The organism is Duncaniella freteri, from assembly GCF_004766125.1.
Taxonomy (GTDB): domain Bacteria; phylum Bacteroidota; class Bacteroidia; order Bacteroidales; family Muribaculaceae; genus Duncaniella; species Duncaniella freteri.
Genome location: NZ_SJSA01000001.1, coordinates 1,495,219 through 1,552,889, shown reverse-complemented (window position 1 = coordinate 1,552,889; position 57,671 = coordinate 1,495,219). Strand labels below are relative to the sequence as shown.

Here is a 57,671-nt window from a genome sequence, read left to right as displayed (position 1 = left end):
ATTATGCACAGGGAGAATACGACAAGTGCCTGTCCATCTCACGCAACCTGCTCGCCTCGGGCAATGTGCCGCAGTTCATCCCGGAATGCAACCGGCTCGCAGGCGAGTCGCTCTACAATCTCGGACGCACATCCGAATCGATCCCTTACCTGTGGAAATACTGCGCCGAAGCCAAGGATCCCGCCCCATCGGCATTCTACATACTTGGCGTGAGCGAATATGAGAAGGGTGATTACGATGCTGCCGTCAAACTTTTCCAGCAGGCTATAGGCTCACACTCAGCCATGGAGCAGAGCGCATGGCTCTATCTCGGACAGTCCTACCTCAAACGCGGCGACAAGAATCAGGCACTTATGGCTTTCGAGAACGCCTACAAGTTCGACTATGACCGCGAAGTACGCGAGACGGCATTCTACAACTATGCCGTAGCACGCATGGACGGCGGGCGAGTGCCTTTCGGCAATTCGGTGGGACTTTTACAAGACTTCCTCATCGCATATCCCGACTCCCCTTACAGTGCCGATGTGCAACGCTACATCGTAACAGGCTACATGAGCGGCAACGACTACGCAAGCGCGCTTAATGTCATAAATATGGTGACGAATCCCTCGGAACAACTGCTCAAAACCAAGCAGAGGGTGCTGTTCGTGCTCGGCACTCGTGAATATTCATCAGGCAAGGTAGCGGATGCGATAAACCACCTCACGGAAGCCCGCAGACTTGCCAACCTCGACCCATCCATAGCTCGTCAGTGTAACATATGGCTCGGGGACTGCTACTACACACGCGGCAACTACGATGAAGCCGTGCACTCGTATCTGAGATACATAAATGCCTCACCGTCATCAGCGGTCAGTGACCTTGCTCTCGCCCACTACGACCTGGGGTACACACGTTTCGCACAGGAGAAATACAGCGAAGCCATCACCGATTTCCAGAACGCGGTGAAGCTCCTGAGCACCGGACGCACATCCCATCCGGCATCACTTGAAGCTGACTCATACAGCCGTATCGCCGACTGCCGATACTATCTCGGCGAATACAGTGCGGCAGCAGACGATTATAAAAAGGCTTACGATCTCACCCCTTCATCAGGCGACTACGCCCTATACCAGTATGCCATAATGCAGGGACTGCTGAAGGATCATTCAGGCAAGATCTCTACCATCGACAACCTCACATCCCGCTTCCCCTCATCAGGTCTCATACCCCAGGCTCTACTTGAAAAAGCCGAGAGCCAATCGGCAACAGGAAACACATCGGCAGCAATCAGGACCTACAATGATCTTGTCAGCCGCTATCCGAGCACAGCACCCGGACGAAACGGCTATCTACAACTTGCCATCACATACATCAACAGCGGAGAACGCTCAAAAGGCATAGACACCTACAAGAAAGTGATCCGCACATTCCCATCAAGCGAGGAGGCCCGCATCGCGGCCGACGACCTTAAGCAGATCTATGCAGCTGACGGTCGCCTCAACGAACTTGTGAACTTCCTGAAATCAGTTCCAAACGCACCATCCTACGAGGAATCCGAACTTGAGCAGACAGCTTATCAGGCCGCCGAGAACACATATATCAATACCGGTGCCACTGACGGACTGCTCGGATACATAAAGGAATACCCCGACGGAGCATCACGTGCATCAGCACTATATTACCTCGCCGATGCAGCCTGGAACGAAGGCAGTGTGTCACAAGCTCAGGAGTATGCATCACAAGTATTGCTCAACCATCCCGACTCGGAGGTTGCCGAAGACGCCCTTCTCATAAAAGCTCAGGCAGAAAGCGAACTCGGCAAGACTGAGGTAGCATACAACACATTCCTTGAACTCGAAAAACACGCATCCGGATCAAATATGCTGCGTGATGCCCATCTCGGCATGATGCGTACAGCTATGGATCTCGGCAAATATGCCGAAGCTATGAACACTGCCGAAAAACTCCTGTCATCGACCGCGACCAACTCGCCAACCGATGTCGCAGAAGTGAAATTCGTACGCGGCATGGCCAACGAACATATGGGCAACCACGATGCCGCCTACGAGGACTGGGAAGCACTTGCTGCGAACCCTGCCGATATCTTCGGGGCCAAGAGTGCATACTATCATGCCCAGTCACTGTTTGACCGCGGACTCATCTCCGAAGCCAAGTCGGCAGCCGACTCACTCATAACGGCTGACACCCCTCACCGGTACTGGCTCGCACGCACATTCGTGCTCTACAGCGACATCCTGCGAAAGCAAGGCAATGACTTTGAGGCTAACGAATACCTTAAATCACTCAGAAACAACTATCCCGGCCCCGAGGTCGACATATACCAGATGATTGACACCCGCTTAAAATAATAATCAATGAAAAAAATTGCACTTATCGCATCAGTTTTCGCACTCTTTTCACCCGGGTGTCCCTGGGCGCAGGACCTGCATAAGGATATAAATGTGGAGCAAGCCATCACCCCTACCAAACGTGATGCATCACGCATATCCATCCTCCCGACAGTGACGCTGCCGCCGATACAGGCAGCGTCACTCAACTACAGCAATAAGGTGGTGACCACACGCGTGCCCAACAGCTTCACTACACTCGACCCTGTGGCTTGGGGCGACAAGCTTTACACATCACCCTACCGCGGCTACTTCAATCTCGGAGTGGGAATGCCTGTACTTATCGGCGACATCTCTGCCGGATACCGCATCCTCGACAGCGACAAGACACGCCTGAGCATATGGGGGCAGTACAACGGCGACCTCTACAAGCGTGAGCACACCACCTGGCATGACCACACCGCATCACTCGGAATCGACCTGCATCAGGCTGTGGGCCGCAAGGCTTTCCTTGACGGAGGACTCGACTACACTTACGGGTTCCACGACATGCCTGGCGATGACGGACGTTTCTCACAGTCTACGTCACGTGTCAACCTTACCGCCAACCTAAGCGCAGAGCATTCCGGATTGAGCTATCTCGCAGGAATCCGCCTTCAACACTTCGGTTTCTATAATCCGCATTTCCCTGGTGAGGAGCCATCAATCGACGACCCTTATAACGGATACGAACCGGTGAGACAGAATCTTGTAGGTGTAACTTTCGGAGGGAAGCTTGAAACCGGCTCATCATCACATATAGGAATGAATATCGATGCCGACTTCCTTGCCACAGGCAAACACTATGTGGCAGGAGTGCCTTTTCTTGAAGAGAATGCCGTGCATATGCCTTCCCAGACCTCAGGACTCATAACCCTGAACCCCTACTATGAGCTGCACAACTCATCAGCGACATTGCGCATCGGTGCCGACGTGGACTTCTCAATCAAATCAGGAAAAACCATCCATTTCTCACCTAATGTGACCCTCGCATGGCATGGGTCACAGGTGTTCGGAGCCGAACTGAAGTTTCACGGAGGCTCACACCTCAACACACTGTCATCGCTCTACGACATCACCCCCTATATGAACGGATCCATCGCATACCGTCAGAGCCATATCCCATATGCCATCGACGGCAAGATCGCTTTCGGTCCGTTCTTCGGAGGCTCTGTGGAAATTTTCGGCGGATATGCCAAAGCCAACAACTGGCTAATGCCCATCGTAAGCGGGATATACCCGGCAGGCGCAGTGTGGGAGGGTGTTGATGTCGAGGGATACCACTATGGCATCAGACTCGGCTACGACAGCGGCAAGGCGATCGCTGCAAGCGCATCCTACGAGGGCGCGCCAGGCAAATGGGACCGTGCCTACTATGAATGGCGCGACCGTGCCCGCCATGTGATTAATGCCGAGCTAAAGATACGCCCCATCGAAAAGCTCCTTTTGACAATCGGCTATGAGTTCCGTGCAGGACGCTCATGCTACATATACCTTGACGAGCCTGAGCAGATCGGCGGACTGGAGACATATCCATGCGAGAAAGTATCGCTCGGTGTGGTAGGAGACCTCCGGGTAGGAGCCGGTTATGCGCTCACCGACCGTTTCACAGTGTTCGCACGAGGCGAAAATCTCCTTGCCCGCAAGAGCATTTATATAGGCGGACGCCCCATGCAGAGCACCAATGCCATGATAGGGGCATCACTGAAATTCTGATTAATCATACATCCGTAAGATAGATTTACAAGAAGCCGGCAGACCACTGAAACTGCCGGCTTCTTGCATTGACTGACATAAACATTTACACAGCCGTAAGTGTTATATCGTAACAATACTGAAAAAATACATTAACATAACTCTGTTACGATATGAGCAAAAAATCAATAAAAGGCACAAAGACGGAACAGAATCTCGTCAATGCCTATGTGAGCGAATCGACAGCCTACTCACGCTACATGTTTTATGCAAGCCAGGCTGAAAAAGAGAAATACTTCCCAATTTCCGAAGTCTTCAAGGAGACAGCCGACAATGAGCTGCGCCACGCCAAAGTGTTCTTCAAGCATCTTGAAGGCGGACAGGTGGACTGCAATGTCACAGTTGACGCAGGCGTGATAGGCGACACCGCCTCCAACCTCGCCACAGCAATCCACGAGGAGATGGTCGAAGGCGTGGAGCAGTACAAGAAATCAGCAGCCGTGGCACGCAAGGAGGGATTCGACGAAATAGCCGAACATTTCGAATCTATCGCCGCTATCGAAGAGCATCACCGCCAACGTTTCGAGACATATCTCAAACAGGTAAAGGAAGGCACCGTATGGAAACGCGATCATCCCATCAAGTGGGAATGCCTCGTGTGCGGATACATATTCGAAGGCAAAGAGCCTCCAAAGGAATGCCCGGCATGCGACCATCCTCAATGCCACTATAAAGGACTCGACATAGATTAGTCAGTCACCATACACCATCAGTCATAGTCCAAAGGGGGAGAGACCATTCAGTCCGCCTCACCTTTGGGCTATGACATTTTTAGATGTGCACCCACTTGCCTGAATGTTAAAAAAAGTCTATCTTTGCACCATATGGATAGCACTGGAAATGAAATTCATCACACCGTTCTGCGTTCAGGACTCAGGGCGGTGATGCATCATCGGCCGGGAAGCGTGGTAGAGCACTGCGGTGTGGCTGTACGAGCCGGAAGCCGCGACGAGCATCCCGATCACTATGGGCTGGCTCACTTCGTTGAGCACACCATATTCAAGGGCACACTTCGCCGACGAGCGTGGCACATCCTCAACCGCATGGAGCGTATCGGCGGAGAACTTAACGCCTACACCACCAAGGAAGAGACCGTCATATACACCACATATCCGGCAGGGCATACCCCACGTTCACTCGACCTGATAGCCGACCTGGTAGAGAATTCGCAATTCCCCACCGTGGAAATAGACCGTGAAAGACTGGTCGTGGCAGAAGAGATAGACACATATCTCGACATCCCGTCCGAAGGTATTTACGATGACTTCGACGAACTGATTTTTGCCGGCACCCCTCTCGCACATCCTATACTCGGAAGCAGAGACAGCATCGAACGCCTCACCACGGATGTATGCCGATCCTATCTCACGAACTTCTACACCCCTGATAACATGGTGCTCTTCTACTCAGGTCCGGAAAAGCCCGAAAAGGTGGCAAGAATGGCTGAAAGATATTTCTCAGGACACGCAGAAGGAAAGCCAAGAAATATCGTCGGTGCAGACTTGAAGGAACCGATACCTGCGTCAGCACCTTTTGACGAGATACGCGAAATCGGCACACATCAGGCACACACCATCCTCGGGACCAGAATCTCTGACATGTATTCACCGAAACGCTACGCAATGTCGCTGCTCACCAATATACTTGGCGGTCCGGGCATGAATTCACAGCTCAATGTAGCACTGCGCGAACGCCGAGGCCTGGTCTACACCGTGGATGCTTCGACAGCCCTGCTGTCCGACACCGGACTTTTCACCATCTACTATGGATGTGACGCCGAGGATGTAGAGCGTTGCCGGCGTATAGCCACTGATATAATCGAACGACAGGCAGAACACATCTTATCCGCACGCCAGCTCGAAGATGCAAAACGTCAGTATATCGGACAGCTCACTGTAGCATCCACCAATACTGAGCAACGCGCGCTCAACATGGCACGCTCAACACTCTTCCGCGGACACACCATCTCTCCTCAGGAGCATCTCGATGCCATCCGGGCACTGTCGCCATCCGACATCATAACTGCCGCCTCCACACTCATTCCATTGTCACGCCTGACACTCATATAGCATCATTTAACATCTATCGTTTTTTCACCCGAACATTTCCATTGACAATATGGTGATATTCGGGCTATTTTTTGTACTTTTGCAATCTAATGCACTCTACTCTATAAGCATATAACCCTATAATCCCAGCCTAAGGCTGAACAACGATATGCGAAATATCATACTTTTTGACCCTGCTAAAGCCCGACAGGAACTCCTTCCTCTAACCTTTACACGTCCTGTGGCTATGATACGATTCGGCATAACCACGATAATGGAAAAGTGGCAAAGAGCTATAGAGGGCACATGCTCATTTGACACTCAGGACTATCTGAGCATAAAATATCCTCTTGTCCTCTCTCCTGACGGTGACGACCTGCACATCGCCGCCAACATTTGTCCCGACGAAAAACTCATTGATGCTATCCTCTCCCTCGATCCCGAAGCATCACTCCTGCTCAACAACGAGACCATAGCCTACAGAGGCAACGGAGAGGGCGACTCCGTGACATACACCGGCTCGCCGCTTGCCCTCAACCATATATGGGACCTCTTCATGCTCAACGATGAGGCATTGCGCCGCGACTTCTCCTCTCTCACCGCAGGACGAGAGTCCCAGCCACTCAGCGACAGCTGCCGTCTCATAGGTGATCCCGCCAATCTTTTCATTGAGAAAGGCGCAAGCGTAGAGGGAGCCATAATAAACGTGGCAAAAGGACCTGTGTACATCGGACAGGACGCAGAAATAATGGAAGGGGCATGCCTGCGAGGACCGATAGCCCTCTGCGAACATGCCGTGATAAATATGGGAGCCAAAATATACGGAGCCACCACTCTCGGCCCACACTGCAAAGTGGGCGGAGAGATCAACAACGTCGTGATGACAGGCTACTCCAACAAGGCTCACGACGGATTCCTTGGCAATGCCGTGATAGGCGAATGGTGCAACCTCGGCGCAGGATGCACCGCATCCAATCTCAAGAACACTTACGGCTCCATCAAGCTCTGGAGCATAAGTGAAGAACGATTCGTAAGGACCGGTCTGCAATTCTGCGGGCTCATCATGGGAGACCACTCCAAAGCAGGCATCAACACGATGTTCAACACCGCCACCGTAGTAGGCGTCGGCGTGAACTTCTACGGTCCGGGATTCCCAAGGACATACCTCACATCATTCACACAAGGATCCACAGCCGGAATGCACGACATGGATATGGACGCATTCTTCGATACTGCATCCAAAGTGATGGCACGCCGCAACATACCCCTCACCGAGATCGACAGGGAAATCCTCATCACCCTGCGCCAGCAGCTCCTTGATATCAGCTGAGCAGACTTGCCCATCCCTTTCCCCTACACCAACATAACACCTATAACCACAGCCTCAGGCTGAATAAATATTATGCCACAAGTATCTGAACGCGGGATACTGATGCCCGCATCCCCCATACGTCGCTTAGCCCCCCTTGCCAACGCCGCCAAGGCACGCGGCACCAAAGTATATCACCTCAACATCGGACAGCCCGATGTGCCAACCCCGCCCGAAGGACTTGCAGCACTGAAGAACATCGACCGCAAGGTGCTGGAGTACAGCCCGTCGGACGGACTTCCGTCCCTGCGCAAGAAACTGAAAGAGTACTACAAGAGATTCAATATCGAAGTCGAGACCGACGACATCATCGTGACCACCGGAGGCTCCGAAGCTGTGCTCTTCGCATTCATGGCATGCCTTGATCCTGGCGACGAGATAATAGTGCCCGAACCCGCCTATGCCAACTACATGGCATTCGCCATCTCGGCAGGAGCAAAGATTGTCACCGTGCCATCCACAATCGATGAAGGCTTCGCCCTTCCGAATGTCGACAAATTCGAGGCTCTCATCACTCCGCGCACCAAAGGAATCCTCATATGCAACCCCAACAACCCCACAGGTTATCTCTACACAATGAAAGAGATGTTGCAGATACGTGACCTGGTGAAGAAATACGACCTATTCCTATTCTCCGATGAAGTGTACCGCGAATTCTGCTACACAGGCGCGCCTTACATCTCGGCGTTCCATCTCCCTGGCATCGAGGAGCAGGTAGTGCTTGTGGATTCTGTGTCGAAACGCTATAACGAATGCGGAATCCGCATCGGAGCTCTCATCACAAAACATCCCGAGCTTAAGAAGAATGTGATGAAATTCTGCCAGGCAAGGCTCAGCCCCCCGCTGCTGGGACAGATCGTAGCAGAGGCATCGATCGATACATCCCCCGAATATATGCTCGCCACCTACAACGAATACGTGGAGCGCAGAAAATTCCTCATCGACCAGATCAACAAGATACCTGGCTGCTACACCCCTATACCTATGGGCGCGTTCTACACAGTGGTAAAACTCCCTGTCGACGACGCCGACAAGTTCTGCCAGTGGTGTCTTAGCGACTTCAGCCTCGACGGAGAGACCATATTCATGGCTCCCGCAGCAGGATTCTACACCACTCCCGGAATGGGAAAAGACGAGGTGAGAATGGCATATGTACTTGAGAAAGATGAGCTTGCAAAAGCCATGAAAGTACTCGCCGCCGCTCTTGAAGCATACCCCGGAAAGACTATCTGACAACCTTACATCACCACTCCATACCCCCATGACTGAAAAGGCATAACACAATGAACCGAAAAGATTTTGAGATAATGGCACCGGTCGGGTGCTACGAATCACTCCATGCCGCCATCAATGCCGGAGCCGACGCCGTATATTTCGGTGTCGAAGGACTCAACATGCGCGCCCGTTCGTCGGTCAACTTCACCCTCGACGACCTGCGCCGCATAGCCTCTATATGCGATGAAGCCGGCGTGAAAACCTATCTCACGGTCAACACAATAATCTACGACAATGAGATCGCGAAATGCCATGACGTGATCGATGCAGTCAAGGAGAGCGGCATATCGGCAATAATAGCCAGCGACATTGCCGCAATAAGCTATGCCAGGAAGATAGGGGTTGAGGTGCACATATCCACTCAGGTCAACGTAAGCAACATCGAGGCAGTGCGCTTCTACTCCCAATGGGCCGATGTAATGGTGCTTGCCCGCGAGCTGTCGCTTGAGCAGGTATCATCCATACACCGTGCCATCGAGGAAGAGAACATATGCGGGCCACGGGGTGAGAAGATACGCCTTGAGATGTTCTGTCACGGAGCTCTGTGCATGGCGGTGTCTGGCAAATGCTATCTGAGCCTGCACGAAATGAATTCGAGTGCCAACCGCGGAGCATGCACCCAGATATGCCGCCGCGGCTACCGTGTCACCGACATCGAGACCGGTGACCAGCTTGAGATTGAGAACAAATATATAATGTCGCCCAAGGACCTCAAGACTATCCATTTCCTTAACAAAATGATAGATGCGGGGGTAAGCGTGTTCAAGATCGAAGGCAGGGCACGCGGTCCGGAGTATGTGGCACTGACGGTACAGGCCTATTCCGAAGCAATACAGTCCATATGCGACGGATCATTCACCGATGAAAAGATAGCTCATTGGAACGAATCACTGTCACGTGTATTCAACCGCGGCTTCTGGGACGGATACTACATGGGACAGCGTTTAGGCGAATGGTCATCCAAGTATGGCTCCTCAGCCACTAAAGTGAAGCGTTACATAGCCAAGGGGGTACGATATTTCCCGAAACTCGGAGTCGGAGAATTCCTTATGGAAGCAGGCGAGCTGCATCCCGGAGATGAGATCGTGATCACAGGCACCGACACAGGTGCAATCATAATGAAAGTCGACGAACTACGGCTTGAGTACGACCCTGTGCAGACTGTGCGCAAGGGTGACAGTTTCTCCATGAAAGTGCCACGCAAGATCCGTCCGTCCGACCGCATGTACCTCTGGGAAGACACCAAAACGGAATGAGCGGCACCACTCCAAAGCCCTTGGCTCTTTAATTTTCCTTTCTTCAAAAAAATTAGTACCTTTGCGTACTATGACTGAGGATACTTTCAACAACGACGATTTATTCACCGCACCGGAGGATACCGGTACTGACAACGACCTCGACAGCACAACCGAAGCAGAAGCGGAGGTGACCGGCTACAGCGAGGACGAAATACGCACACTCGACTGGAAGGAGCACATACGCCGCCGTCCCGGCATGTACATAGGCAAGCTCGGCGACGGTTCCAACTTCGACGACGGCATATATGTGCTCATCAAAGAGGTGCTCGACAACGGTATCGACGAGTTCATGATGGGATACGGCAAGCAGATCACTCTCGATGTGGAGGGTGGTACTGTGACCGTGCGCGACTACGGACGCGGCATCCCCTTGGGAAAGGTTGTCGACGTATCGTCAAAAATGAATACCGGAGCAAAATATGACTCTAAGGCATTCAAGAAATCAGTCGGACTGAACGGAGTCGGCATCAAGGCTGTAAACGCACTGTCAACCGAATTCTTCATACGAAGCGTGCGTGACGGCCAGTCCAAGAGCGTCAGTTACAGCAGAGGGGAAATCATTGAGGAGAGCCGGCTTGAGAGCACCGATGACCCTGACGGCACACTCGTGCGGTTCACCCCCGATGTATCGATATTCCGTGATTTCCAGTTCCAGGAAAAGTACATCGTTCCTCTCGTCAAGAACTACACCTATCTCAACACCGGGCTTGCCATAGTGTTCAACGGCAAGCGGTTCATCTCACGCGGAGGACTGCTCGACCTGTTGCGCGACAATATGAGCGTAGAGCCGCTCTATGCACCTATACATCTCAAAGGGGATGACATCGAGATCACCGTGACCCATGCCAATCAGCGAGGTGAGGAATACTACTCATTTGTCAACGGTCAGCACACCACTCAGGGTGGCACACACCTCACTGCGTTCAAAGAGGCTGCGTCAAGAACCATGAAAGAGTATTTCAAGCGCGATTTCGACTATTCCGACATCCGGAACGGCATGATCGCTGCAATCTCCATCAAGGTGGAGGAGCCTGTGTTCGAGTCCCAGACCAAGACCAAGCTCGGCAGCCGTGATGTAGGCCCGGAAGGTCCTACGGTAGCTAAATTCGTGGGCGACTTCATTAAGACCGAACTTGACAACTACCTGCACCGAAACACCGATGTCGCAGATATCATACTGAAAAAAGTACAGGAAAGCGAACGTGAGCGCAAGGCTATGGCAGGTGTGACAAAACTTGCCCGCGAAAAAGCCAAGAAAGTCAACCTGCACAACAAAAAGCTCCTTGACTGCCGCATACACTTCAACGATCCGAAGGGGGACGAGGAGAAGAAACGCGCATCGTCAATCTTCATCACCGAGGGCGACTCGGCTGCCGGCTCCATCACCAAGATACGCAATGTGGAGACCCAGGCTGTGTTCTCTCTCCGAGGCAAGCCAAAGAACTCCTATGGAGTTCCGGCCAAGATCCTGTACGAAAACGACGAGTTCAATCTGCTTCAGGCCGCACTCAACATTGAAGAAGGCATAGACGGACTGCGCTACAACAACGTCATAATTGCCACCGATGCCGATGTCGACGGCATGCACATACGCCTGCTTCTGCTCACATTCTTCCTTCAGTTCTTCCCCGACATGATAAAGAAAGGGCATCTTTATGTCCTACAGACTCCTCTGTTCCGTGTACGCAACAGCAAGACAGCCAAGCGCGGAGGACGCAACAAGAATGCCGCCAACGAGGAGACATACTACTGCTATACCGACGAAGAACGCGTGGCTGCAATCAACAAACTCGGTGACAACGCCGAGATAACCCGATTCAAAGGTCTCGGCGAGATCTCGCCCGACGAGTTCCGCGGATTCATAGGCCCCGACATGAGAGTCGACCGGGTGACCCTTCGCAAAGAGGATGCCGTAGACGAGCTTCTTGAGTTCTATATGGGGAAAAATACCATGGAGCGACAGAACTTCATCATCGACAATCTTGTTGTAGAGGATGACTCGCACCTCAACTCGGAGGACCTGCAGGACTAATCCGCCATCCCGTATACATCATTCATCCACGCTAAAAATGACACTTCTTTTTCCAGGCACATTCGACCCTTTCACCATAGGGCATGCATCTCTCGTGGAGCGGGCATTGCCTCTATGCGACAGACTCATAATAGCCGTAGGATTCAACCCTGCCAAAAGTTCAGCCGAAAGCGTGCAGGAGCGTGTGAAAACCATATCCCGGCTCTATGCCGACCGGCCTGAAATCAAAGTGATATCCTATTCGGGACTCACCGTCGACACATGCCGGGAAGAGAATGCCGGATGGATGCTCCGAGGGGTGAGAACCGTAGCCGATTTCGAATACGAACGTAATCTCGCCGACATCAACCGCTCGATATCAGGCATTGAGACCATACTCCTTTACTCTCTACCCGAATTAAGTTTCATATCGTCATCCATGGTCAGAGAACTGGCATCACATGGCCATGACATATCACAATATCTCCCATGAGAAAAATCCTGTACTCACTTATCATTCTTTTAGCAGGAGCTGCATCCCTAAAAGCCCAGGTGGTCAAACTGCCACCCGAACGTAAGCTCGCTTTCGCCGAGCAGATCATCGCCAGCTATTACGTTGACACCATCGACACCACCAAAGTAGTCGAAGACGCGATCATAGCGATGCTTAAGGACCTTGATCCCCACTCCACATACTCCAATGCCGATGAGACACGTGAGCTCACCGAACCGCTCAACGGCAATTTCTCCGGCATAGGTATACGCTTCCAGATGGATAAGGACACTCTCTATGTGATAGAGTCGGTGGCGGGCGGGCCATGCGAACGTGTAGGCATACTACCCGGCGACCGCATCCTCTCGTGCAACGACACCGTAATCTCAGGAGCAAAGATGCCTAACAGCAAAATACTCAAGGTGCTCCGAGGTCCGCGCGGCTCGGAGGCTCGTCTGATGGTGGTACGCAAAGGGACTGACAGACCGATGGAGTTCGTGGTGAAACGCGACGAGATACCCATCTACAGTATCGATGCGACATACATGATCAACGACAGTATCGGACTCATCTCCATATCACGCTTCGCCGGCACTACTACCGACGAGGTCAACGACGCCATGAAAAAGCTCCGCAAACGCGGGCTTAAGCACCTGATAATCGATCTTACGGACAATGGCGGAGGATATCTGCGCCCATCCACCGAGATCGCCAACAAATTCCTCAACAAAGGGGATCTGATTGTATACACCGATTCCCCCAAGAACGGATCGGCACGATACGAAGCCACCAGCAACGGCGACTTTCTCGACGGGCGCGTAGTGGTGATGGTCAACCAGTTCTCCGCATCGGCAAGCGAGATCCTCTCGGGAGCTCTCCAGGACAATGACCGAGGTGTGATAGTAGGACGCCGAACATTCGGAAAAGGGTTGGTGCAGCGACCGTTCCCATTCCCTGACGGCTCCATGATCAGGCTCACAGTGTCACGTTACCACACTCCTTCGGGACGCTGCATACAGAAACCCTACACTGACGGCGATGATGAGGACTACCATATGGATATGGTCAACCGCTACCAGTCAGGCGAGCTCAGCTCAGCCGATTCCATCGCATTCCCCGACTCTCTGCTCTACCACACCCTGCGCCTTGGCAGACCGGTATACGGCGGAGGCGGCATAATGCCTGACAGATTCGTCCCTCTCGACACCACTTATTACACCGACTACTACCGCGACCTTGTTGCAAAAGGCACCATCAATCACTACGCTCTCGAATATGTTGACAGCCATCGATCCGGACTTAAGAAAAAATACAAAAAAGAGGATGACTTTGTGAGCAAGTTCAGCGTCACCCCACAGATGATGCAGGCTCTTACCGAGACCGGCAGAAAAGATGGCGTGGAATACAACAAGGAGCAGTTCGACACATCCTACGACTATATAGCCACCGTGGTAAAAGGTCTGATAGGGCGCGACCTGTTCGAACAGTCGACCTATTTCCGCATAGCCAACCCATGCAACCCCATATATAATGCCGCATTAGAGATCATATCCGATCCGGCAAAGTACCGCTCATACCTCTCGAAGCCATAAAGCAAGAATCAGAAAAAACGGATGTGCCCCAAAAAAGTTTTATCTCACACTTTTTTGGGGCACATCCGTTTTGGCACCCATCTGTTTCAATACTCTTCTTATATCAATCCAACCTCATCATCTGCCCTTGGCTGACGACTGATCGATATCGGCATCGGCATTCACGAGTTTCTTTGCCTCTTTCTTCTGTCTGCCCCACTGAATATTATAACGCACTTGCAGAAATGGCATCGGCGCGAAGTTCACACGATAGTGAGTCTCATTCCTATTGTACCTGTTCAGCGATATGGACCCTCTGTCATACTTATTGAACGGACAAAGCACCCCTGCCGTAAACTCCCATTTGTCGGAATTATACCCACCGAGAGGGGTTTCGGTGCGTGTCACTGATTCGCCGTCGGGCTTTGTGAATGTCTCATGATATTCCCTGTAGGAACCGATCTTGTTCGTGAGTTTGAAATCGCCGGTCGCACCCCACTGCGATCGACCGGAATTAAGCTTCAGTGAACCTGAATAATCTCCCCATGCACAGTTGAGCGACGGCATCCCCTTTGTCATAAGCGAACCACCAGGCGTAGGATTCACCACAACGAAATTCAGCACCGCATAAGCGTTTCCATATCTCAAACCTGGATTCTCAATCCATTCAACCCTTTTTATGGTCTCGGGAAGCAGGCTCTGAAGCTGCTGCACTGTGGCGACACGCCCATTCATTCGCACCTGCACCTCCTGGCTTGACGAAGTCACCGACCCGAGCACCTCATTTACAGTCACAGTCGGTATCATGAGGTTACGCAGAAGCTGCATCCCATCCTTTGAGTTTTTGACTGCGGTCCGTGACGGATAGAACACATCCATATCGGCCTTGCGTATCACTTTCGGAGCACTCACCACAATCTCGTCAAGAGCCTGTGCCGCAATCGAATCTCCGGTTGCCGGTTGCTGAGCCATAATTGCCAGCACCATCAGCATAAATATAAGAAACGTGATAATTCTATTAAACATATCCCCTAATTTTCAAGAGTGTAACAACCGTAGGGACATAACACATACGCCCCTACAATCGTAACACAAAAACTATAATAAACCTTAACGCTTTATCTTTCCGCCTGACGATCTGTTCTCGCGCACCATACCGCACACAAGCTCCCGGATCTTTATATCACCTCCTGACGATGCGTTCATGTCGGCTCTGTCAGCTCGCCCTTTCACCGTGATGTTTGCGCCCGATGAGACATTAGCCTTCACAGTTCTGACATTTATAGCCTTAAACTCGATATCGGCACCAGAACTTGCATTCATAGACAGATTCTTGGCTTCGAATCCTTTCACTTCTATATCACCGCTTGAAGATGCATTGGCACTGCAATTACCGCACACCATACCGCCATCCAGTTCAATATCTCCTCCTGACGATGCCGACAGTTTAACGTTCCTGCCGCCCAACGCCAATGGATTCCTGACCTTTATCTCGGCACCAGAGCTCACCGAAATGTTACCCACCGCCGGAGCATAGACTGTGACCTTTACATGCTTGACACCGGGCCGGTTGAGAAGCTTGCTCCATACTCTCTGCTCCACTGCACCGATGACAAGTGTGCTCTTTTTGACCTTGATATCCACCAGCGGAATCTCATCAGCAGGACCTGACACGAGCACATGTCCCGGAGCCTCACCCGGCACATACAGAACATCAATGCCGCTTGATACACTTATGCCGCTTATGAGTCCCTTGATATGGACCGTACGCTCGGCCGCAAATGCAGCCAACACTAATAACGCTGACAAAAGAAATAGAGATAACCTTTTCATAATCATACAATTTGTAATATTTCACATATTCAACAACACGGATGCTCCTATGATCAACAGCACTTCAAGCACCACCAGAACGACTATACCAGAAGTTGATATTTTGGGAGACCTGAACATCGAGGAAAACCCTGCCCAACAGAGACATATGGCAGGAAGCATTACGGCAAAGAGCACCAGGGCTATACCCCATCCCTCAAGATAAGGCGAAGAAAGCGATATATCCATAGCATCGAGCAACGCACCACTCGCCCCGAAGAACAGACAGCACATTCCGGCAATGATCACCAGCCCGACAATCCCGGTGGTGGCTGCCACTACAGCACCGGTTATACCAAGAAGGCAGAGAATCACCTTGCCGATTATGAGAAACACATTGTTGATGAATTTGGCAAAGTCACTACCGGAAGGCACAGGTGCTGTGGGAGGGACAGTATTGTCAATCACCGTCTGACCTACGTTATCCACTGTGACCGGCTCACCGCGCATCTCAAGTATCTGCCTGGGAGTCCGTGCAGGAGGTATTATCATCCAGGCTATAAGATAGAGGATAATCACTGTCCAGAACAGGTTCAGGCTGAATAGCGACAATGTCAGGACCACTACCAGAATCCTCAGCACAGTGACATCCCAGCCAAGATACTGCCCGAGACCGGCAATCACACCGCCAAACACCTTGTGGCGATCGTCCCTGAAAAGTTTCTTATGCAGAGGTGGAGGTGTCGTACCCATCCCCACAGCAGCGGACGGCGGTACCGTCCCCCATGCTGCCGGCTCAGGACGACGCGACTCATCCCTGGCACTCTGACCGAAATCAGCCTCCTCGGAAATCTCCTCGGGATGCCCCATTATACCTATCACATTGTTGACATCCTCAATCACTATCACAGAAGAACCTACGCTGGCGCGCTGCTCGAAGTGCTCAGATATGCGGCACTCAATATCGGACACAATCTCCTCACCCTCTTCACCGGGGAACGCTTCGCGGAGCTGCGACAGATAATTCTTAAGGAGCTCATAGGCATCCTCATCTATATGGAATATTTTACCGTTTATGTTAACTTCAAATGTCTTTTTCATTGCGGAAGATATTTGTTGGTGTAGTCGGATTGTAGAATTGATACCGAGGAGAGAATCTCATCCCACGATTGCTGAAGCTGCTCCAGGAACTGATGTCCCACCGGAGTTATTGAGTAATACTTGCGGGGAGGACCTTGAGTGGATTCCTCCCAACGGTAAGAGAGCAGACCGTCATTCTTGAGCCGAGTAAGAAGAGGGTAAAGTGTCCCCTCCATCACTATGAGATGCGCCTCCTTCAGCCGTGCTATCATCTCGGAGGCATAGGCATCACCTCGCTTCAGAATCAGAAGCACGCAGAATTCGAGCATCCCCTTTCTCATCTGTGATTTTAGGTTGTCGATATTCATAAACTATATCTGAATTTTATTTTGCATTGCAAAGATAGATACTTTTCACAGTACTTTGCAATACATAGTACTAAATATTAATATTATTTAACACTGCCATTCACATTCCACAAAAATATAAGAGCGATAGAATATGAGAAAAAATTGTAATTTTGCACTTACCTATGTATCGGTTATTATCAATATTCAGTATGTTACTTGCAGCCAGCAATATGGCTGCACATAGCAATAGTGCCCTCACCACTGACACAACACACATACAAACCGCTATAGTTCAAACAGCTGACGAATCCGCATTAATCACCGATACACCCTGCGACACCTGCTGCGACAATGTAGGCTGTACCTACTGGATAAAGCAGATTATCAACAACGGATTCCACATACATGACCCAGCCATATGCTACCCAAAGTTTCCGCGCTTCTGCCTGGAAGTCTACAACTGGGGGGACCGCACTTTCAATTCCTATGACAACAATTACGTGGTAGGGACCGGAAAGAACTGGAAACTGCAAGGGAAAAGCTACAACTGGATGGAGACATCAATGATGTTCTTTCCCAAATCCGAGGTAAACATGCACTCCGATCTCTATAGCGATGCCGGATTCTCCCTCAGCTTCATGGCTGTGAGTGCAGGATACATGTGGAACACCAACAAACTCTTCTCCGATCCAACCAACAGGCGGACATTCAGCCTTGACTTCACCTGTTCACGCTTCTCTCTGAGCTACCAGTCGGTATCATCCACAGGAGGAATGATACTCACACGATTCGGAGACTATAACGACGGACATCACATACGCTACAAATTTTCGGACTGCTCCACCGACTCCAAGACATTCGACGCATACTGGTTCTTCAACAACTACCAATATTCCCAGGCGGCAGCCTACAGCTATTCAAAATACCAGCTCCAAAATGCCGGCACCGCTCTCGTAGGATTCAACTTCACAGAGCAGCACATGCGCATGGACTTCAATTCCCTTCCTGCCGAAATGCTCATACACTCCCCTCTCTCCAACAACTACTACACCCTTGACTACCGCAGCTACTGCGCCACAGGAGGATACGCCTACAACTGGGTGCTGAAGCCACGCAGATGGCTCCTAAACGCCACAGGGCTGGCGGCAATAGGATACAGGCAGCTGTTCAACTCCGAAGAGCACCGAAAGGCGCGCACTCAGCTTGCCAACAATTTCCGCATCAATCTCGCAGCTGTCTACAATCACCGCGCCCTGTTCGCCGCATTCACCATGCGTGCAAGCGGATTTGTGAATTACAATTCCGACGACATGACCCATTTCAACTCCATACTGTCATTCACAGCTGCCGTGGGCATGAGGTTTTAACCTCAGGCTACACCATGCACACTACAAGGGTGAACATCACTGCATAAAGCATCATCAGACAGGCTGTCATTCCCAGCAACGGATTCAAGGCTTCACCACGTGACCTCACGAGCCTGGTGTACAATGCCACGTGAAGTATCAGATACACGCATGGGCACAGCCATCCCATCCTTGCCGCTGCCACCCATTCGGGAAGAGTGAGAATCACAGCCATGAAACCATTTGCAAGATAGAGGCTCGACATCCCGCGCCTGCCAATTACAACAGCCAACGTGCGCTTCCCTACCGCCCGGTCATCGTCCATGTCACGGTAATTGTTCACTACAAGCACATTCGCGCCCATAAGCCCCATCCCTACCGCTGCTGCAAGAAGCCACCAGCCGAAAGGTCCGCCCATTAGCATATAAGTAAGCACCACAGGCACTATACCGAAAAAGAACACTACCGCGACCTCGCCAAGCCCATGACGCGAAAGAGGATAGGGACCTGCACTATAGGCAATCACCCCCAATGCTGTGGCAACACCGGCTACATACATCCACCACTGCCCATACATAGCCACAAGAGCCACTCCTATCAGGCATGCAACACCAAGGGTCCCGAACGTTGCATATTTCATAGCCTCAGGTGTGATATCACCCTCTGTGACACCTCGTCGCGGTCCCACTCTGCCAGCCTTGTCAAGGCCAGCCTTGAAGTCGTAATACTCATTGGCGAAATTTGAGGCCACCTGGGCAAGCAGCGCGAATGCAACACACATCCCCCAGGGGATCACATCAAACCTCCATGACAACACTCCGAGTGCCCCGGCATATATCACCCCGGCAAGCGACACTGGGAGGGTGCGCAGCCTCATCGCTTCAATCCAGCATCCTGTTTTCGACATAACTAACATCAAGTTTCAATACATAAGGACAGGAGGACTTTTCAATAAGTACGGAAATCATGTATTCCCATCGCTTATAAAAGCCCTCCTGTCCTTATGTCCTTTAAAAAGAATCAGTTTTCTTGTTTTTTACTCAAACTCCTTCGCGATAGCGTCGGCTATAGCCTGCATCTCTTCGGCAGGGAAGCTGTGCTTCTTGGAGAAGTCCATATCCGCCTCGCTGTTGATCGGGAGCAGATGGATATGGGTGTGAGGCACCTCAAGCCCTACTACGGCAACGCCCACACGCTCACACGGAATAGCCTTCTCTATGGCTTTCGCCACACGGCGCGCAAAGAGCATCAGACCGGTGTACTCCTCCTTGTCAAGATCGAATATATAATCGACCTCCCGACGAGGGATCACCAGCACATGCCCCCTGGCTACAGGATTGATGTCAAGAAAAGCATAATGCTTATCATCGGCAGCCACCTTATAGGACGGGATCTCACCGTCGGCTATCCTTGAAAAAATAGTTGCCATGACCTTAGAAGCTGATTTCGATGATCTCAAACTTCATCATGCCTGCCGGCACTTTTATGTCGACAAGCTCTCCGAGCTTATGCCCGAGCAGCCCCTGTGCAATGGGGGTCGACGAGCCTATCTTCTTCTCCTTGAGGTTGGCTTCGGAATCTGCGACAATGGTGTATTCCATAGTCATTCCGTTGGTATGGTTCTTGATCTTAACACGATTGAGTATCTGCACCTCCTCATTGTTAAGATTGCTCTCATCGATAATGCGTGAATTAGCCACAAGATCCTTGAGCTGGGAGATCTTCATCTCAAGCATGCCCTGAGCCTCCTTGGCTGCGTCATACTCGGAATTCTCCGAAAGGTCACCCTTGTCACGGGCCTCGGCTATAGCCGCCGATATGCGGGGACGCTCTACTGACTCCAGGTAGGCGATTTCTTCCATTTTTTTCTTGTAACCTTCCTTGGTCATATAAGTTATTGCCATGGTAGTAATGTTATTTTTGATATGGTGTTAGTGAGAGATTATATCAACTGCGAACGTAAAAAAATTTAGAATCTCGACGCTGCCGGCTACGAGACCCTACAATTTATCGTTCAGAATTTTCTTGCAACAAAGGTACGGACAAAAAGGGGAGAAAGCAATTTTTGCACCCTGATTTAACAAAATTTCACCGCTCAAAAAAATGGTTAAAATCCAAATTTATTTACCTTTGCACTACACGTGTCCCACCCCACCATCCAACAATCCCCCATATTGGGCCGACGTGATTCTGAAAATATATGACCACCACTTTTCTAATAGGATATATGGGCTGCGGCAAGACCACTCTTGGCAGAGCCGTGGCAGAGCACACAGGAGTGCGCTTCATCGATCTTGACGATTATATCGAAGAGCGGCAGGGATGCAGCGTCAAGGAGATATTCGCGTGCCGAGGCGAAGATGCGTTCCGCGCCATAGAGCGCGAAGCCCTCATTGAAGTGAGCTGCAGCAGCGACACTTTCGTGGCTTGCGGAGGGGGCACACCATGCTTCGGTGACAACATGGATGTGATGAACTCGCGCGGGATCACAGTCTATCTCACCGCGCCCCATCACCGCCTCCTCGCCCGGCTCAAGGAGGGAAGAGAGAAGCGTCCGCTGATAGCCTCCCTGTCTGACGACGAACTTGACGCATTCATCGCACGTCAGATGGAGTGGAGACACCCCCACTATTCCCGGGCAAAACTGACTTTCGACAGTTCACGACTTGAGAACACCGAGCAGGTGAGCGAAAGCGTCGACCGTTTCCTGAAACTTATAAGCAGCTATGAATCTTGACTCAACTCCCACCGCTGTAGAGCAGCCTTGCGAGACAGGCTCACGACGGCGCAGACTCACAATAGGGCTTCCACGCAATGAGGAACCCGCCGAACGACGGTTTCCCCTCACTCCTGAGGGAGCAGCCCAGCTCATCCAACGCGGATTCAAGGTGAAGATGCAGGAAAACGCCGCCGAACCTATACATTACGACGATGCAAAGTATATACGCGCAGGCGTGGATATAACCACCCGGGCCGAAGCTCTGGCATGCGACATAGTCATCCATACAGCCCCAATGAGCCTTTCGGATGCCCGATGCCTGCGCAGAGGCGCAATGCTCCTTACTCTGCTTAAAGCCGCATGCACGGATGAAAGGACCCTCAGGCAGCTCCTCGAACGCCATGTGATCACAATAGCCCTTGACCTTGTGGAAGATGAGAAAGGCCACACACCGTTTGCCGATATTCTTGCCGAGATCGACGGCAGAGCATCGATAGCCATAGCATCCTCGCTGCTTGCCGATTCCCAGAAAGGGAAAGGCATACTTCTGGGAGGCGTGGCAGGGATAGTGCCATGCGAGACCGTGATAATAGGCTCGGGTATCGCCGCATGTGCGGCAGCCCGCTCTGCCGTAGGTCTTGGGGCTACAGTAAGGATGTTTGACAACGATGTCTATTCTTTGCGTCAAGCCTCCCACGAACTGGGACCATGGGCCATCACCTCATCGCTCCATCCGCGCACTCTCGACAATGCATTGCGCTCCGCCGACGTGGTAGTTGCGACACCGACATCCACACCTTTCGTACTTCACAGCGACACGGTAAAGATGATGAAGCGCGGAGTGCTGACATTCGATCTCACCGCCGATGCCGACGGCTCAGCCTTCCCGTCAATGACCCCCATAGATCTCGCCCTTGCATCTGCTGTCGACAGCACGCTCCGAAGCGAGAACCGTGTATGCTACGTACGTGCCGGAAGTGCCGTAGCGCGTACAGCATCAATGGCTCTTACCAACACGCTGCTCACCCTTCTTGAAAGCATCGTAAGCTGCGAAGGGCCATCCAATGCCCTCAAGCTGCATCCCGGCATGCAGAAAGCCACACTGACATTCTTCGGCAAACCTGTGCATCAGCGCATCGCCGCCATCCTGCACATACGCAGCATCGATATCTCGATATTCCTCACATTATCATAAGCCTCTCCCTGACTCACTTAGTGCCATCACACCCACATATATGAGAAAAAAATTCTATGTCGTATGGAACGGCTATGCCACAGGAGTATTCGACTCCTGGGAGGAATGCCAGCTCCAGACCAAAGGATATCCCGGAGCAAAATACAAATCATTCGACTCGCAGGAAGCTGCTGTGGAGGCCTATCGCGGCGATCCGGCAGAACAGATAGAACTCCTGGCGTCAATCGCAAAGCACCGTCCGGCTCCTGTCAACTACGAATCGTTCCCCGACATACGTCTCGACTCCTTAGCCGTGGACGCGGCATGCTCTAAAAATCCCGGACCTGTGGAGTACCAGGGTGTGTGGGTACGCACCGGCGAACGCATATTCCACGTGGGACCAATCGAAGGGGGCACCAACAATATCGGCGAATACCTCGCACTCGTACACGGACTCGCCCTGCTCAAATCACAAGGCCGCCCCAACACACCCATCTACACCGACTCACGCACCGCACGCGCCTGGGTACGCAACCGGCAGCCCAAGACCACTCTGCCGCGCACCCCACAGAATGAGCGGCTATTTGAAATGATCGAACGCGCCACAGCATGGCTCAATGCCAACCCTCTCACCAACCCTATACTCACCTGGGACACACCGGCATGGGGAGAAATACCCGCCGACTTCGGCAGGAAATGACATGTCGGGGCTACGACATGCGCCTCATAGCCCGGCTCTGCTGCCTTTCAAGGCAAACGCCTTCCGCTGCACCATCACTGCTGCAGTGATGACAGCCAGACCTGTGACCGCCCATGTGACAGGATATATCACCATCAATGTGCGGAATGAATAATCGATTCTCGGAAACAGATACACCCATCCAAGACGCAACACACACGTGCCGAACACAGTAAGCAACATCGGTGTCAGCGAATATCCAAGACCTCTCATATAGGCTCCGGCTATCTCATAGCTGCTCGCAAGGCTTTGGAATACCAGCACCGTATGGAACCTGACAGAAGCATAATGCACCACAGCAGCATCGGATGTAAACACCCCTATGCAAGCCTGCTGCTGCCATACTATCAGGAAATTGGCTACACCGCACACTGCCACGCTGTAAAACATGCATATAGCCGCCACACGCTTGCAACGGTCATAAAGGCCGGCTCCGTAATTCTGTCCCGCAAAAGCTATCGTTGCCGCACAGAATGCCACCACCACATAATAGCAATACGCCTCATAGGTAAGTGCAGCCGAGGAGCCGGCTATGGCATCGGCTCCGAACCTGTTGATAGCTGACTGGATAAAGATATTCGACACAGAGAACACCATGCCCTGCAAACCGGCTGGGACACCTATCTGCAACATCTTCTTAAGGTCAGGCACCGAGACCGACCACCGGGTAATGCTCAAAGTGACCGGCTCCGCCTCACGCGTAAGAAAAAACACTATTATAGCGGCATTCACGCCATTGGATATCACCGTGCCCCATGCAACACCAGCCACTCCCATATCGAACACAGCCACAAACACCCAGTCCAGGACAAGATTGCACAATGTGGCGACAAGCAGCGAATAGAACGGCAATTTAGTGTCGCCAACGCTCCTGAACACAGCGGAACCAAAGTTGTAGACCATCATGAACGGCATGCCGCAGAAATATATGGTGAGATACTCTTTGGCAAGGTCTATCACATCGGCTGGCGCACTCATAGCCTCAAGTATAGGACGCGCCAGCAGAGCACCGAGCACCAGAAGAATAAACCCCGAAACAAGCGACACCACCGCCACTGTCGAAACCGAACGTCTCACAGCCTCATCGTGACGCTGCCCGAGATAATTGGCTATAACGACATTGGCTCCGACGGCAATCCCGAGAAACAGATTGACAAGTATACTGATGATAGGTCCGTTGCTCCCGACAGCCGCAATAGCCTGTGTGGTGGAGTAACGCCCTATTATAGCTACATCGACAGCATTGAACGACTGCTGAAGTATCCCGCTGGCTATAAGCGGGACCGAAAATACCAATATCTTACCGAAGAGGGGTCCATGAAGCATATCCACCTGTCCGGATTTTTTCATAACAGTACCCATAACTATGAATCCGGTGCAAAATTACATATTTTTTCTTGCACCGGACACGTTATGGGCACAATTAAATTGTCAGCTCCGCAAAAAGGCTACTCAGTACATCGGTGTGAACGGCTTGGACTTAAACATCTTACCTGTCACATCACCGACATAGTCCCTGCTCTTAGCCACATCGAGCTTCATCACCGGGGCACCTTTGCGCAGGTCACACTTCGACAGGTCGATATAGAACATACCGGGATTGGTCACCACATCGAAATAGTAACGAAGGTCGCGGATATTGGAGAACGAACGCCACTGTGTGGCTGACACATTGGCATCCCCCTCAGTATAGGTATAAGGCACCGAAACATTTGCCAGTATCGACCGGATTATTGCCAATCCAAGGTCCGCATCACCGGTCTTCTCGACATGCCTGTCAAAGAAATATCCGCGCACAAACCTGTCAGGGCTGCTCACCGTGCCAGGCAATGCATGTGTGCCGCCGATCTTCTGCCAATAGTCATTGATAGCGTTCATCTGAGGGAAAGCCGGGTCATTGGTCATAGCCGGAAGATCCTCTCCCTGATAAATCTTTATGGTGCCATGGTCAAACTCTATCACGGCACATCTGCCGTCGGCATCAGTTATCCCCCAGTGGAGAGCCGACACAGTGCCGCCGTCAAACGTAGCACCCGACACATTGAACCCATGCGCCCCTACAAGCTCCACGGCCTCAGGCGTGGTAGCGCAAAGGTCCAGAATCCATGCCGGAAACATGGCAAGCGACATGGGCGGACGGTTGCGGGTGGAATCATTCTCATATACCGTGCCCTTGCAGAACAGACCGTTGACCACCAGTCCTTTCTCATTCATACCTTCCGTCACACCGCCGTCGTAACCCACGGCATACACGGCTCCATACTTTGAAGTCCAGCTTATGGCTCCCGACATGGAATGGCTCTGTTTGACCATCCCGCGCGGATATACATATATATTGGTAGGTATAGGATTCTTCCAGTCAAGCGAACGTCCTACTATACGCAGACTGTCATCACCGACATACAGAATACGCGAACAAGCCTCGGCACGTTGCCCAATGCCCAAAGCCACAGCCGCAAAGGCAGGCAATAAATAGCGAAGTTTCATCGTGAGTTGTTTTATGAGATTTATATCTTGTTATAGAACATATGTGACACAGCTAATGTTCGGCATCACGACATCGGGAAATTGTTCACTCTACAATATTAAAAAAACTTAATTAGATTAAATACTTTTGGCGTTCAACAGGAATGTCCCTAATTTTGTATTGGAAAGAAACACGCCATAGTTGTTGAACCTTGGATTTATAAAGATTTTACGCATTAAATTCAGTTTTTATGGACTAAGGACAAAGGCAACTTCAATGACTTTCGTCGTGACGACGGTGGTCCACTGATAAAAATGGTGCTGTGTAAGTATGATATAATCTCTACATTAAATTTGGATGCATGGGCCACAACGGTCCATGAATCGCAAATTGCCTTTTGGCTTTAGTCCGGCACCCCTTGATGATAAGGAGTACGGACCTTTTTTTTATATCCCTGCCGCAAGAATCGGCCCCCTGTGTTCACCTTAGAAAGGTATATAAACAAAAATCCTTCGCGAATCACTTCGCAAAGGATCTGTGCGCTTCAGGATGGGCTTGAACCAACGACCCCCTGATTAACAGTCAGGTGCTCTAACCAACTGAGCTACTGAAGCAGTATGTGTCTTGGATGTTGTGTCTGTGCGCTTCAGGATGGGCTTGAACCAACGACCCCCTGATTAACAGTCAGGTGCTCTAACCAACTGAGCTACTGAAGCATTTTTTGCATCCGCTGAAAACTCTCTTTCTGCATTTGCGATGCAAAATTACATCTAAAATTTGAAATGTGCAACCTTTTCGCAAAAAATTTAATTTTTAAAGTGATTTTTTGACTTTTTGACTCGTGGCGTGTTATATAAGTAATAGAAATTGAGTAATTTTATACCCACGTTTTCAACGACCATAATATCCCCTATGAAGAAACTGACCCTTTTCGCCGCCGCTCTCATCGTGCTGTCCATGCTCGCTTCGGCTGCAACACGTAGCAAAAAAAGCGATATATCGCGAAATCTCGATATCTTCAACTCTCTGTATAAAGAGTTGCAGACTTTCTACGTCGACTCGATCGATGCCGAGAAGTCCATCAACACAGCCATAGCTGCGATGCTCAACGACATTGACCCGTACACTGAATACATCCCCGCCAAGGAGCAGGAACAGTTCCGCACCATGACCACCGGCGAATACGGCGGCATAGGCTCGGTGATACAGGAGACCCCCAGAGGCGTGATAATCGCCGACCCTTACGAGGGGAGCCCGGCACAGCGCGCAGGCCTCCGTCCGGGCGACCTAATAGTGATGATCGACTCCGACTCGGTGGCAGGATGGAAATCCTCCAAGGTAAGCGAGCATCTTAAGGGACAGAACGGCACCATGCTGCGTGTACTGGTCAACCGCCCTTATGTAAAGGATTCCATACTTTCGTTTGACATCAAGCGTGCAAAGATTCAGATACCGTCCGTGCCTTACTACGGTATGCTCAAGGACAATGTGGGCTACATAAGCCTCAACACATTCTCCGAGAAAAGCTATCCCGAAGTGCGGGAAGCCCTCGAAAAACTCATCAAGGACGGAGCCAAAGGCATAGTTCTCGACCTCCGCAGCAACGGTGGCGGACTCGTTGAAAGCGCGGTGCAGATACTCGGACTCTTCCTTCCGAAAGGGACCACCGTGCTTAACACTCGTGGCAAAGGTGTGCTTAACGAGAAGGTCTACAAGACATCTGTGGCTCCAGTGGATACTAAGATTCCTCTTGCCGTGCTCATTGACGGCGCATCGGCATCAGCTTCCGAAATCGTGACCGGAGCCATCCAGGACCTTGACCGAGGTGTTGTGATAGGCAACCGCTCGTTCGGGAAAGGACTCGTGCAATCCACCCGCCAGCTCCCTTACGACGGCCTCCTCAAAGTCACCATAGCAAAATACTACATACCCTCGGGCAGGCTCATACAGGCGATCGACTACTCCCACCGCAACCCCGACGGCACAGTGGCGCGAATCCCCGACTCGCTGACCACCGTGTTCCACACAGCCGGCGGACGAGAGGTGCGTGACGGCGGAGGCATCACACCCGACATAAAGATTGAATTGCCCGAAGTGAACCGTCTCACCTACAATGTGGTGCGCGACAATTGGGCTTTCGATTTCGCCAACCGTTATGCCGCCACCCATAGCAGCATACCAGCTCCCGAGGAATTCGAGATCACCGATACCATCTACGAGGAGTTCAAAAAATTCATCGACCCTGCACGCTTCAACTACGATAAGGTGTGTGAAAGCGCGGTAGACCAGCTTCGAAAGATAGCCGAAGCAGAAGGATACATGAACGACTCGACCAAAGCTCAGTTCGATGTGCTTGCCGGAATGATGAAACATGACCTCAACCATGACCTTGACATCAACCGCAAGAACATCTCCCCTTATCTTGCAGGAGAAATCGTGAGCAGATATTATCATCAGAAAGGCGAGATCATCAACTCGCTCCGCAACGACCAGACCGTCGATACCGCCGTAACGGTGCTAACCACACCTCGCTACAACTCTATAATTCACCCGTAATTTGCCATTCCGGCAAACACAATGACCCTCCAGGAACTCAGCGAAAAAATCCTTTCCTCACCTCGCGGCGAAGCCCTCAGGAAAGCCCTCGGCAGCCGCACCAGGATAATCTCGGTATACAATCTTGCCGGGTCAGCTCCCGCTATGATGCTCGGAGCCATGCCTGCCCGCAAAGCTCCCACTGTTGTCGTGGCTGACTCGCTCGACGATGCCGGCTATATCTATCACGACCTAACGAGAATAATAGGCGAAGAAAAGGTGGCTATGTTCCCGTCGGGCTACAAGCGTGACATAAAGTACGGACAGGTCGACCCTCCCTCACAGATACTCCGCACCGAAGCTCTCAACCGCTGGCACTTGGACTCAGCACCTCAATATGTGGTCACATATCCCGAGGCGTTGGCTGAGAAGGTCGCATCGCGCAGGACCATCGACGAGCACACCATCCACCTTGTCTCGGGAGGGGAATATGACCTCACAGACATCATAAAATGGCTGAGAGGCAACGGTTTTTCCGAAGTGGACTATGTGTATGAGCCTGGACAGTTTGCCTCCCGAGGCTCCATTCTCGACATATTCGGCTACAGCAATGAACTCCCGCTTCGCATCGACTTCTTCGGTGACGAAATTGACTCTATCCGTCTCTTCAATATCGAGACACAGCTATCGGAGCAGAAACTTAACGAGGTATCGATCACCTCGGGCATAGCCTCGGAAAGCTCGTCGGGCGGATCATTGCTTGACTACATCGACAGTTCGACACTGTTTGTGGTGCGCGATGCCGACTATACTGTGAGCCGCATACGTGCCATCGCAGGCGAAGACTTCTCACAAAGCGCACTTATAGCAGGCGAAGGTGACTCTGCGGCTATGAACCAGGTGGTCGACGCCGATGAGTTCAGCCGTCAGTTTGCAGGATTCCGTCAGCTGCGATTCACATCCGGAGCCCGCCCCGACACCGAGGCAGGAGCAAGCATCGACTTCGGATGCTCTCCCCAGATTATCTACCACAAGAACTTCGACCTCATAGCCGACTCCTTCACACAATTCATAAATGACGGCTACACTATATATATACTAAGCGACAGCGAGAAACAGATCGAACGTCTCAATGCAATATTTGCCGACCGGGGCAACTCCACCATATCATTCTCCCCTGTCCTGCCCACATTACATGAAGGGTTCAGCGACAAGGGGCTCAGGATGTGCGTGTTCACGGACCATCAGATATTCGACCGTTTCCACAAGTACACACTTAAAAGTGACCGCGCCCGCTCGGGCAAGCTCGCTCTGTCGCTCAAAGAACTGAGTGCGATAGAGCCGGGCGACTACATAGTGCATGTCGACCACGGCGTGGGCCGATTCGCCGGACTCCTACGCACAAATGTCAACGGACGCACACAGGAGATGATAAAGCTCGTATATGCCAACGACGACATAATCTTCGTATCCATACACGCGCTGCACAAGCTTGCCAAATACCGTGGCAAGGAGGGTGTGCCCCCTAAAATCAACAAACTCGGCACCGGGGCATGGAACAAGCTGAAAGAACGGACCAAAAGCAAGCTGAAGGACATAGCCCGCGACCTCATCCGGCTCTATGCCGCACGAAAAGAGGAGCAAGGGCATGCTTTCGCCCCTGACAGCTACCTGCAACAAGAGCTTGAGGCCTCATTCATCTACGAAGACACCCCTGACCAGCTGACTGCCACCAGAGCCGTGAAAGCCGATATGGAGAGCCCGAAACCCATGGACCGTCTCATATGCGGCGATGTTGGATTCGGAAAGACCGAAGTGGCTATACGAGCCGCATTCAAGGCTGCGGTCGACGGCAAGCAGACCGCAGTGCTCGTCCCCACAACCGTACTTGCCTATCAGCATTTCCGGACATTCTCCGAACGGCTCAAGGAACTGCCTGTGCGAGTGGACTACCTGTCACGCGCACGCACAGCCAAACAGGTCAAAGAGATAGTAAGCAATCTCGCCGAAGGAAAGATCGATATACTGATAGGCACCCACAAGATAATAGGCAAGGAGGTGCGGTTCAAAGATCTCGGGCTCCTTATTATCGACGAGGAGCAGAAATTTGGCGTTGCCGTAAAAGAGAAACTCAAGCAGCTAAAGACAAATGTCGACACCCTCACCATGAGTGCGACACCGATTCCACGCACTCTACAATTCTCCCTGATGGGTGCCCGCGACCTATCATCCATCAACACCCCTCCTCCCAACCGGTATCCGATCATCACCTCGGTCAACGCCGGGAACGACGACATCATAAGCGAGGCTGTCAACTTCGAGCTGTCACGCAACGGACAGGTGTTCATAGTCAACAACCGCATCGAAGGGCTCTACGATCTCGAAGCACAGGTGAAACGCCTCGTGCCTGATGCTCGTGTAATAGTGGGACACGGACAGCTCCCCCCCGAGCAGCTTGAGAAGGTCATCATCGACTTCGCCAACCATGACTATGATGTGCTCATAGCCACCACTATAATAGAGAGCGGCATAGACATGCCAAACGTCAACACCATAATAGTCAACAACGCTCAGAACTTCGGACTATCCGAGCTCCATCAGCTGCGAGGACGTGTAGGGCGCAGCAACCGCAAGGCTTTCTGCTATCTGCTTGTGCCGCCTCATATACCACTCACACCTGTAGCCCGACGTCGCCTCCAGGCGATAGAAAGCTTCAGCGAACTTGGGAGCGGCATCCACATAGCCATGCAGGACCTTGATATCCGCGGTGCGGGCAACCTGCTTGGCGCGGAGCAAAGCGGCTTCATTGCCGACCTCGGATATGAAACCTACCAGAAGATTCTCAAGGAAGCTGTGACAGAGCTCCGCACACAGGAGTTTGCAGGGCTCGACAAGGCTGAGACTTTGGAGAGCGCGGATGAGGAATATGTAGCCGACTGCGTGATAGAAAGCGACATGGAACTCCTCCTGCCTGCCGATTATGTGCCGACAGAAAGCGAGCGTATAGCACTCTATCAGGAACTCGACGGCATAGAGCGTGAGAGCGACCTGATGGCATTCCGCTCACGCCTCACCGACCGCTTCGGCAACATTCCTGACGTGACTCTCGAACTGCTCCGCATACCGCGTCTACGCAGGCTCGCACGCCGCCTCGGCATCGAGAAAGTGGCTCTGAAACAAGGAAAGATGTTCACCTATTTTGTTGACGACAGCAACAAGGCATACTATCAGAGCGACATGTTCGGACGCCTCATAGGCTACCTCACTTCCCATCCGCGACGTGTGCAGATACGCGACAGGAATGAGCGGAAGTCGTTCGCTTTCCTAAATGTCCCTTCCGTAGAGACCGCAGTCGCAATCCTACAGGAAGTGATCGGAGAGGAAAAAGCTACCTGACCAGGCACATCTATACGCCATATCAATTACCACACAAACCTAATACCACACAAACATGCTTATCAAGACCTACGGAGCCGCCGTGCAAGGCATAGACGCCATAATCGTAACCATCGAAGTAGCGTCCGACAAAGGGGTGTCATTCTCGCTCGTCGGGATGGCGGACACAGCCGTCAGGGAGAGCCACGAGCGTGTGGTATCGGCAATGACTCAATGCGGCTTCTCCTGGCCGCGCCGACGCATAGTGGTCAACCTGTCACCGGCAGATGTGCGCAAAGAGGGTGCCGCCTACGACCTTCCCATCGCCATAGGCATACTTGCAGCCACCGAGCAGATAAGATGCTCCCACCCGCTGGAAAGTTACATGATAATGGGGGAATTGTCACTGGACGGCTCTGTGCTACCAATACGCGGTGCGCTACCCATGGCAATCAAGGCACGTGAACTCGGCTTCAAAGGGATGATAGTCCCTAAGGCAAATGTATCGGAAGCTGCTGTAGTAAACAACCTGGATGTCTACGGCGTGAGCTCCCTATCGGAAGTCATAGATTTTTTCACAGGGAAATCCTCATTGGCTCCGACAGTCGTGAACACACGGCAGGAATTCACCCGCTCGTCCGGAATATTCGACTGCGATTTCTCCGAGGTAAAGGGACAGAAGCCAGTGAAACGTGCTTTTGAGGTAGCCTGTGCCGGCGGACACAACATACTGCTTGTCGGACCTCCCGGGTCAGGCAAATCAATGATGGCAAAACGGCTGCCTACCATACTGCCGCCACTCACTCTCTCCGAGGCTCTTGAGACCACCAAGATACACTCTGTGGCTGGACGTCTCAAAAGCGGTTCGCGGCTCATGACATCACGCCCTTACCGGTCGCCACATCACACCATATCACCTGTAGCACTCGTCGGCGGAGGGAGCAACCCTGTACCCGGCGAAATCTCACTCGCTCATAACGGCGTGCTGTTCATGGACGAATTCCCTGAATTTTCCCGACAGGTCCTCGAAGTGATGCGGCAGCCATTGGAGGACAGGCACATAACCATATCACGCGCCAAATACACTATCGACTACCCGACCGGATTTATGCTTGTCGCATCCATGAATCCATGTCCGTGCGGCTACTACAACCACCCCACAAAGGAGTGCACATGCTCCCCTGGAGCGGTGCAGAAGTACCTCAACCGCATATCCGGGCCACTGCTTGACCGCATTGACTTACAGGTGGAGATCTTTCCAGTGCCGTTTGACAGCCTTATCGACAAGAACCCAGCGGAGACAAGTGCCGACATAAGGGACCGCGTTATTAGAGCACGACTGCTCCAGGACCATAGATTCTCCCTTGAGAGGCATATCCACTGCAATGCCCAGATGACCCATCGTCTGCTCTCAGTCCACACCACACTCGACGGGGAGTGCACACGGCTGCTAAGGGATACAATGACCCGCCTCGACATGTCGGCGCGAGCCTACGACCGCATCCTGAAAGTGGCACGTACCATAGCCGACCTTGACTATGCCACGCGGGAACACTTTGACCCGACCGACACCAAAAGCATATCGGAGGCAGCCTCATCACCGATCCTCAGCGATCATCTTTACGAAGCCCTCGCCTACCGCTCTCTCGACCGTGGCTCTTGGGGAAAGACCTCTGGTCTATAACCTCGGCACCCTTCCTACAAGGCTGTCAGGAAGTTTCGGCATGGCACCTGCACACGAGCACACATATGCCGATGTGTCTACTGCAAGCCTGTGGGCTTCTCTCAGTGGCATTCCGCTCAGCATTCCTGCCACAAACGCCCCTGTGAATGAGTCGCCGGCACCTACGGTATCAACGACATCCACACGTGGTGTCTCCACAAACGACACCTCCTTACCGGTGAACACATAGCTGCCGTTCACTCCGCATGTGAGAATCAATGTCCTGAGTCCATATTTCTCAAGCAATGCAATGCATCTTTCCTGCTGGCTGCCACCGCTGATGCCGAGCATCCCGCTCACCACCTCAAGTTCCTCATCATTAATCTTGAGCACATTGCAGCGTGCAAGAGAATCGGATATCACCTGCGGTGTATAGAAACTGAGCCGCAGGTTTATGTCAAACACCTTATATTGTCCGTCTCCGTCAGGCATGGCGTCCAGGAATGCCTTTATGGTAGCACGCGACACCTCGCTGCGCTGAGCCAGGGAGCCGAAACTCACAGCACGCGTCACCGACGCAATGTCACGGAGCGCATCAGTAAACGGTATATTATCCCAGGCAGCACCCTCCTTTATATCATAGCAAGGCACACCGGCAGCGTCAAGGCTCACCTGTACCGTGCCGGTGGGATAGTCCACTTCCGCAATATTACATTCTATATCCCTTGCCAGGACCGCAGCTTTAAGCTCCTCGCCCAGATCATCATTGCCTACTGCACTCACCCCAATGGCTGGCAGCCCGAACTGCGACACATGATAAGCAAAGTTACATGGCGCACCACCTATCTTCTTTCCGTCAGGCAGAACATCCCACAGCAACTCCCCGATACCGACTATCAGTGCCGGAGAATTCTCAAATTTTTCATTCATGACACACATTACTAAAAATTAATCTCCGCAAAAATACTCAAATCGTCCATACCTTGCATCATCCCACAGTCAGAATGTGCACTAAAAACATAAAAAATTCACATCAACCATCCTCCCTGATGTTAGCAATACCTTAAATCATGACTGCATGAACTCTGCTTTTTATTTTTTTTTAATTTTTTTTAATTTTCCGTCATTTTTTGTACCTTTGCAGACGGATTTCAGAACGGCACGCTCTACTCATGCGCTTTATCTCATTCATATTAGCCACCTTTATTATGCTTATGTGCACAGCTCCTGCATTTGAGCATGACACATGTGTGCTGCATGAAACTAAGTGTTCCTGTGCCGATGACAATTGCGGAAAAGAATGTGACAGCGATTGCAATTGCTGCTCACCGTTCATAGCATGCACCACCTGTTCGGGATTCGTAGTGACACCCCGGACTACAACCGCCGTCCATATCAATTATGCACACATAGACTACCTGCTACCGGCATCCGACAAGATCCCCTACATTTTCATATCGGTCGACACGCCCCCTCCTGTCCATTGTTAAACGACTATTATCGGTCAGTAATAACATGGTCATGACTAATACAGTCGTGACCCGTATTTCCACACCAATCATAAATCATCTTAACAATGAAAAAACTATCTATATTCATAGCGATAATGCTTTTATCGCTACAGTCAGTCTGTGCACAAAACATATTCAAAGCCAAAATCATCGACGGAGATTGTGGCGAAACCCTTATCGGAGCCACAGCCATCCTGCAAGGCAGCAACAAAGGGGCAATGTCCGATGCAGAAGGGATTGTAACCATCACAGGTATCCCTGACGGCACACACACCATCATATTCTCATGCACCGGATTCGAGACTGAACGAAAAAAATTCACATTCCCGCTTCAATCACCCGACAAAACTGTCATAATATCCTTGGAAGAGGAAGAAAACGAGCTTGAAGAGGTGGTGGTAACAGCCACTCGCGGCACACGCACATTCAATGACCTCCCTACACGCGTGGAGTTCATCGGCTCAGAGGAACTGGAAGAAAAGAGCCTCATGAAACCTGGCGACATCCGTATGCTCCTCAGCGAAAGCACCGGCATACAGACCCAACAGACATCGGCTATATCGGGCAACTCCCTCATAAAGATACAGGGACTTGACGGGAAATACACTCAGATACTGAAAGACGGATTTCCGGTCTTCTCGGGCGCGGCTGCCGGTCTGGGGCTTTTACAGACACCTCCGCTTGATCTCAAACAGGTTGAGATTATCAAAGGCTCATCAAGTACGCTTTATGGCGGCGGAGCCATAGCAGGTCTTGTCAATCTTGTGTCAAAGACCCCTGAAGAAAAGCGTGATTTCCAGGTTCAGCTCAACGGCACCACAGCTAAAGGGCTTGATGTGAACACATTCTACTCTCAACGTTTCAACAAAGCAGGCACCACAGTCTTTGCCTCCTACAACCGCAACTGGGCATATGACCCATCCGATGTAGGATTTACCGCCATACCTGAATTTGACCGGTTCACACTCAATCCCACCATATTCCTCTACCCAAGCGAAAACACCATCGCAAGCCTCGGCATAGAAGCTATGATCGAGGACCGTCTGGGAGGCGACATACACTACATAAAGCACGGTCACACCTCCGACCATCCGTATTTCGAGAAAAACAGCTCCCAACGCTACTCCTCACGACTGAATGTAAAACACAAGCTAAATGGCAACAGCAGTCTCAATGTAAAGAACAGTGTGACATTGTTCCGCCGCAGATTAGAGATCCCTGACTACCGCTTCAAAGGCGACCAGTGGTCATCATTCAGCGAATTGTCATACATCAACACCCGAGAGAAATGCGAATGGATTGCCGGAGCCAACGCCTGGACCGAACACTTCGATGAAAAGCAGCTCACATCCATCCCTGCCAGGGACTTCAGCCTGAACACTTTCGGAGCCTTCGTTCAGAACACCGTCAACATCAGCGAAAACATGGTAATTGAAAGCGGCTTGCGCGGAGATTACGTTCACGACTACGGCTTTGCAATACTGCCACGCATATCAGCCCTATACAGGTTCAACAATAAGTTCTCCACACGCATAGGCGGAGGATTCGGCTACAAGCCACCGTCAATATTCTCGGAAGAGAGCGAAAGGCTGCAATATGAGAACGTGCTCCCTATCGACAAGGAATTCAATAAGCTCGAACGTAGCTACGGAGCCAACCTTGATTTCAACTACCGCACCTCCATAGCCGACGGACGTGTACTATTCACTGTGAATCAGCTCTTCTTCTATACCTATCTCCGTCACCCGCTCGAACTCAAAAAAGAGTCCGACGGCCTGTACCGTTTCTACAACATCGCAGGCAACATGAACAGCAAAGGTGCTGAGACTAACGTAAAAGTGATGTACTCTGATTTCAGTCTCTTTCTCGGATACACCTACACCGATGCCAGGATAAAGGAAAACGGCATGAACCACAGGAAAACCCTCACTCCGAAACATCGCCTGAACTCTATGCTGATGTATGAGGTAGAGGACAGCTGGAGGATAGGATATGAGCTGTACTATGTCGGCGAGCAGCATCTCACTGACGGATTGATGGGAAAGGACTATGTGACGATGGGGTTCATGATACAGAAGATTTGGGATAAATTCTCTATATACGCCAACTTCGAGAACTTCACCGACCGCAGACAGACCCGCTTTGACACCATATATACAGGAAGCATCAGCAATCCCGAATTCCGTGACATATACGCCCCCCTTGACGGATTCGTTGCAAATGCCGGAATCATCCTCAAATTCTGACATATGATACCCCTCCGATACGATTATATCGAAGGGGTATCATAATACACAATGGTTTTTAGTTATTTGTTCCCTTCAAGTTTTCCTAAACGCATCACTATTGATGTTTGGCTTCTTCCCATTTTTGCTGCAATATATTTTATGCTTTTCCCCTCATGATACAGCGTCATTAGAAAGTTATCGGCATTGCGTGTCCATCTTTTATTCGCATTTGGATGCTTTTCATAACTTTTTTCTGTAATTTTTTCGGGATGCAGAATTTCATCAACAAACACAGACGGAAAACGCTTGTCATATAATACGAAAGTCCTTATCTTCGCCCTTGTAATTGCAACATAGAACAATCTCCTTTCTTCGCCATAAGGATATTGGTCGCTCTTTGTCAAAACATAATTTAGCACAGGGTCATCATTGACCAGGGACGGAAATCCATATGTGTCCTTATTACATTGGAGAATTATCACATAGTCCGCTTCAAGACCTTTGGATTTATGGGCTGTCAGAAACTCTATTTTCCTGTTTCCGATAAAGTAGTAAAATCTGTTGCCCTCTTTCGTGGATTGATACCTGTATGACAGATAGTAATCATCGAATGAATATCGTCCTAACAAAAAAATAGATTTGTCCAAAGGAATTGACGCAACCAACTGTTCGATAACGTTGCAATAATTGGCTCGGTCATACTCGTAAAAGAACAATTCGGTCTTGGTTTCCGGATTGTATGGATGTATGTCCTTTTTTATTTGTGTTCCGTTCTGTTGTATGAATTGCGATGATAGGCTGACCAACGGTTCGCCAAAGCGGTATGTGGTTTCAATCTTGTTTATATCAGTATGACCAAAGAAATCTTGGAAACTATTAAAGAGAGCCATGTCACTGCCGGAGAAACGATATATTGATTGCCAATCATCTCCGACACAGTATAGTTTAGCAGGTGGATTACCTTCTCTAAGAGCTTTCAAAAAATTGTAGCGATCAAACGATATATCTTGAAATTCATCGACAATAATATAATCGTATCTCACAGGGTGAAGTGAACGGCATATATCGGTAGCTTGCAGTATCGCATCCGTAAAATCTATCTGATTGAGTTTTCTTAATTCTTCAATATATCGTTCATAAACAGGTTGAAAAATATTCTTTATAATGAACTCGTTACGCTCATCTCCTATGCTTTTAACTTCCCTTATAACCTCATGTATGGATCTGCAATTTGACTTTATTAATGTTACAAAGGTGACGACAAGCCGGATAAACGATTTTTCCTGCTTGCTGTTGGGAGACAGAACCATATCATATAATTCCGCATCCGTTTTTTCTTTGACAGGAACACCTGCCTTTTCCAGTTGTATCTTCAGTTTGTCCCTGATATCGTAATAGTGAAAATCAGCACTTGTGGTTGTCAATAGTTCCGTACCGAATTTCTCATGTGCGGCCTTTTTCCATGTGATACCGTCATTATATTGCTGATTGGCTTCTTCATAGGTAATACCTCGGTCTTTGGCAAACCACATAGGGACAAGGCTGTGTTCGTCCACGCCAAAGTGTTCCAGATATATTCGTTTTGTTTCACCGTCTCGTTCATAATAAATGGAGAAATCCGGCATGTATTGCGAATGCATTTCATCTGCCAAAGAATGTTCGTAAGGTTCTTCGTATCTGAATTTCACGCCAAGCAATGACAGCGCAAGACATATTTTCTGCTCCTGTTCACTTCGAACGTAAACAGTCTTCCCATCCATATCCGGAAACTGCGCTTTCAAACGTGTTTCTTTTTGTTCTGAAAGCTGTTGCCTACGCTCGTTCTTTTGTCGTTCCCAATCTTGTTCTTGAATTTGGTAATCAAAGAAGTATTCAACCACACTCTTTTTGAAGTTGTCGTCATCAAGTAGTTCTTGATATATTTTCAAAAACAGTGCGTCTGTGTTACTGCATATCGACGGTTTCTGACCTGTCACCTGTCCGATGATATCAAGAGCAAGTTTATGGAATGTGTAACCACGCAATCCCTCAATACCCATTCTGTCTGTCAGTTCGGCGGCCGCCTTGTTGGTATAGCTAATAAGGAGGATATTTTGAGGCTCAATATGTTTAATTTCTATAAGATACTTCACTTTTCCCACAATAGACGATGTCTTTCCGCTTCCTGCACTACTGATTACCAAACAGTTGTCCTCACCTGACACAATGGATCGTCTTTGTTGCTTATCCAACGGATATTTCAGACAATGGTCGAAAAAATCCTTATAGGTGTTAAGTTCCTCTTTTATAAATCTGTCATTATGGCTTTTGATGAGCCATTGTAGATTCTCAAAATCAGATACAAATTTTGCGATTGTTTCAGACGGTTCCACATGGAATGTTTCAAGCCGTTTAAGACAGTCATTTACTTCATGGAACAACTCTGTATAATATTCCGTAAACAGTTTCTCTTCTCGAAATGTTATGTATTGCCCATTAAATGTTTGTTCCAAATTGGACTCGATATCTTTAAAAAAGTGTTCGTTTTCTTGTCTTAGTGTTTCTTCCCTGCTTTCATGGTTGGCTTGGAAAGGAGTTATGCTCTCTACTCTAAAAGACAGCTCATTCGAATTCTTTTTTAACAATATGCGTATCGCTACTATGGCAACAATAGCTATAGCAGCGATACATAAACCTAAAGTGAGCAATAGAGTCATTTTTACAACTTGTTATAAATTAGGCTGTCGGCGTATTTAATTTGTGGCTGGGACAGCATGGTTAATAGGTACGACTGCACGGTTTTCTTCATCGAACAACCACTGAACCTGCCATGTTTTACCGTCTATTCTGTCAAGGAGAATGAAGTTATAGATGTTTTGAGTGGAATAAAGTTCAAAACGTCCATTGACTTTCTTACCTCGTGACCAGCGGATTAGGATTTAAGTCGTATTCAAAGCGTCCTTCATCACCTTTGACGCTATATTGCACTTGCGACATCTGTCCTGTCCTGAGTGTCAAGATTAATGAATGTCCACATATTTTGTGTGGGAAAGAGCTTGAAGCGTCCTATGTCATACGTTTGTACGAGCTGCTATTTTGCTTCTTCCTTGGGCGTTACAAATCTTTTCATACTACACTGTTTTTAGATGTCGTCTAAATCATTTTTGATTTTGGCTTCAGCATTCAGCGAGTCCCGATAACGTATCATGACCACACCCTCATAGACACCTGATGTTTTTTCTATTGAAAGCTGTATATCACCACCTGTCACTTCCCATGCGCTGCCATACACGACAGTTCCCTGATGTACTTCTGCCATTAAAGCAGTATTGGAATCAGAATGTGCAGGATTGTTTTCTTTTGAAATTGTAGGCTCTCCGTATTTACGAGTATATAGATCCTTGTAATAGTCATAAATATAAACAAGGGTCTTCCACTCTTCGCTTGGCTCAAAGAAAACGACTACAGCAAAAACGTTTTTTCCATCGTCTGTTGCTTTAACACCGACTGTAGCCTTACGCCCTGTGAAATCACCAGTAAACAACGTTATGTTATTGTCACGACCAATTGAAGTAAATCCTTTGGCTTTGAGTTTCTGACAGAATGATGTCATACTTCCTTCAATGGGAATACCTTTGAAAGAGAGATGTTCTTGTGCCATAATGTTGATAACAGCAAAGAGCATGGCTAAAGTGATTAAGAGCTTTTTCATTTTCTTCTTATTCAAGTGGCTCTTTTAGTTCCTATTGAGCCGTTAATCACGCAGAAGCGTGGAACTGCAAATGCCACGTTCTGAATTGGAGGTCGTAGGAAACCTGTACACACGAATGTAGTAATAGCAGCCCACGCTATAGCGTGAGAACCACTATGCCATCCTTGTGTGTAATTGTGAAATTTCCTACGTTTCCAATTCACAAGATAAGCATAACGCTTCTTATTATTTCAAAATTTCGTGGAAAGAGTTGTCTCAATCCAAATACAAAGGTAGTTAAAATCCCATAAAAGTATCTCACTGACAGGTAAAAATCAGCATTTTAGGACTCTTTTTTTCTTTTTATACCTCTATTGGTTCTCCAAGTGTCCAAAAAAACTGTTTTATAGCAGTAAAAAAACATTTCCTATGCAATATATTAGAAAATACACTCTCATATTGGAATGTTGGTAGTTATATTTAATTTGAGTTTACACAAATAGTCCGATACTACTCTCAAATAAAAATCTGATGAATTGTGACATTATAAGGCGCAGGAAATCCATAAATTTATTTACCTTTGCAACCGGTCCCCCTCCCCCACTGAACAATTATGGCACGAAATCTATTAGGCCGCTATGTGTGGCTCATCGACACCATCAGAAGGTACGGCTCCATAAAGCGTGGAAAGCTTAACGAGCTGTGGGTAATATCACCTTTTTCAAACGGTGAACCGCTCCCGCGCCGCACATTCTACAACTACCGTGAAGCCATTGAGGAGCTTTTCTCAATATCAATCAACTATGACCCTGCCACCTATGAATACTCCATCGCCACAGGTGACAACCATCAGGAGGGGGTCACCGACTGGCTGCTCAACACTGCTGCCATGAGCAACGCGCTATCCACCGCCTCCGACATATCCGAGAGGATATTCCTTGAGGATGTGCCGTCCGCACGCCTATATCTGTCGCAGGTGATATCCGCCCTGCGCGAACACCGTGCCGTACATTTCACCTACCGTCCATACACACGCTCGACACCCAGCAACGGAGTCATCGTGGAGCCGTATTTCCTGAAAATTTTCCGTCAGCGGTGGTATCTTACAGGACGCAATGTGGCGGACCAGAAAGTGAAGACCTATGCACTCGACCGCATGGAGGATGTCACGCTGGACGATGACACATTTGAGCCGGACCCGACTTTTGACGCAGAGAGCTATGTGCGCGACACATTCGGCATAGTGTTCTCTCAGGGAGAAGCCAAGGATGTGGCACTGCGCACCGATTCGCGGCAAGCAAAATATTTCCGAGCACTCCCTCTTCATCATTCCCAGCGGGAGGTGGTACACGATGACTACTCAATATTCTATTACCGCCTGCGCCTCACCCCCGATTTTCTTCAGGAGGTGCTGTCATTAGGCCCGAATGTGTGCGTGATCGCACCACCGGAACTTCGAGCCATGGTCACATCCTCCCTGCATGAGACCCTCTCTCTATATGAATCGAAAGATTAACCTGCCATCGGCTATCTCTTCAATTCGTATATTTCAAGAAAATATCACCTTCATGCGAACAATACAAGGATACCCCTTGTTATAATTGAAGAGTCACGGACATAAACACAGCCGCCAGACTCTCTTACATCCTATAACACATTTACACACATGGATAAAAAATCAATAAAAGGCACTCAGACCGAGCACAATCTGCTCGCAGCTTTCGCCGGTGAAAGCCAGGCTCGTTCACGATATACCCTCTTCGCAAAAAAAGCCAAGGAAGAGGGCTACCGACAGATTGCTAAAATATTCAAGATGACTGCCAAGCAGGAAATGAGTCACGCCGAGATGTTCTTCAGCAAGCTTGAGGGAGGTATCGTGACCATCCAGGCAGGCTATCCTGCCGGAGTGGTAGGCGACACCATCACTAATCTTCGCGAAGCAGCCGCAGGAGAACGTGAGGAATGGAGCGACCTGTACGCCAACTTCGCGCAGACCGCCGCCGATGAGGGATTCCCAGAGATAGCCATGATATTCAAGATGGTGGCAAAGGTAGAGGTCGAGCATGAGAAGCGTTATCTACGTCTGCTCGAACGCCTCACCAACGACCAGGAATTTTCAAGCAACAATCCTGAGCAGGAATGGCAATGCATGCATTGCGGCTATGTGCACAAAGGAAGCTCAGCCCCCAAGAAATGCCCTGTATGCGGAAAGGAACAGGCTTATTTCGAGCGTAAGGCCGAGAACTATTAATAAAAGCCACGAAGAGGCTACAAACCTATCTTTCTATATATAACAACATCAACGACCGAGCACACATGTGTGCTCGGTCGTTGACATTTTACGGAATCATGTCCTTGCACTCCGGGGCATCATCCTTCAGAATCGGAGGTCGAATCCGGTTCTACAGTCGTCTTCTGCTTCTCACATTTGCTATGGCGGGCATAGGCAGAGGCCATACGCGTATGATAACGACGGCGAGCATAGGCAGGTCCGTTATATCCACGTGCAAATGCGGCCCAGTTTTTGGACTGGAGATGCTTTACCAGTCCGGTGTTCGTGATGAAATTTGCAAACATGTCGAGCTGATCTCGTTCGGAACGCGACATAAGTTCCACAAAGTTCTCCAGGCTCTCGGCTCCACACCTTTTCCAATTGAAACCTCCTATCTGGAACATCCCCCAGAATGTGCCCTCGACAGCAGCCTGCGGATGAATGGTCTTGGCTGCCTCAAGGCGGCGGTTGGCACGCAACTGCGATCCACGGTGGGAATTGAACACCACGGAATGCGATTTACCATACTTTGACAGATTGACCCCATGCCTTTTGGCAAATCGGCGAAACATGGTGAGGTCAAAATTTATGAGCGGCTTGCCTGGAGCGGAAAAGCCCTCGTGAGTACATCCGGCCTCGATTTCAACGACGGCCTTGATAGCGGCGACTTCCACACCCAACGACTGGGCTACTTCAAGGAAGTCTTGTTCGGTCAATGCGAGAATTGTGTCTTTCGGCTCTGTGAGCTGTTTTGCCATAGCTACCGGCGATTCACTGACGTCAACATCTTTGTCGGTTTTTCGTGACTGTCCGTCACTATTGATGGTGAATATAGCTGAGGAAAGTAGCACCGATGCTACGAGCATGGCTGCACGTTGTAGCATAAAAATGATTTTAGTTCAACAATGCCCTTGTACACCGGCCATGGCGCAAAGGGTGATAATTAAGCATAGCATTCACCGGATGGGACATAACCCATGCACCATACGGATTTGGAGAGAACGCTATAACTTTCATATAACGTATACTATATGCATATTATTGCATAAGCCATTAAAAATATTTTTATCGGCTTATGATATCAAAAAATACAGGTGGCGTGGACTGCTTCAACACATCCTCGCCACCTGATTGTATCTAACGGATATTTTATGTTATTTCTTGGTCACAGCCACCTTTTCAAGTGTGCGCTTCAACTGACCGTAGAAACGTTCCACGGCAGGGATATGCATACGCTCGGAGGGAGAATGCACATCGCGGAGAGTCGGACCGAACGACACCATATCCAGATGAGGATACTTGGTGAGGAAAAGTCCGCACTCAAGGCCGGCATGGATAGCCTTGATGGCTGGCTTCACACCGTAAAGCTCCTCATAGGCATCGCGGCTCATCTTCATGATAGGCGACTCCATATTGGGCTGCCATCCTGGATAACCCTCTCCATGCTCCACACGTGCACCGGCAAGGAGGAAATGTGCCTCCACCTGAGCCGCGATATCATGCTTGCGCGACTCTACCGAGCTACGCTGGCTTGTCGTTACTACAATTGTATTGTCGGATGTCATCTTTACAGAGGCAAGGTTAGTGGATGTCTCCACAAGACCCTCAAGATCACGGCTCATTGACACAACACCATGAGGCGCGCTATAGAGCGCACGTATAAGGCTGGTAGAAGTCTCCTGGTCAATAGCGAAATCAGGAGCGTCCACGCTCTCCATCGTTATCTTGAGATTAGGTTCCAGTCCGGCATACTCGTTCTCAAGCTCTGCGATATAATTGTTGAGCTGAACTCTTACGCTCTCCTTCTTGGAAGTGTGCACACCTATCACTGCATGCGACGCACGCGGGATGGCATTGCGCAGATTTCCGCCGTCGATCTCCGACACCACTACCTCATGCTGGCCTGAAAGACGGAAAAGGAAACGAGCAAGAAGCTTATTGGCATTAGCGCGTCCGAGATGGATGTCACCGCCTGAGTGACCGCCGTTGAGCCCCTCGACATTTATCCTGAAATAAAGGAAATCATTAGGAGCAAACGAACGCTTGTAGGTAAAGAATGCCTGGGTATCTATACCTCCGGCACAGCCAACGAAAATCTCAGCATCATCCTCCGAGTCAAGGTTAAGAAGTATTGAGCCAGATATCATACCTTCGCCGAGATTGTTGGCTCCGGTCATACCGGTCTCTTCATCGACAGTGAACAGTGCCTCGATAGGACCATGCTCAAACGACTTATCAGTGAGGATAGCGAGCGAAGCTGCCATTCCTATACCGTTATCCGCTCCGAGAGTGGTACCCTTGGTTCTGATCCATTCTCCGTCCACATATGCCGGAATGGGCCGGGTGGTGAAATCAAAACTCTTGTCATTGCTTTCACACACCATATCCATATGCCCCTGCAAAATTACCGTGGGCGCATCTTCATGCCCGGGGTGGCAGGCACACTGAGCACTACATTGCCCACTGCATCGGTCTTTGCAGCTATATCGTGCTCCCTGGCAAAGTCCAGAAGATATGCGCGAATTTTCTCCTCCTTCTTGGAGGGACGCGGAATACGTGTAATCTCGTCAAATATCGAGAACACTGCCTGGGGCTGAAGATCTTTGATTTCCATATTTTGAATTATTATTTAAGGTGGTTTTTGTCTTTTAATTTTAGGTGTTTTTAACTGGTATTTTTAGAATATTTTAGCTCATAAGTGAATCAAGTATAAAAAATACTTAATTGCACCACTAAATTACAAAATAAAATTGAGATAAGCTCTATTATTAGGCTAAAATTGCTACATTTGCAGTGGAAAAACTCTTACAACGATGAATATTCTCCCCACCATAGGCCTTGCAATCGCCATGATAGCGTTAGCTGTAATATTGCTCGGAATAAAGATATTCTTCGTCAAAGGAGGCAGATTCCCTTCGGTGCATGCCCACAACAATGCCGAACTCCGGCGCAGGGGCGTAGGTTGCCACCATGACATGTAACCGCCACGCGCACACACACAACCACACAGAAACATCAAAAGTAATTCTATTACATCATTATCATTCAGATTTACGATATGAAAAAGTTAGCAATGTCAGCTTCCTCGCTGCTCTTAGGCATAATGGCGTTGAGCATGACATCTTGCGGAGGAGACTCTGCCACCGACAAGAGCTCAGCCACACAGGCCCCTACAGCGACTTCGGCCGATGGCGCGACAACCACCTCTTCTATCAACATCCGTTACATCGATGGCGACTCAGTGCTCGCTCACTACCAGCTCGCCAAAGATCTTCAGGAGGCCACCATGCGGGCTGTACAGCGCATTGACAACGCACGCAACTCGAAAGGCACTGAAATACAGAAATTCGCCGCTTCAATACAGCAGAAAGCTCAGTCAAACGGATATCTCACCGAGGCAAGCTACAACGCTGATATGCAGAAGCTCCAGAAAATGCAGCAGGATGCTGAAAACTATCTCGCCAGCCTCAGTCGCAATGCCGACAACGAGCTCGCACAGCAGCAGATCCAGCTCAACGACTCCATAGAGAAATTCATAAAGGAGTACAACGCATCAAAGAAGTATGATGCCATCCTGTACAAGAACGCCGGCGTATACTTCAATCCATCTCTCGACATCACAAATGAAGTGATCGAAGGCTTGAACGCACGCTACACCAAGCCCGAAGAGAAAAAATAACCAACAACGACGACAAATCCATACATTCAAATAATACGCGAAAGGCGCCAGCTGTTATAGCTCGCGCCTTTCTTAATTATTAAACCACTTGGATTGCCTCATTTGGCAAGACCCGCACGAAGCCGACCTTTAGAGTACGACACTCGTTGCTCTGCGACACAGGTCGAAATATTAAGCCTCTGAGCAATCTCTTTCATACTATATCCCGCAAAGTACATCTCTGCCGGCTTACGGTACTCCTCACTGAGCCCTTCCAGCACACAGGTGACCTCACTACAAGCATAGGTCCCTTCAGGCAGGGATTCATCTCCGATACGAGAAAAAGAAAGTTCATGGATATCACACTCCCTTCTTGAAGAGACTGTAACCGAACGCTGACGCGACACTCCTTGAGAGAAATTCTTCTCAAAAATACTTCGCATAATACCAAACGCCCACCCTTTCAGGTTTTCATCATCCACTGAAGCACCTGTACCGGCTGTCAATGCCATAGCAGTAGTCTCCTTCAACAGATCTTTAGCAGCATCACGGCTTGAAGTTAACATAAAAGCATAGTTCAGCAGGTTGGGGTGTAAACGCATTAACTTATTACAGATATCCATAGACGACATATTCTTAATAGTTAGTGTGAGTTGAATTATGTTTTTACAATACAAAGTTACAAATATGTTACGATAACTTCTTTTAAAAATGATAAAATTATCACAACAAAGAATATACAATATACAAAAACTAAACACAAACCACTAACACACAAATAATTAAATCACACCATACAATATTACAATTTTATTACAATAAATCATTCCTGTTTATATAAAATTCTAAATTATTACAAAACATCCACACTCATACAAAGCCCCGCGCCCACATTGGATTAATCCAATGTGGGCGCGGGGCTTTTGTGTCGGCTGCTTTGAGCCTTGTATATGGACAGTCTTATTGCCTTTATGGGATGTTGCGCAGGGTTTTGAGATGCGCAGTGGAGGAGGGTGCTTCTGTGAGGCGCAGGCTGTGAGGCGTGCCTCCTGGCGGACCCTGGTGGGCGCGGTTGGACTGAGGCGCGATGTGGTGCTTCTACCTGTAGTCCTTGAACTGAGCCTGCAGCTTCTTCCGGGCGAAGAATATGCGGCTCTTGACGGTGCCCAGGGGTAGGCCCATGCGCTCGGCTATCTCGTTGTACTTGTAGCCGGCGACGTGCATCGAGAAGGGCACCCTGTACTCATCGGGGAAGGAGTCGATGGCGGCGGTGATCTCCCCTGCCCCGTACGACCCTTCAGGGCTCTCAAGGCCCGAGTCCTGCGAGAGGTTCAGGTGGTAGAGGTCCTCGGTCTGGTCTACGACGGTCTGGGACCGCACGCTGCGGCGGTAGTTGTTGATGAAGATGTTGCGCATGATGGTGAACACCCATCCCTTGAAGTTGGTGTTGTCGACGTACTTGCTTTCGTTGTCGAGGGCCTTCAGGGTCGTGTCCTGCAGGAGGTCGTAGGCATTGTCCCGGTCGGACGTGAGCATGTACGCGAAGTTCAGCAGGTTGCCCTGGAGGCTCATGAGCTTGCTTTCGAATTCCTTGTTTGCCATTATGGTGTCGCCTTTAGTGAATGTGTGAACTATGTCCGGTCTGTGCGGAGGCTGGGCGTGCCATGCCGTTCCGGTGATCCAAAGTTACGGAGTTCCATCCGGTGCTCGCGCATATCAATGACGGTTTTTGGCGCCACGGCGGCCGCATGATGCCGGCAATGCAGGTCCATGCCTGTATGACAGGCAGTTGCACATGTGATGCTTTTGTAACAAAATTGTTACAGGTAACAGTCCGAGGGCTCATCTGACACATATCCGCGCTCCACTGGCGCACTCCCCCTCCAGGACGACAGGGGGACAGTGATAGTGCGTCCCATGACAAAGAGAGGATGGCACCCAGTGGCAATGACAATGTGAGGAGGGATATGGAGTGTGGGCGGGGAAGGGTGCGCACCACCGCCGCCCTTGGGGCACATAAAAGAAGAGCCCCGGGGACTCTGGTCCTCGGGGATCGGGAAGGGGCGGTTATCTACTTTCCCGCTTTCGCAGTATCATCGACGTGGTGAGGTTTAACTGCTCTGTTCGGAATGGGAAGAGGTGGAGCCCTCACGCTATGGCCGCCTTAGTTCGGTAGAAGAAAGGCACGCTGGAAGCTGCGAACCGTGACTCTTGACGGCATCCGTGTGCCGTGATTAGTCCCCGGTAACACTCCGGCAAGCACCACCGGAAGGTGTGTCTGACGGACCCGCGATGATCGCACGCGGGACTCTCTGGCGTCGGACCACTCCCGGAAACGGGTCCTGTTGCCTCCGCTGATGATGCCATCGCGGGGCCACCCGGCCGGTTTAATATTATTTACATGTTTTGAGGGATGTCTCCCTGAGAAAGGGTTTGGGCGATTAGTATCGCTCGGCTGAACGCGTTGCCGCGCTTGCACCTGCGACCTATCGACGTCCTCGTCTCGGACGGCCCTTATGTGGAGATCTTATCTTGAGGGGGGCTTCGTGCTTAGATGCTTTCAGCACTTATCCTGGCCCGACGCGGCTACCCGGCGGTGCACCTGGCGGTACAACCGGCTCACCGGTGGTCGGTCCGACACGGTCCTCTCGTACTAGTGTCGGGGCCTCGCAAATCTCCCGCGCCCACAACAGATAGAGACCGAACTGTCTCACGACGTTCTGAACCCAGCTCGCGTGCCACTTTAATAGGCGAACAGCCTAACCCTTGGGACCTTCTCCAGCCCCGGGATGTGACGAGCCGACATCGAGGTGCCAAACCACTCCGTCGATATGAGCTCTTGGGAGGGATCAGCCTGTTATCCCCGGAGTACCTTTTATCCTTTGAGCGATGGCCCTTCCATGCGGAACCACCGGATCACTATGCTCTAGTTTCCTACCTGTTCGACCTGTATGTCTCTCAGTCAAGCGCGCTTGTGCCATTACACTCCACGGCCGGTTACCAATCGGCCTGAGCGCACCTTTAGAAGCCTCCGTTACTCTTTTGGAGGCGACCACCCCAGTCAAACTACCCACCAAGCAGTGTCCCCGCACCGCGGGTTAGAGACCAAACGTGCGAAGGTCAGTATTTCAACGTCGGCTCCTCGGCGACTGGCGTCGCCGGTTCTCTGCCTCCTGACTATCCTACACATCGCACGCCCGGTCACAGTGCTAAGCTGCAGTAAAGGTTCACGGGGTCTTTTCGTCCCGTTGCGGGTAATCGGCATCTTCACCGATACTACAATTTCACCGAGCTCACGGTTGAGACAGTGTCCGGATCATTACACCATTCGTGCAGGTCGGAACTTACCCGACAAGGAATTTCGCTACCTTAGGACCGTTATAGTTACGGCCGCCGTTTACCGGGGCTTCAATTCAATGCTTCCATTGCTGTGACATCTCCTCTTAACCTTCCGGCACCGGGCAGGTGTCAGGCTGTATTCTTCATCTTTCAATTTCGCACAGCCCTGTGTTTTTGTTAAACAGTTGCCTGGACCTATTCTCTGCGCCCCTCCCGGAGGAGGGGACCCCTTATCCCGAAGTTACGGGGTCAGTTTGCCTAGTTCCTTAACCGTGAATCTCTCGAGCGCCTTGGTATGTTCTACCCGACCACCTGTGTCGGTTTAGGGTACGGGTCGGCATGGGATATGCTTAGCGGATTTTCTCGGGAGCATGGTTACCTCCGCTGTCGGCTCGCCCGGGGGCTCGCCGTACTGTCCCGCTTCGGCACTCCGCCCGGATTTGCCTGGGCGGCGTATACCTTTGCGGTTCAACGCGCTATTCCGTCAGCGCGCGGGAGTGTCACTTCTCCGTCTCCACATCGCTCTCATACCGAGTAACGGAATGTTGACCGTTTCTTCCATCGGCTACGCCTTGCGGCTGCGCCTTAGGTCCCGACTGACTCTGATCCGATTAGCGTTGATCAGAAACCCTTGGTCTTACGGCGGGGGAGTTTCTCGCTCCCCTTGTCGTTACTTATACCTACATTTGCTTTTCCGGGGCCTCCAGCCAGGCTCGCGCCCAACCTTCCGCGGCTACCGGAATGCTCCCCTACCACCCGCCGAATCTTCGGCAGGTCCACGCCTTCGGCACCGGGCTTATGCCCGATTATTATCCATGCGGGACCACTCGACTAGTGAGCTGTTACGCACTCTTTAAATGAATGGCTGCTTCCAAGCCAACATCCTAGCTGTCCTTGCGGTCCCACCTCGTTATTGTCTTCAACTTAGCCCGGATTTCGGGGCCTTAGACGGTGGTCTGAGTTGTTCCTCTCTCGGACGCGGACCTTAGCACCCGCGCCCTCACTCCCGGGGACCGTGCCGTGGCATTCGGAGTTTGTCAGGACTTGATAGGCGGTGAAGCCCTCGCATCCTATCAGTCGCTCTACCTCCACGGTACTGAGCCCGAGGCTGCACCTAAATGCATTTCGGGGAGTACGAGCTATCTCCAAGTTTGATTGGCCTTTCACTCCTACCCTCAGGTCATCCGAAAGCTTTTCAACGCTTACCGGTTCGGACCTCCAGTGAGTGTTACCTCACCTTCATCCTGCCCAAGGGTAGATCACTTGGTTTCGCGTCTGCCGACGGTGACTGTGCACGCCCTCTTCGGACTCGCTTTCGCTCCGGCTCCGGGGCTGAGCCCCTTAGCCTCGCCGCCGCCGGCAACTCGTAGGTTCATTATGCAAAAGGCACGCCGTCACCCCACGAAAGGGCTCCGACCGCTTGTAGGCACATGATTTCAGGGTCTGTTTCACTCCTCTGTTCGAGGTTCTTTTCACCTTTCCCTCACGGTACTGGTTCGCTATCGGTCTCTCGGTAGTATTTAGCCTTGCGGGATGGTCCCCGCGGATTCGGCCAGGATTCCTCGTGTCCCGGCTTACTCAGGTGCCGCCTCTGTCATCACGCGCGTTTCGCCTACGGGGCTGTCACCCGCTGCGGCCCCACTTTCCAGTGGGTTCGGCTACGCTTGTCATGTCCATTCGTTGGCGGTCCTACAACCCCGGACGGTGCCTCGACACCGCCGGTTTGGGCTCCTGCGCGTTCGCTCGCCACTACTTGCGCAATCATTGGGTTATTTTCTTTTCCTCCGGGTACTGAGATGTTTCAGTTCCCCGGGTTCGCTCCATCCTTTAAGGATGGTGACGCGGTCGCCCGCGCCGGGTTGCCCCATTCGGACATCCGCGGATCACAGGATATTTGCTCCTTCCCGCGGCTTTTCGCAGCTTGTCACGTCCTTCATCGCCTCCGAGAGCCTAGGCATCCTTCATGTGCCCTTCTCTCCTTTCTTTATGACCTGTAAGTAATCCAATCGGTTTTTCCAGTAGAACACCCTCTCCTGCATCTCTTTTCAGTCAGCAGGGTTGCAGTGTTGCTTGCTCTTTGATTTGTGTTACTCGTTTTTCGATTCGCTTCGCATCAATCTTAATTGATGCGCGCTTCCAGTATGTCAATGTCCTCTCTTCTGAGTAGTCCCTGGCAGAGTTGAACTGCCGACCTCTACATTATCAGTGTAGCGCTCTAACCAACTGAGCTAAGGGACTGTCCTGATCCCTTATGGCAAGGACTCGGGTGAATCCGCCTGCGGGCGGGGATCGTATGAGGTTGCAACGTGGCGTAGAAGTGTGTGTCGAGGCGTGTTCTCCCTGTCGTATTGTCCATGTCCCGAAGTCCGAGATAGGTCCCGGCGGGCAGCCACGCCGCTTATGCGGCGGACCGTGAGAGCGGACGTCTCGTCTCGCTCCAGAAAGGAGGTGTTCCAGCCGCACCTTCCGGTACGGCTACCTTGTTACGACTTAGCCCCAGTCACCGGTTTTACCTTAGGGCGCTCCTTGCGGTTGCACACTTCAGGCACCCCCGGCTTCCATGGCTTGACGGGCGGTGTGTACAAGGCCCGGGAACGTATTCACCGCGCCATGGCTGATGCGCGATTACTAGCGAATCCAGCTTCACGGAGTCGGGTTGCAGACTCCGATCCGAACTGAGACAGGTTTTCGGGTTCCGCTCGGCGTCGCCGCCTGGCCTCCCGCTGTACCTGCCATTGTAACACGTGTGTCGCCCCGGACGTAAGGGCCGTGCTGATTTGACGTCATCCCCGCCTTCCTCGCAGCTTGCGCCGGCAGTCTCTCCAGAGTGCCCAGCATAACCTGATGGCAACTGAAGATGGGGGTTGCGCTCGTTATGGCACTTAAGCCGACACCTCACGGCACGAGCTGACGACAACCATGCAGCACCTCGACACAGGTCCCGAAGGACTGTCCGCTTTCACGGACATCCCTGCGTCGTTTGAGCCCGGGTAAGGTTCCTCGCGTATCATCGAATTAAACCACATGTTCCTCCGCTTGTGCGGGCCCCCGTCAATTCCTTTGAGTTTCACCGTTGCCGGCGTACTCCCCAGGTGGAATGCTTAACGCTTTCGCTGTGCCACCCAGCCGTCATTCCGGCCGGACAGATAGCATTCATCGTTTACTGCGTGGACTACCAGGGTATCTAATCCTGTTCGATACCCACGCTTTCGTGCATGAGCGTCAGTTGCGCGCCGGTAGGCTGCCTTCGCGATCGGAGTTCTGCGTGATATCTATGCATTTCACCGCTACACCACGCATTCCGCCTACCCTTCGCGCACTCAAGGGACACAGTTTCAACGGCGGAGCGGGGTTGAGCCCCGCGATTTTACCGCTGACTTGTGCCTCCGCCTGCGCACCCTTTAAACCCAATAAATCCGGATAACGCTCGCATCCTCCGTATTACCGCGGCTGCTGGCACGGAGTTAGCCGATGCTTTTTCTTCAGGTACTCTCACAGCAGGTCACGACCTGCCCCTTGCTCCCTGACAAAAGAGGTTTACAACCCGTAGGGCCGTCTTCCCTCACGCGACTTGGCTGGTTCAGCCTTACGGCCATTGACCAATATTCCTCACTGCTGCCTCCCGTAGGAGTCTGGTCCGTGTCTCAGTACCAGTGTGGGGGACCTTCCTCTCAGAACCCCTACGCATCGTCGCCTCGGTGGGCCGTTACCCCGCCGACTAGCTAATGCGCCGCATGGCCATCCGCAGCCGATGAATCTTTAACCGCCGAGGGATGCCCCTCTGCGGTGTTACGCGGTATTAGACGGAATTTCTTCCGCTTATCCCCCTGCTGCGGGCAGGTTCCATACGTGTTACTCACCCGTGCGCCGGTCGCCGGCGGGAGCATTGCTGCTCCCCCGCTGCCCCTCGACTTGCATGTGTTAAGCCTGTCGCTAGCGTTCATCCTGAGCCAGGATCAAACTCTCCGCTGTTTTCTATTGTCTTATTTTCTTCTTTTCAGTTGAAATCAAGCAACAGAAACTGTTTGTTGTTGTTTGTTGCTTTCGCGGAGAGACGAACCTCTCACCGCACCCGTCCGGAGGACGGTGCGTGTCGCCCAGCGGACATGTCTGCCCTTAACGCCGGTCTATTTCGTTTCTTCTTGTATGGGATGGAAATTGACAGGAGAATCATATCGCCGCCGCTAGGCAGCGACCGTCTCTTGTACTACTTCTATCGTTGCAATTCTTTCAATGTTCTCGCGCTTGACCAGGGGCGTTCCCCGGAAAAGCGATGCAAAGGTACAGCCTTTTCTCATCCCATCCAAATTTTTATACCCCTTTTAACAGTTATTTAACATATCAGGGCGAACTTTATTCCCAAATCGGTGTTACAGGACTGTTTTTAGCCCAAAAACCCAATCAAAAAAACATATATCCAAGCTGAAAAAAATATCATCTTTTCCAATGAGACCCCCACAACAATCTCCGGCATCACACCTCTCCACGAAGAACAAACACCAAACCACCATAACAGCGGAAACACATTATTATTTGCAGATATTAGGGATTCTTTCTAACTTTGAGGAATGAAAACGTGCTAATATTTGTAATCTATGAGACGTATCATCACCTTATTATATATAGCTGTCGTATCAGCAGCCCTTACCGGAAACACCTACGCATCATTTCCAGGCGAAGTGAGATGGCACAACGAGACCGCCGACACCACCAAAATCAACCGCATCCTCATAGATGCCTCAAACCTTGCCGACAAGACCCCAAACGAATTGATGGCATATATCGGAATGCGATTTGAAGGCACACCATATGTGGCAGGCACTCTTGAGGGCGATCCGGAAATGCTCACCGTCAATCTCGATGAGATGGACTGCACAACTTTCGTGGAAACAGTATCGGCAATGGCGCTCACAATCAAGGAACGGAGAAACTCCTGGCAGGATTTCCTATACAATCTGGAGCAACTGCGCTACCGACAGGGACGGATCAACGGATACGCATCCAGGCTTCATTATATAAGCGACTGGATCGTTGACAACACCCACCGCGGAAATCTACGCGACATCACCGACCGCCTGCCCGGAGCAAAATATCAGATAAAGACCATCGACTACATGTCACGTCACCGCGACTCCTACCCTGCAATGAAGGACGACGCCACATTTGAAGGGATCAAGAACTCCGAAGTCGGATACCGCTCACACCGATACCCCTATATACGCCGGTCTGCATTAATGACAAAAAAAGCCCCCTTCTGGATAAAGGAAGGGGACATAATAGCTTTCACAACCAAAATCGAAGGTCTCGACGTGACACACATTGGCATAGTGATGTTAAAAGACGGCGTTCCGCATCTGCTTCACGCATCCTCCAAACTGGGGAAAGTGGTGCTCGATCCGACACCGCTAAGCGAGTACCTGAGCAAAAACAACAGTATAACCGGAGCCCGCTTCATACGTATAGGCGAACAGCGTTAAACCGCCAAGCTCCCTATTCCATGCCGTATTCCTTTATCTTACGGTAAAGGGTGCGCTCAGAAATGTTAAGTTCCGCCGCCGTCGCCTTGCGCCGACCGCCGTTTCTTTCGAGCGCGCGGCGTATTGTCTCACGCTCGGTCTCCTCAAGCGTCGTAGGTGACGCGGACACATCGACATCCCGCACACGCTCCTGCGCAGGCACCCTGAGAGGAGAGCAGAACGGCTCAAACTTCACAATGGAGGAGGACTGCACCGGCGCAGATGCGGCATCGCGGGTCTCCACAGTATCTACAAAAGGAGTGTGAGCCGACGACGTATGGTCAAGCCTCTCTCTCAACGAATCGATCTGCTGCTGGAGCCTTACTATCATGCCCAACAGCATCTCCCGCTCCAACGCATAATCATGAGGATTATCACCGGCTCCCACGTGAACAGGAGCAAGCCCTGCTCCGCCGTTGCCCGGAAGATAGGTCCGCAACATAGCAGAGTCTATATTATCACCGGCATGAAAAAGAGCCATCTGCTCCACCACATTCTTAAGCTGGCGCACATTGCCCGGCCAACGATATGCCATGAGCAGCTGTCGGGCAGTGTCGTCAAACGTGATGCGCGGCATAGTGTAACGCTCTGCGAAATCAGCAGCAAATTTCCGTGCCAGCAATGGGATATCGGCACCCCTGTCACGCAACGGAGGGATCGATATCGACACTGTGGAAAGCCTGTAATAGAGGTCTTCCCTGAAACGTCCCTCCGACACAGCTCTCACCATATCCACATTAGTGGCTGCGACTATGCGCACATTCGCCCTCTGCACCGTGGACGATCCCACCTTAATAAACTCGCCGCTCTCAAGCACGCGAAGAAGCCGAGCCTGGGTGGTCAATGGCAGCTCCGCCACCTCGTCAAGAAAAATAGTACCGCCGTCAGCCTCCTCGAAATAGCCCTTGCGGGTGGAGACTGCGCCGGTGAAGGCACCTTTCTCATGCCCGAAAAGCTCCGAATCGATAGTACCTTCGGGTATCGCACCGCAGTTGACGGCTATATATCTGGCATGCTTCCGCGACGAAAATCCGTGGATTATTTTCGGGAAAAACTCTTTTCCGCTTCCGCTCTCACCTGTGACAAGCACCGACAGATCAATAGGAGCCACCTGGACTGCACGAGCCACAGACTCCATCAGCGCAGGAGAATTCCCTATTATGCCAAAACGCTGCTTGGCCTGAACCACCTGAGGGGGATAATCAAGATGCTCCAGCTCCATCATTTCAGTTTTTTCAGCTCATAAGTCCTGGCTTTTAGCCACTCCCCAAGTTCAGACACCGAACCGGAATGAGCCTTGATCTCCTCCGGAGTTATAATGTCACCGACCGAGATATGCAGAGTGTCACCCTTGCGGCGGAACACCTCTGCGGGAAGCCGCAACGTACGCAACTGCCAGCTTATCACCCCGAGCGCACGGAACCACCAGCTGTTCAGCCCATGAAAGAAAATCGGAATAACCGGCACTCCGAGCTGCTGGATAAGGCGTATCACCACCGGCTGCCACTCTCGGTCCTCGAAACGGAGGTGCCTGTTATAGTTGCCTACTGCACCGGCGGGGAAGAAGCCGATAGGATGCCCTTTGCGCACCTGCATCATTGCCTCCTTTATGCCGCGCATCGACACCGCCTTCTTGGCGGGGTCATCGCTTGCAGCCTGATCGACGGCCATGAAATTAGGGCGCATCGCCGTGATATGGTTTAGTATCATATTGACCATAACCTTGTATTCCGGACGGCGGCTACCGACGATATCTATAAGCGTGATACCGTCCAAAGCCCCGAAAGGATGATTGCTCACAGTTATGAACGGCCCCTCGGGCAGATTGTCGAGGAGCTGCTCATTGTCGATCCTAAGCTTTATGTCAAGATCGTTAAGCAGGCCGCGACAGAACCGCGGACCCGGAGTGTCAAAATTATGATCATGAATCCAATTGACCTTATCAATGTCAAGCATCTTCATTACGCGCTCCACGAGCCAGCGTTTGCCCTTGAAAAAAGGCGCCATCTTTACTATGTCGTCGTAATC

40 protein-coding genes, 3 tRNA genes, 3 rRNA genes and 1 pseudogene (2 of these 47 only partly in view) are annotated in these 57,671 nt (G+C 50.9%); 23 read left to right on the top strand and 24 right to left on the bottom strand.

Going from position 1 to position 57,671, the window contains the following annotated elements; translation table 11 throughout:
* From EZ315_RS06625 to EZ315_RS06580, 10 genes are all read left to right on the top strand, one after another.
* Window positions 1-2,351, top strand: partial view of a tetratricopeptide repeat protein gene (locus EZ315_RS06625; RefSeq protein WP_135471385.1) — the 3' portion only. 643 nt of this gene lie to the left of the window's left edge; only the last 2,351 of its 2,994 coding nucleotides appear in the window; its start codon lies beyond the left edge, outside the window; its stop codon occupies window positions 2,349-2,351.
* Between the two features lie 6 nt (window positions 2,352-2,357).
* Window positions 2,358-4,085 (top strand): hypothetical protein, encoded by a 1,728-nt coding sequence (locus tag EZ315_RS06620; RefSeq protein ID WP_135471384.1) that lies wholly within the window; start codon window positions 2,358-2,360, stop codon window positions 4,083-4,085.
* Window positions 4,086-4,237: 152 nt separating this feature from the next.
* Window positions 4,238-4,816 (top strand): rubrerythrin, encoded by a 579-nt coding sequence (gene rbr / locus EZ315_RS06615; protein ID WP_135471383.1) that lies wholly within the window; start codon window positions 4,238-4,240, stop codon window positions 4,814-4,816.
* 132 nt (window positions 4,817-4,948) lie between these two features.
* Window positions 4,949-6,193: a M16 family metallopeptidase gene (locus tag EZ315_RS06610; protein WP_135471382.1), complete on the top strand. Its 1,245-nt coding sequence runs from the start codon at window positions 4,949-4,951 to the stop codon at window positions 6,191-6,193.
* A 148-nt stretch (window positions 6,194-6,341) separates the two neighbouring features.
* Window positions 6,342-7,502: a GlmU family protein gene (locus EZ315_RS06605; protein WP_135471381.1), complete on the top strand. Its 1,161-nt coding sequence runs from the start codon at window positions 6,342-6,344 to the stop codon at window positions 7,500-7,502.
* A gap of 72 nt (window positions 7,503-7,574) precedes the next feature.
* Window positions 7,575-8,774 carry a pyridoxal phosphate-dependent aminotransferase gene (locus tag EZ315_RS06600; RefSeq protein ID WP_135471380.1) on the top strand — a complete coding sequence of 400 codons (1,200 nt, stop codon included), beginning with the start codon at window positions 7,575-7,577 and terminating at the stop codon, window positions 8,772-8,774.
* A gap of 50 nt (window positions 8,775-8,824) precedes the next feature.
* A complete protein-coding gene (locus tag EZ315_RS06595; protein ID WP_135471379.1) occupies window positions 8,825-10,072 on the top strand; it encodes a peptidase U32 family protein in 1,248 nt (415 codons plus the stop codon).
* A 70-nt stretch (window positions 10,073-10,142) separates the two neighbouring features.
* Window positions 10,143-12,146, top strand: a complete 2,004-nt coding sequence (locus EZ315_RS06590) for a toprim domain-containing protein (protein ID WP_135471378.1) — start codon at window positions 10,143-10,145, stop codon at window positions 12,144-12,146.
* A 37-nt stretch (window positions 12,147-12,183) separates the two neighbouring features.
* A complete protein-coding gene (coaD, locus tag EZ315_RS06585) occupies window positions 12,184-12,618 on the top strand; it encodes a pantetheine-phosphate adenylyltransferase (RefSeq protein WP_135471377.1) in 435 nt (144 codons plus the stop codon).
* Window positions 12,615-14,210, top strand: a complete 1,596-nt coding sequence (locus EZ315_RS06580; protein WP_135471376.1) for a S41 family peptidase — start codon at window positions 12,615-12,617, stop codon at window positions 14,208-14,210. The genes coaD and EZ315_RS06580 overlap by 4 nt, the downstream gene beginning before the upstream one ends.
* Before the next feature lie 117 nt (window positions 14,211-14,327).
* On the opposite strand, the gene EZ315_RS06575 is transcribed toward EZ315_RS06580, so the two are convergent.
* The 4 genes from EZ315_RS06575 to EZ315_RS06560 form a co-directional block, all read right to left on the bottom strand.
* Window positions 14,328-15,215 (bottom strand): TonB-dependent receptor, encoded by an 888-nt coding sequence (locus EZ315_RS06575; RefSeq protein ID WP_135471375.1) that lies wholly within the window; start codon window positions 15,213-15,215, stop codon window positions 14,328-14,330.
* A gap of 84 nt (window positions 15,216-15,299) precedes the next feature.
* On the bottom strand, window positions 15,300-16,022 hold the full coding sequence (locus tag EZ315_RS06570) for a GIN domain-containing protein (protein WP_160657600.1): 723 nt from the start codon (window positions 16,020-16,022) through the stop codon (window positions 15,300-15,302).
* Window positions 16,023-16,043: 21 nt separating this feature from the next.
* Window positions 16,044-17,102 carry a PspC domain-containing protein gene (locus EZ315_RS06565; RefSeq protein ID WP_135471373.1) on the bottom strand — a complete coding sequence of 353 codons (1,059 nt, stop codon included), beginning with the start codon at window positions 17,100-17,102 and terminating at the stop codon, window positions 16,044-16,046.
* Entirely contained in the window at window positions 17,099-17,449 is a 351-nt protein-coding gene (locus tag EZ315_RS06560; RefSeq protein WP_135471372.1) for a PadR family transcriptional regulator, read from the bottom strand. The genes EZ315_RS06565 and EZ315_RS06560 overlap by 4 nt, the downstream gene beginning before the upstream one ends.
* A 212-nt stretch (window positions 17,450-17,661) precedes the next feature.
* Between EZ315_RS06560 and EZ315_RS06555 the strand changes: the two genes are divergently transcribed.
* Window positions 17,662-18,798, top strand: coding sequence for a DUF4421 family protein (locus EZ315_RS06555; protein ID WP_160657610.1), 1,137 nt, complete (start codon window positions 17,662-17,664; stop codon window positions 18,796-18,798).
* Window positions 18,799-18,805: 7 nt separating this feature from the next.
* Here EZ315_RS06555 and menA read toward each other — a convergent pair whose 3' ends face one another.
* From menA to greA, 3 genes are all read right to left on the bottom strand, one after another.
* A complete protein-coding gene (gene menA / locus EZ315_RS06550) occupies window positions 18,806-19,684 on the bottom strand; it encodes a 1,4-dihydroxy-2-naphthoate octaprenyltransferase (RefSeq protein ID WP_170957485.1) in 879 nt (292 codons plus the stop codon).
* Window positions 19,685-19,813: 129 nt separating this feature from the next.
* On the bottom strand, window positions 19,814-20,206 hold the full coding sequence (locus EZ315_RS06545; protein ID WP_135471369.1) for an HIT family protein: 393 nt from the start codon (window positions 20,204-20,206) through the stop codon (window positions 19,814-19,816).
* A 4-nt stretch (window positions 20,207-20,210) separates the two neighbouring features.
* A complete protein-coding gene (greA, locus tag EZ315_RS06540) occupies window positions 20,211-20,681 on the bottom strand; it encodes a transcription elongation factor GreA (RefSeq protein WP_135471368.1) in 471 nt (156 codons plus the stop codon).
* A gap of 296 nt (window positions 20,682-20,977) precedes the next feature.
* Here greA and EZ315_RS06535 point away from each other — a divergent pair, with 296 nt between their 5' ends.
* From EZ315_RS06535 to EZ315_RS06525, 3 genes are read left to right on the top strand one after another with little or no spacing between them, the layout of a single operon-like run.
* Window positions 20,978-21,514 (top strand): shikimate kinase, encoded by a 537-nt coding sequence (locus tag EZ315_RS06535; protein ID WP_135471367.1) that lies wholly within the window; start codon window positions 20,978-20,980, stop codon window positions 21,512-21,514.
* On the top strand, window positions 21,504-22,691 hold the full coding sequence (locus tag EZ315_RS06530) for a Rossmann-fold NAD(P)-binding domain-containing protein (protein ID WP_135471366.1): 1,188 nt from the start codon (window positions 21,504-21,506) through the stop codon (window positions 22,689-22,691). The genes EZ315_RS06535 and EZ315_RS06530 overlap by 11 nt, the downstream gene beginning before the upstream one ends.
* 40 nt (window positions 22,692-22,731) lie before the next feature.
* On the top strand, window positions 22,732-23,370 hold the full coding sequence (locus EZ315_RS06525; RefSeq protein WP_135471365.1) for a ribonuclease H1 domain-containing protein: 639 nt from the start codon (window positions 22,732-22,734) through the stop codon (window positions 23,368-23,370).
* Window positions 23,371-23,394: 24 nt separating this feature from the next.
* Here the strand turns inward: EZ315_RS06525 and EZ315_RS06520 are convergent, their stop codons facing one another.
* From EZ315_RS06520 to EZ315_RS06505, 4 genes are all read right to left on the bottom strand, one after another.
* Entirely contained in the window at window positions 23,395-24,759 is a 1,365-nt protein-coding gene (locus EZ315_RS06520) for an MATE family efflux transporter (RefSeq protein ID WP_242452525.1), read from the bottom strand.
* A 102-nt stretch (window positions 24,760-24,861) separates the two neighbouring features.
* Window positions 24,862-25,896, bottom strand: a complete 1,035-nt coding sequence (locus EZ315_RS06515; protein WP_135471363.1) for a linear amide C-N hydrolase — start codon at window positions 25,894-25,896, stop codon at window positions 24,862-24,864.
* Window positions 25,897-26,416: 520 nt separating this feature from the next.
* A tRNA-Asn gene (locus EZ315_RS06510) sits at window positions 26,417-26,490 on the bottom strand.
* A 28-nt stretch (window positions 26,491-26,518) separates the two neighbouring features.
* Window positions 26,519-26,592: transfer RNA gene (locus tag EZ315_RS06505), tRNA-Asn, on the bottom strand.
* Between the two features lie 196 nt (window positions 26,593-26,788).
* Between EZ315_RS06505 and EZ315_RS06500 the strand changes: the two genes are divergently transcribed.
* The 3 genes from EZ315_RS06500 to EZ315_RS06490 are packed head-to-tail and all read left to right on the top strand — an operon-like array spanning window position 26,789 to window position 33,470.
* Complete coding sequence (locus tag EZ315_RS06500) at window positions 26,789-28,432, top strand: S41 family peptidase (protein ID WP_135471362.1); 1,644 nt, start codon at window positions 26,789-26,791, stop codon at window positions 28,430-28,432.
* Window positions 28,433-28,453: 21 nt separating this feature from the next.
* On the top strand, window positions 28,454-31,807 hold the full coding sequence (gene mfd, locus EZ315_RS06495; protein ID WP_135471361.1) for a transcription-repair coupling factor: 3,354 nt from the start codon (window positions 28,454-28,456) through the stop codon (window positions 31,805-31,807).
* Window positions 31,808-31,862: 55 nt separating this feature from the next.
* Entirely contained in the window at window positions 31,863-33,470 is a 1,608-nt protein-coding gene (locus EZ315_RS06490; RefSeq protein ID WP_135471360.1) for a YifB family Mg chelatase-like AAA ATPase, read from the top strand.
* Here the strand turns inward: EZ315_RS06490 and EZ315_RS06485 are convergent.
* The gene (locus EZ315_RS06485; protein ID WP_135471359.1) at window positions 33,465-34,379 is read right to left on the bottom strand and encodes a carbohydrate kinase family protein; all 915 of its coding nucleotides are present in this window, start codon (window positions 34,377-34,379) and stop codon (window positions 33,465-33,467) included. The two genes, EZ315_RS06490 and EZ315_RS06485, sit on opposite strands and share 6 nt — an antisense overlap.
* A 646-nt stretch (window positions 34,380-35,025) precedes the next feature.
* On the opposite strand from EZ315_RS06485, the gene EZ315_RS06475 reads away from it, so the two are divergent.
* Window positions 35,026-37,206 carry a TonB-dependent receptor gene (locus tag EZ315_RS06475; protein ID WP_135471357.1) on the top strand — a complete coding sequence of 727 codons (2,181 nt, stop codon included), beginning with the start codon at window positions 35,026-35,028 and terminating at the stop codon, window positions 37,204-37,206.
* Window positions 37,207-37,268: 62 nt separating this feature from the next.
* On the opposite strand, the gene EZ315_RS06470 is transcribed toward EZ315_RS06475, so the two are convergent.
* Window positions 37,269-39,884 carry a UvrD-helicase domain-containing protein gene (locus EZ315_RS06470; protein ID WP_135471356.1) on the bottom strand — a complete coding sequence of 872 codons (2,616 nt, stop codon included), beginning with the start codon at window positions 39,882-39,884 and terminating at the stop codon, window positions 37,269-37,271.
* 425 nt (window positions 39,885-40,309) lie between these two features.
* Window positions 40,310-40,879: a hypothetical protein gene (locus tag EZ315_RS06460; RefSeq protein ID WP_135471355.1), complete on the bottom strand. Its 570-nt coding sequence runs from the start codon at window positions 40,877-40,879 to the stop codon at window positions 40,310-40,312.
* A 592-nt stretch (window positions 40,880-41,471) separates the two neighbouring features.
* Between EZ315_RS06460 and EZ315_RS06450 the strand changes: the two genes are divergently transcribed.
* Window positions 41,472-42,374, top strand: a complete 903-nt coding sequence (locus EZ315_RS06450; RefSeq protein ID WP_135471354.1) for a helix-turn-helix transcriptional regulator — start codon at window positions 41,472-41,474, stop codon at window positions 42,372-42,374.
* A gap of 150 nt (window positions 42,375-42,524) precedes the next feature.
* Entirely contained in the window at window positions 42,525-43,109 is a 585-nt protein-coding gene (gene rbr, locus EZ315_RS06445; RefSeq protein ID WP_135471353.1) for a rubrerythrin, read from the top strand.
* Between the two features lie 119 nt (window positions 43,110-43,228).
* On the opposite strand, the gene EZ315_RS06440 is transcribed toward rbr (EZ315_RS06445), so the two are convergent.
* Both EZ315_RS06440 and EZ315_RS06435 read right to left on the bottom strand, forming a co-directional pair.
* Window positions 43,229-44,014 (bottom strand): N-acetylmuramidase family protein, encoded by a 786-nt coding sequence (locus tag EZ315_RS06440; RefSeq protein WP_135471352.1) that lies wholly within the window; start codon window positions 44,012-44,014, stop codon window positions 43,229-43,231.
* A gap of 270 nt (window positions 44,015-44,284) precedes the next feature.
* Window positions 44,285-45,744 (bottom strand): annotated as a pseudogene (locus EZ315_RS06435) (aminoacyl-histidine dipeptidase).
* A 199-nt stretch (window positions 45,745-45,943) separates the two neighbouring features.
* Between EZ315_RS06435 and EZ315_RS16335 the strand changes: the two are divergent.
* Both EZ315_RS16335 and EZ315_RS06430 read left to right on the top strand, forming a co-directional pair.
* Complete coding sequence (locus EZ315_RS16335) at window positions 45,944-46,111, top strand: hypothetical protein (protein WP_160658792.1); 168 nt, start codon at window positions 45,944-45,946, stop codon at window positions 46,109-46,111.
* A gap of 77 nt (window positions 46,112-46,188) precedes the next feature.
* Entirely contained in the window at window positions 46,189-46,809 is a 621-nt protein-coding gene (locus EZ315_RS06430; protein ID WP_135471351.1) for an OmpH/Skp family outer membrane protein, read from the top strand.
* A gap of 98 nt (window positions 46,810-46,907) precedes the next feature.
* Here EZ315_RS06430 and EZ315_RS06425 read toward each other — a convergent pair whose 3' ends face one another.
* From EZ315_RS06425 to EZ315_RS06400, 6 genes are all read right to left on the bottom strand, one after another.
* On the bottom strand, window positions 46,908-47,354 hold the full coding sequence (locus EZ315_RS06425) for an RNA polymerase sigma factor (RefSeq protein WP_170957484.1): 447 nt from the start codon (window positions 47,352-47,354) through the stop codon (window positions 46,908-46,910).
* 532 nt (window positions 47,355-47,886) lie between these two features.
* Window positions 47,887-48,393, bottom strand: coding sequence for an RNA polymerase sigma factor (locus EZ315_RS06420; RefSeq protein WP_394347030.1), 507 nt, complete (start codon window positions 48,391-48,393; stop codon window positions 47,887-47,889).
* 453 nt (window positions 48,394-48,846) lie between these two features.
* Window positions 48,847-48,955, bottom strand: a 5S ribosomal RNA gene (gene rrf, locus EZ315_RS06415).
* A 254-nt stretch (window positions 48,956-49,209) separates the two neighbouring features.
* Window positions 49,210-52,112: ribosomal RNA gene (locus tag EZ315_RS06410) — 23S ribosomal RNA — on the bottom strand.
* Window positions 52,113-52,291: 179 nt separating this feature from the next.
* A tRNA-Ile gene (locus EZ315_RS06405) sits at window positions 52,292-52,365 on the bottom strand.
* A gap of 203 nt (window positions 52,366-52,568) precedes the next feature.
* Window positions 52,569-54,099: ribosomal RNA gene (locus tag EZ315_RS06400) — 16S ribosomal RNA — on the bottom strand.
* The 16S, 23S and 5S rRNA genes sit together here with 1 tRNA gene alongside, the layout of an rRNA operon.
* 623 nt (window positions 54,100-54,722) lie before the next feature.
* On the opposite strand from EZ315_RS06400, the gene EZ315_RS06395 reads away from it, so the two are divergent.
* Window positions 54,723-55,604, top strand: a complete 882-nt coding sequence (locus EZ315_RS06395) for an N-acetylmuramoyl-L-alanine amidase-like domain-containing protein (RefSeq protein ID WP_135471348.1) — start codon at window positions 54,723-54,725, stop codon at window positions 55,602-55,604.
* A gap of 13 nt (window positions 55,605-55,617) precedes the next feature.
* Here EZ315_RS06395 and EZ315_RS06390 read toward each other — a convergent pair whose 3' ends face one another.
* Entirely contained in the window at window positions 55,618-56,868 is a 1,251-nt protein-coding gene (locus tag EZ315_RS06390; protein WP_242452524.1) for a sigma-54 interaction domain-containing protein, read from the bottom strand.
* On the bottom strand, window positions 56,865-57,671 hold the 3' portion of the coding sequence (locus tag EZ315_RS06385; RefSeq protein ID WP_135471347.1) for a lysophospholipid acyltransferase family protein. Its footprint extends 54 nt past the window's final position; only the last 807 of its 861 coding nucleotides appear in the window; its start codon lies off the right edge, out of view; its stop codon occupies window positions 56,865-56,867. Before EZ315_RS06385 ends, EZ315_RS06390 begins: the two co-directional genes overlap by 4 nt.

Coding starts and splice junctions, on each gene's coding strand:
- EZ315_RS06605 (WP_135471381.1), top strand. CDS start 6,342: ATGCGAAATATCATACTTTTTGACCCTGCTAAAGCCCGACAGGAACTC.
- EZ315_RS06535 (WP_135471367.1), top strand. CDS start 20,978: ATGACCACCACTTTTCTAATAGGATATATGGGCTGCGGCAAGACCACT.
- EZ315_RS06590 (WP_135471378.1), top strand. CDS start 10,143: ATGACTGAGGATACTTTCAACAACGACGATTTATTCACCGCACCGGAG.
- menA (WP_170957485.1), bottom strand. CDS start 19,684: ATGTCGAAAACAGGATGCTGGATTGAAGCGATGAGGCTGCGCACCCTC.
- EZ315_RS06515 (WP_135471363.1), bottom strand. CDS start 25,896: ATGAAACTTCGCTATTTATTGCCTGCCTTTGCGGCTGTGGCTTTGGGC.
- EZ315_RS06485 (WP_135471359.1), bottom strand. CDS start 34,379: ATGAATGAAAAATTTGAGAATTCTCCGGCACTGATAGTCGGTATCGGG.
- EZ315_RS06545 (WP_135471369.1), bottom strand. CDS start 20,206: ATGGCAACTATTTTTTCAAGGATAGCCGACGGTGAGATCCCGTCCTAT.
- EZ315_RS06575 (WP_135471375.1), bottom strand. CDS start 15,215: ATGTTTAATAGAATTATCACGTTTCTTATATTTATGCTGATGGTGCTG.
- EZ315_RS06500 (WP_135471362.1), top strand. CDS start 26,789: ATGAAGAAACTGACCCTTTTCGCCGCCGCTCTCATCGTGCTGTCCATG.
- rbr (WP_135471383.1), top strand. CDS start 4,238: ATGAGCAAAAAATCAATAAAAGGCACAAAGACGGAACAGAATCTCGTC.
- EZ315_RS06595 (WP_135471379.1), top strand. CDS start 8,825: ATGAACCGAAAAGATTTTGAGATAATGGCACCGGTCGGGTGCTACGAA.
- EZ315_RS06470 (WP_135471356.1), bottom strand. CDS start 39,884: ATGACTCTATTGCTCACTTTAGGTTTATGTATCGCTGCTATAGCTATT.
- EZ315_RS06490 (WP_135471360.1), top strand. CDS start 31,863: ATGCTTATCAAGACCTACGGAGCCGCCGTGCAAGGCATAGACGCCATA.
- EZ315_RS06450 (WP_135471354.1), top strand. CDS start 41,472: ATGGCACGAAATCTATTAGGCCGCTATGTGTGGCTCATCGACACCATC.
- EZ315_RS06475 (WP_135471357.1), top strand. CDS start 35,026: ATGAAAAAACTATCTATATTCATAGCGATAATGCTTTTATCGCTACAG.
- EZ315_RS06565 (WP_135471373.1), bottom strand. CDS start 17,102: ATGAAAAAGACATTTGAAGTTAACATAAACGGTAAAATATTCCATATA.
- EZ315_RS06390 (WP_242452524.1), bottom strand. CDS start 56,868: ATGATGGAGCTGGAGCATCTTGATTATCCCCCTCAGGTGGTTCAGGCC.
- EZ315_RS06600 (WP_135471380.1), top strand. CDS start 7,575: ATGCCACAAGTATCTGAACGCGGGATACTGATGCCCGCATCCCCCATA.
- EZ315_RS06460 (WP_135471355.1), bottom strand. CDS start 40,879: ATGAAAAAGCTCTTAATCACTTTAGCCATGCTCTTTGCTGTTATCAAC.
- EZ315_RS06610 (WP_135471382.1), top strand. CDS start 4,949: ATGGATAGCACTGGAAATGAAATTCATCACACCGTTCTGCGTTCAGGA.
- EZ315_RS06560 (WP_135471372.1), bottom strand. CDS start 17,449: ATGAATATCGACAACCTAAAATCACAGATGAGAAAGGGGATGCTCGAA.
- EZ315_RS06425 (WP_170957484.1), bottom strand. CDS start 47,354: ATGTTAACTTCAAGCCGTGATGCTGCTAAAGATCTGTTGAAGGAGACT.
- EZ315_RS06620 (WP_135471384.1), top strand. CDS start 2,358: ATGAAAAAAATTGCACTTATCGCATCAGTTTTCGCACTCTTTTCACCC.
- EZ315_RS06580 (WP_135471376.1), top strand. CDS start 12,615: ATGAGAAAAATCCTGTACTCACTTATCATTCTTTTAGCAGGAGCTGCA.
- EZ315_RS06530 (WP_135471366.1), top strand. CDS start 21,504: ATGAATCTTGACTCAACTCCCACCGCTGTAGAGCAGCCTTGCGAGACA.
- EZ315_RS06525 (WP_135471365.1), top strand. CDS start 22,732: ATGAGAAAAAAATTCTATGTCGTATGGAACGGCTATGCCACAGGAGTA.
- EZ315_RS06395 (WP_135471348.1), top strand. CDS start 54,723: ATGAGACGTATCATCACCTTATTATATATAGCTGTCGTATCAGCAGCC.
- EZ315_RS16335 (WP_160658792.1), top strand. CDS start 45,944: ATGAATATTCTCCCCACCATAGGCCTTGCAATCGCCATGATAGCGTTA.
- mfd (WP_135471361.1), top strand. CDS start 28,454: ATGACCCTCCAGGAACTCAGCGAAAAAATCCTTTCCTCACCTCGCGGC.
- EZ315_RS06430 (WP_135471351.1), top strand. CDS start 46,189: ATGAAAAAGTTAGCAATGTCAGCTTCCTCGCTGCTCTTAGGCATAATG.
- rbr (WP_135471353.1), top strand. CDS start 42,525: ATGGATAAAAAATCAATAAAAGGCACTCAGACCGAGCACAATCTGCTC.
- EZ315_RS06440 (WP_135471352.1), bottom strand. CDS start 44,014: ATGCTACAACGTGCAGCCATGCTCGTAGCATCGGTGCTACTTTCCTCA.
- EZ315_RS06570 (WP_160657600.1), bottom strand. CDS start 16,022: ATGAAAAGGTTATCTCTATTTCTTTTGTCAGCGTTATTAGTGTTGGCT.
- greA (WP_135471368.1), bottom strand. CDS start 20,681: ATGGCAATAACTTATATGACCAAGGAAGGTTACAAGAAAAAAATGGAA.
- coaD (WP_135471377.1), top strand. CDS start 12,184: ATGACACTTCTTTTTCCAGGCACATTCGACCCTTTCACCATAGGGCAT.
- EZ315_RS06555 (WP_160657610.1), top strand. CDS start 17,662: ATGGCTGCACATAGCAATAGTGCCCTCACCACTGACACAACACACATA.
- EZ315_RS06520 (WP_242452525.1), bottom strand. CDS start 24,759: ATGAAAAAATCCGGACAGGTGGATATGCTTCATGGACCCCTCTTCGGT.